Here is a 57,671-nt window from a genome sequence, read left to right on the forward strand (position 1 = left end):
GTCTCTTCGTCCGCCACCTGATCCGTCACGGTTGTCGTCTGGGCATGGTCCTTCCGGAAAGCCGCCGCGCGCTTGTCCGGATCATGCTCTAGCGTGCCACCTTGGGCGGGTTCACGGTGACCACGGGATTGCTGGTCCCGACCAGGCGGCTGTTCATCTTCGTGCGCATCTCCTCGGCGATGACATGCGCATCGACGCCGTCCTTGATCACGGTCGGCCTGATGAACAGGATCAGCTCGGTGCGGGCACGCGTGTTGGTCTGATGCGAGAAGGCATCGCCCATGCCGGGAATTGAATCGAGGATCGGAATGCCCTGGCGCTGCCTGTTCTCGGTCTCGCTGATCAGGCCGGCCAGCAGCACGGTCTGCCCGCTCGTCACCGCGATCGAGCTCTTGACCCGGCGCTGCGAGATCGTCGGCGTCAGCGAGTTGGCACTGCCGGCAGCGACGCTCGAGATCTCCTGCTCGATGTCGAGCACGACGTTGCCGTTGGCATTGGCGCGCGGCAGCACGCGCAAGATGATGCCGGTGTTCTTGTAGTCGATGGTGTTGACCACGGTGTTGTTGGCGGTCAGCACGGTCGCGGTGCCGGTCGAGAACGGCACCTGGTCGCCGACCTGCAAGGTCGCGGCCTGGTTGTCGAGCACCACCAGCGAGGGATTCGACAGCACCTTGACGTCGGTGACGTTATGCAGCGCATCGAGCACGACGCGCGGCGAGTTTTCGGAGCCGATCAGGAAATTGAAGCCGGGCAAAGCGCGCCCGAGCAGGGCGCCGGCGGCGGCGTTGACCGCGTTGCTCGTCGGCTCGGTGTTGCTGCCGATCGTGGCGCTGTTGCTGATGCCCGAAATGGTGTTGGAGATCGAGCCTTTCTGGCTCGCCAGGAAGAACTGCACGCCATAGTTCAGCTGATTGTTCAGCGTCACCTCGGCGATGGTCGCCTCGATCGCGATCTGGCGCTGCGGCCGGTCGATCTGGCGGATGGTCTGCTCGACGATGCGCTGGGCGTCCTGGTTGGCGTAGACGAGCACGGCGTTGTTGGTGACGTCGGCGGTGATCCGCACGTTCTGCAGGATGCTGTTGGCGCCGGGCTTCGCGCCGCCACCGCCCGACAGTCCGCCGCCGAGGCCGTTGTCCTGCGCCGGCGTCGCGGAGGCGGCCGGAGCGGGACGGGCGCTGAACGACGAGCCGGCGGGTCCGCTGACCGGCGTGGTGGCGCCGGCAGCGGCGGTCGGCAATGCGCTCAGCGAGGCGATGGGATTGGTGGAGGACGACGTCGTCGACATCCCGGAGCCGGGCGAGATCTGGCTCGAGGCGCTGTCGAGCGTCGAGCTGTTCGCCGAGCCCTGGTTGAGCAGCATGTCGTTCAGCATCGCCACGATCACCTTGGAGTTGCCGTAGCGCAGCGGATAGGATTTCAGGTTCACCCCGTCGGTGTCGGAGCGGTCGAGCCGCGCGATCCATGTCTGCGCGCGCTTCAGATATTCCGGCTTCTGGCTCACCACGAGGATCGAGTTGAGCCGTGCGATCGCCTGGAGCTTGATCACGTTCTGGCTCAGCCCGCCTTCGCCGGAATCCATGATCTTCTCGATCTCGCTGATGACGGGCTCCGGCGCGGAATTGTGCACCGGGAAGATGCCGACGGATTGTCCGCGCATCCAGTCGGCATCGAAGGAGAGAATGGTGTCGACGGCGGACGCCCGGTCGGAGCCGCTGCCGCTGATGATCAGCGTGTTGCGGGCGTTGTCGGGACGCATGGTCGAGGCCTTGACGCCGAACGCGTCGAGCAGCTTGAAGATGTTTTGGGCCGAGACATAGCGCAGCGGCACCACGGAGATGCCCTGGCCGGCCGCGACGTTCGCGCGGTCGACGCCGCCGGGACCTGCCTCCGGGGCCGGCAGCAGCCGATAGCCGGTGCGGTCGCGCACCAACGCGACGCCGGACATGCGCAGCGCATTCTCTAGCACGTAGAGCGCGTCCGCCTTGGGCACTGGGCGCACCGAGGCCAGCGTCACGGTACCCTGCACGCGCGGGTCGATCGTGTAGCCGACATTCAACACGTCACCGAGGATCACCTTCGCGACGGTCGCCACCGGCGCGTTCTCGAAATTGAGATCATAGCCGCTGCCGCCGCCATCATCACGCTCGGCTACAGCACTGCCCTGCGGCGTTGCATCATCGCCGAGATAGATCGCAGGCTTCGACGATTTCGACTGGGCGATGCCGCTCGCGCCGGTATCTGCGGGTTGGCGCGGCTGCAGGTCGAGTGAGCGAACTTTATCGGCAATGTCCTGCGCGCGCGGATCTTTTGGGTCGGCCTCGATGGATTGGTCGGCGGTGACGATGCAGGCGCCGAGCAGGAAGGCAGACGACAACAGCACGACCGCTCCAGGCAACGCTGTGCGGAGGCGCAAAAGCGACTGGAGTAGTTTGAACGAAATATGACGAGTGCCACTTCGAGTGGCCGAAAAATGTGTTTGATCCGTCATGGATCGTATGCGCCGAAATTTGCGTCGCTGCCATTTCTTGCTAGTAAACCTATCGTGGACTCCATGGTCGTGGGCAGGCCAGATGGATGTGTTGCTAACGAGCGTGGTGCGGTGAAGGGCATGCAAGACGTCGCGGTCGACACCTTCAAACAGCATCTTCTTGCAAAGCGCTCGTTGCCGTCACGTGCGCTTGCGCGCCTCGATGGTCCGACAGATACCGGATCCGGTCGGTCGCTTCGCGAGCTGTGGGAGACAATGGACCTTTCGTCAGCTGAATTTGCCGACGAGGTCTCGGAACATTTTCGGCTGCCGCGGCTGGGTCTTCCGCAGTTACTGTCAATCACGCCTTGCCTCGACGGCTTCTCACATAGATTCCTGCGGGAATCGACCATATTTCCATTCCGCTCTTCGAACGGAACTTATGGAATAGCGATTGCCGATCCTTTGGATGCCGCCGCCATCCGCGCCGCCGAGATTGTCTTCGGCACGCGGGTCGACATTGTCGTCGCGTCGTATGAAGATATTACGACAGCTCTCGACCAAAGGACCGGCGCCGCCGAAACAAGTGCGGACGAAGGCGTCCGGTTGCAGCAGCAGTCCGACGACGACATCGAAAGCCTGCGCGATCTCGCCAGCGGCGCACCTGTGGTGCGCGCGCTCAACGATCTATTGGAGCGCGCGGTGGACTTGCGTGCCAGTGACATTCACGTCGAGCCGTTCCGCGCCGGGCTCACGGTGCGCATGCGCGTGGACGGCCTGCTGCGCGCGCTGCCGTCGCCGCAAGCCATCCCGCCGCAGGCGCTGATCTCGCGCATCAAGATTCTCGCCAGCCTCAACATCGCCGAACGGCGCCTGCCGCAGGACGGCGCCGCGCGCGTGCGCGTCGGGCGCAGCGAGATCGACGTTCGCGTCGCCACCATGCCGACGCAGCATGGCGAGAGCGCCGTCATCCGTCTGTTGCCGCGCGACCGCGGCCTGCTGGAGATGAGCAAGCTCGGGCTCGGCGCGCGGGACGAGGGCGCGATGACGCGGATGCTGGCGATGCCGCACGGCATGATCGTGATCACCGGGCCGACCGGCAGCGGCAAGACCACCACGCTTGCGACCATGCTGTCGATCCTGAACGAGCCGACACGCAAGATCCTCACCATCGAGGATCCCGTCGAGTACGAGATCCCGGGCATCAACCAGTCGCAGGTCAAGCCGTCGATCGGGCTGACCTTCGCCTCCGCCATGCGTGCCTTCGTGCGCCAGGACCCCGACGTGATCATGGTCGGCGAGGTCCGCGACGCCGAGACCGCTCATATCGCCATCCATGCCGCGCTGACCGGCCATCTCGTGTTGACGACGTTGCACACCGAGACGGCAGCGGCCGCCGTGCCGCGCCTGATCGATCTCGGCATCGAGGGATTTCTGCTGAAGTCCACCTTGCGCGCCGTGGTGGCGCAGCGCCTCGTGCGCATGCTCTGCGGCCGCTGCAAGGTGCCGCATACGTTGACCGAGGCCGATCTTGCCAAGGACCCGCGCTTTGCGGTGATCGGCTTCAAGTGCGGCGAGGTCGTGCACGAGGCTGGCGGCTGCGAACGCTGCGGCGGCACCGGCTATCGCGGCCGCAACGGCGTGTTCGAGATCCTCGAAATGTCCGACGAGGTGCGCGGGCTGATCGGGCCGCAGACCGACTCCCACTCCATCGATTCCGCCGCGATGCGCGGCGGCATGACCACGATGCTGGAGGATGCGGTCGCCAAATGCCGGGCCGGGCTCACCACCGTGCCCGAGGTTTTCCGCGTCACGACGGTGCGCTAGAACCCATGCCGAACTATCGCTACCGCGCGCTCAATGCCAACGGCGAACTGATCTCCGGCGCCATCGCCGCGCCTGCGCCGGGCGATGTCGGGCCGCGGATCGAGCGGCTCGGCCTCGTGCTTGTCGACAATGTCACGCCGGAGGAGGGCGGCGCGGCCGGCGGTGTCTTCAGCCTCTTCAACAAGCCGAAGCCGGAAGACGTCACCATCTTCACCCGCGACCTCGCGCTGCTGCTGCGCGCCGGCGCCCGCATCAACGACGGGTTGGAACTGCTCGCAGCCGATCCCGATTTCGGCCGGCTGCGCCCGGTCGTGGCCGACATCCGTTCGCGCGTGGTTTCAGGCGAAAGCTTTGCCGAGGCGCTGGCGCGGCACGAGGGACTGTTCCCGCCGATGTATATCGCGCTGGTCCGGGTTGGCGAAGCCTCGGGATCCCTCGATCAGGTGCTGGAGGTGTTGGCCGGCGAGCGCGCGCGCAGCGAGGCCCTGCGGCGCCGGCTGTCGGATGCGATCCGCTATCCGATATTCGTGCTCGGTGCTGCCGGCTGCGTGCTGCTGTTCTTCCTCAGCTTCGTGCTGCCGCAGTTTGCCAGCGTGCTGCAGGATTTCGGCGCCAAGGTCGATCCGGTGGTCGGCGTCTTCCTCAACATCTCGACCTTCCTGCGCGGCAATTCGGACACGATGCTGGCCGGGCTTGCCGTTACGATCGCGGCGGTATGGTTGTTGCTGCGGCAGCAGCGCATCCGCCGTGGCATCACCAATGCGATCGTGCGCCTGCCGGCGATCCGCAATGTGATGAGTGCGTACCGGACGGCGCTGTTCTGCCGCAATCTCGGCCTGCTGCTCGGCAGCGGCGTCAATCTCACCACCACGCTGCGCATCCTGATCGACATGATGGCGACGACCGGACCGTCCACGGTCTGGAGCGAGGCCGCCGATCGCGTTCGCCATGGGTCGAAGCTTTCCGACGCGCTGGCCGAAACCGAGGCGCTGCCGGCGATGGCGGTGCGCATGCTCCGGCTCGGCGACGAGACCGGGCAGTTGCCGATGCTCTCGGGGCGCGTCGCCGAATTCTACGAAACGAAGTTGCAGCGAACGCTCGACCGTGCGGTCGGCATCGCGGGGCCGGCGGCGATCATCGCGATCTCGCTGGTGGTCGGCGGCCTGATCACCTCGGTGATGACGGCGCTGATGTCGGTGAGCCAGATTGTCGGTTAGGCCAGGCAGCGCGAGTAACATGTAAGGGAGAGACGTGAAGTGACCAAACATCCATCGTCAAAGCGCGGCCGGCGGCGCGCAGGTCGAGGCGAGGCCGGCTTCACGCTCGTCGAGATGCTGGTCGTCATCACCATCATCGGGATGATCATGGCGCTGGTCGGCCCGCGGGTGCTGAACTATCTCAGCGAGTCCAAGGCGAAGGCGGCGAAGATCCAGATCGAGAGCTTTTCCAGTGCGCTCGATCTCTATTACCTCGATCTCGGCCGCTATCCGACGTCGAACGAGGGCCTCACCGCGCTGACCCGTAGCAACAACCAGGCGGGCTGGAACGGGCCCTATTTGCGCGGCGGCATGGTGCCGAACGATCCCTGGGGTCACCTCTACGTCTATCGCTCTCCGGGCGCGAGCTCGCCCTACGAGATCATCTCGCTCGGATCGGACGGTCAGGAAGGCGGCAGTGGAACGGCGGCCGACATTGTCAGCGGCGCGCGCTGAGGGTCTCGTCGACGCGCGCGGCTTCGCGCTGATCGAGATCCTGTGCGTGCTTGCCATCATCGGCTTGCTCGCGGCGATCATCCTGCCGGCTGTCCCGCACACGACGACGCGCGCCAAGCTGGAGAGCTATGCGGTCGAGACCGCAGCCCTGCTGAAAGCCGACCGCAACGCGGCGCTGCGCCGGCAGACCAGGGTGACGACCACGGTGGATGCGGAGGCGCGTGCGATCCGTTCCGGCGTCACCGGGCAAATCATCCGCCTGCCCCGCGACGTGGTCGTGGCGGCGACGCTGGCCTCGCGCTGTGCCGACCGGGCGGCCGGGCAGTCGATCGATTTCTTTCCGTCGGGCATGTCGTGCGGCGGCACGATCGCGCTGGCGCGGCCCGGCATGGGCTATGAGGTGCGCGTCAACTGGCTGACCGGAGGCGTCGAGATTGTCCCGCAGAAACTGCTCTGACGGCGCCGCCGGCTTCACCTTGATCGAGGCGTTGGTGGCGCTCGCGATCATCGTGGCGGTGCTCGGAACCATCGGCTCGGTCATCGCCACGACGGCGAAGGGCACGCGTTCGATCGACCAGCGTCTGGCGCTGGCCGGCACCGCCGAGCGGCTGCTCGCGGATCTGCCGCCGCGGGCCTTGCTCAAGCCGGGCCGGCAGAGCGGCGAGCTGGCCGGCAGCCGCTGGCGCGTCGATATCGCACCGATGAACGTGCCGGGCGACGATCCCGCCGCCAACCGCTTCGTGCCAATGGCCGTCAATCTGCGCCTCCAGCGCGCCGACGGGGTCGCGATCCAGATCACGACGGTGAAGCTGGTGCCGAGGACCACACAATGAAGCGCCTGCACCGCACGCTCGCGGATGAAGCGGGCTTCACCCTGCTCGAAGTGTTGCTTGCGACACTGCTGATGACCGTCATCCTGGCGGCGCTGGCGACGGTGACGGCACAATGGCTGCCGAACTGGAATCGCGGCATCGCCCGTGTGCAGCGCGCCGAGCGTCTGGCAACCGGGCTCGATCGCATTGTCGCCGACCTGTCGGTCGCCGAGCAGATCACCGTGAACGGTGATGCCAAGGTGCCGCTGTTCGACGGCGCCGAATTGTCGGTGACCTTCCTGCGCACGGCGATCGGCCCAAGCACGCGGCCGGGCCTCGAGTTCATCCGCCTGATCGAGAAGGCGGACTCGCAGGGGCTAGCACTGGTGCGCGAGCGCGCGCCGTTCCAGCCGATGCCGACCGACGGGCAGATCCGCTTCGTCGATCAGGTCGTGCTGATCCGTGCGCCGTTCCGCGTGAGCTTCTCCTATGCCGGGCCGGACGGCCAGTGGCAGCCGACCTGGCGCGGCCAGCCGCAGCTGCCCGATCGCATCCGCATCACCGTGCGCAACAGCGCCACCGGACAGGTGCTCGCGGTCTCGGGCGCGGTGATCCCGCACATCACGGCGCCCACCGAATGCGCGCGGGCCAAGAATCCGGCGACCTGCGTCGCGGCGCGCGGCGCGCCGCAACAGGCGCCGAAAGAGGAGCAGCAATTGTGAGCCGCCCGGCGCAGAATTGCGCAGAGCTGCGCGATCCCCGCGGCTTCATCGTCGTCGCGGTGCTCTGGATGCTGGCGGCGCTGGCGACGCTCGCGCTGATCTATCTGACCTATGTCACCAACACGGCCGTCACCGTCGCCGTCAACGCCGACCGGTTACAGACCGATGCGCTGATCAACGCCGGGCTCGAGCTCACGGCCTACCGGCTCTCGGCACAGAACGAAGCCGTGCGTCCGACCAGCGGCACCTTCAATGCCCGCGTTGGCGCCGGCCGAGTCAGCGTGACGTTCCGCTCGGAGGCCGCGCGCGTCGATCTCAACATGGCGCCGAAGCCGATGCTGGCGGGCCTGATGACGGCGCTCGGCGTCTCCGCGAGCGACGCGCCCGTCTATGCCGACCGGATCCTCGCCTGGCGCACCTCGACGGAGGCCGGCCAGGACAGTCCGGAGGATTCCTACTACCGCACGCTGGGTGCGCCCTATCTGCCGCGCCATGCACCGTTTCCGCACAGTGACGAGCTCTGGCTCGTGCGCGGCATTCCGGCGGCCGTCATCGAGCGTGTGCTGCCTTTCGTCACCGTGTTCAGCAACATGCGGACGGTGAATCTGCTCGACGCAGCGCCCCAGGTGCTGGCGGCGCTGCCGGGCATGACGCCCGAGACGCTGCAACAGGTGCTGCGCGACCGCACGGATCCCAAGGTCGATCCGCGCTCCCTGGTCAGCCTCGCCGGGAGTGCCAATGCGACGACCGACGGCTCGCGGGCATACCGGCTGACGGTCGTGGCCGAGGCGCCGTCGCATCGGCGCAACTCGGCCGAGATCGTCATCCTGCTTCTCGAAGGCAGCGATGAGCCCTATCGTGTATTGTCGTGGCACAACGCCTATGACGGCTCTGCCGGAAAGCCCCTGTGAGATGAGTTCGCTCGATTCCCTTCGCGCCATTCTCGATGCCTGGACCGGCACCGTGGCCGCCACGGCGGTTGCCGGCCTCGAGCGGATGGTGTCGCCGCGCGTGGTGCGGCTGGTCGAGACCGAGACCGGCGCGTTCGCGCTGGAGACGGCGAAGCCGGAGAACGGTTCGAAGGAGATCGCGTTCGAGGACGGCAAGTTCGCAAGTCCCAACCTCGCGCAGATCGTCCGCGGCAGCCGCGTCGAGATCGTGCTGCGGCCGGCGCGCTTCCTCTTCCGTCCGCTGGAGCTGCCGGCGCGCGCGGCCGATTTCCTCGAAGGCATCGTGCGGGCGCAGATCGACCGGCTGACGCCGTGGAGCGCAGGCGATGCTGTGTTCGGCTGCAGCGCTCCGGTGGCGCATGGCAGCGAGAGCATCACCACCGAAATCGCGGCGGCACCGCGCAAGCTGGCGATGAGCTATGTCGAGGCAGTCGCACCCTTCCATCCGGCCGCGATCGCGGTCGCGACGCAGGCGGCCGAGGGCGGACGCATCATCAAGGTATTCGAGCAGAGATCGCGCGGGGCCATCGACCCGGCCCGGTTGAGCCGGACGCTGCAACTGGTGCTGGCTTTCGCCGCCGTCGCCGCGGTGATCGGATCGGTCGCCGCAGGTTATCTCGCCGACAGTCTCAGCGCGCAGGAAAGCGAGCTCGAACGGCAGATCACCCAGCGCCGCGCCGCGCTGCGCGGCGCCGACGGCGGCGAGCGTTCGCCGCTCGCACAGCTGGAACGCCGCAAATACGAGACGCCGGCGAGCGTGATCGTGCTGGAATCGCTCAGCCGGATATTGCCTGATCATACCTATGTCACCGAGCTGCATCTGGCCGGCAACAAGCTCCAGATCGGCGGCATCACCCGCGATGCGCCCTCGCTGATCCCGCTGATCGAGCAGTCCCAGCATTTCACCCGAGCCACCTTCTACGCCCCGACGACGCGCAGCTCGTCCGATCCCGGCGAGCGTTTCCACATCGAGGCGCAGATCGAGCCGAGGAACGTGCCATGAGCAGCGCCAAGGTCGCCGGCGGAAATGCGGTCACGCGAGCGCTTGCAAGCTCGCCTCTGATCGCGGTCACGCTGTATGTGGCGGTTACCGGCGGGCTGCTGCTGATGGCAGGCCTGTCGATCGCCGACGTCATCGCTCACCGCCAGGCGCTGGCGCAGACCTCCGACCTGCTCGACCAGCTGCGCGGCCGCAAGGGCGGCGCCAAGAATGCCGCGGCAGCGTTGGCCGAGCACCAAGGCACGCCGTTCCTGGAAGGCCCGACGGTGACGGTCGCGGGCGCCAATCTGTTGCAGCGGGTCGCGGCCGCCGTCGGCAATGTCGGCGGCTCGGTGCAGTCCTCGCAGGTCGACGTCACAGGCGCACAAGTGAAGGACGGCTTCGTCGGTCTCGTCGTGAGTTGCGAGCTGGACCAGCCGGCGCTTCAGAAGCTGCTCTACAATCTCGAAGCCGGCATGCCGTTCCTCTACGTCGATCAGCTCGACGTTCAGGTGCCGCAGACCACCGCGCTGAACGAGGCCGGCACCGGCCGCGTCAGGGTAATCCTGGGTGTCTCCGGCCAATGGCAGGCAGGCAAGTAGGGGCGTTGGCCGGGCCGCCGGTTCCGGTTCGATGCGGGTTGATGGCGGGCCGCATCGGAACTAGTTTGCTGGGACGAGCGTGCCGCGAGCTTCCAAGGGAATTTTCCATGTCCGGGTGGCTGAGACCGACACGATGGGCCGCGCTGTGCGCGGCGGCCGCACTCGCGGCGCAGGGTATTGCCGAGAGCCCGGCCGCGACCTCGTCGCGCATGGATATCCTGTCCGACGATGCCGCCGGCAGCCCCGCTGAAGGCATCGATGTCGGCGCGATGCGGCCGATCGCAGCGCCGGCGCAGCCTGTCAGCAAACCCGTCCCCCGCGGCAATCCGCTGTGGGCGGTGCCGTTCTCGGCGCTGACGGCGACCCAGGAGCGTCCGGTCTTCTCGGCCTCGCGCCGGCCGCCGCCGCGCGCGGTTGCCGCCTCTCCGGTCGAAGAGGTGCAGGCACCGCTGCCGCCCAAGCCGGCCGAGGCGCCACCGCCGCTGCTCCTGGTCGGGGCCGTGGTGGGCGAGGGGGATGCGATCGCGATCCTCGTCAACCGCACCGACCAGTCGGTCGTGCGCCTGCGGCAGGGCGACACGCTGGGTGGCTGGTCGCTGACCTCGGTGCAGCCGCGCGAGGTGACGTTCAGGCAGGGCGATCGCAGCGAGATGTACTTGCTGCAGCGGAAGGTTGAACCCGCAAGTCCACCCGTCGAATAGCGCCCCGCCTGCACGGTGCGTTCCTGGATGACAGCCGATCGCGCCTATTGGCCTTCTGGGGTCTTTGATCGATTGCAGTCCATCTCGCCAGCAGCGAGACGCCATCTGTCGCGACCGGAGCAAAGCGCAGAAGATCGATTGCGCTCAGGCGCTTGCAATCCATCTCATTCCAAAGTCATAAGCGGTGCGGTGCCGGCCCGGCTTGAACTGGCCGGTATTCGCCCGCACAATGCAATCCGCGATACTTCGCGAATTGCCAATCCGAACAAGAACATAGGCAAATAACTTGGGGAAGACGCGCGTGGGACATGGAATGAAGGCCGCAATCACGCTGGCGGTCGCGATTTGCGGCACGCCGGCCTTTGCGGGCTGGGAACCGACCAAACCGATCGAGATCGTGGTGGCAGCGGGCGCGGGCGGCGCCTCCGATCAGATGGCGCGCATGATGCAGGCCGCGATCCAGAAGAACAATCTGATGAAGCAGCCGATCGTGGTCTCGCTCAAGGGCGGCGCCTCGGGCGCGGAAGCGCTGATGTACATGAAGTCGAGCGAGGGCGATCCGAACAAGGTGCTGATCGCCTATTCGCTGATCTACATGCTGCCGCTGTCGGCGAAGATCCCGTTCAACTGGCGTGAGCTGACCCCGGTCTCGGTGATCGCGCTCGACCAGTTCGTGTTGTGGGACAACAGCGCAGGCCCCAAGTCCGTGAAGGAGTTCATCGAGGCTGCGAAGGCCGCGAGCTCGCCCTTCAAGATGGGCGGCACCGGCTCCAAGCGCGAGGACCACGTGCTGACCGTGTTCCTGGAGCAGAAGACCGGCGCGAAATTCTCCTATCTGCCCTACAAGTCCGGCGGCGAGGCCGCGACCCAGCTCGTCGGCAACCACACCGAGTCCAACGTCAACAACCCCAGCGAAAATCTCGAGGTCTGGCGCGCAGGCCAGGTCCGTCCGCTCTGCGTGTTCGACAAGGAGCGCATCTCCTACACCAGCAAGGTCACGGACACGCAGTCCTGGGCCGACATCCCGACCTGCAAGGAGGAGGGCGTGGACGTGCAGTATCTGATGCTGCGCGCGATGTTCCTGCCCGGCAAGGTCACGCCGGAGCAGCAGGCATTCTATGTCGAGCTGTTCCACAAGGTGACGCAGACCGCCGAATACAAGGATTATATGGAGAAGCAGGCGTTGAAGCCGATCTTCCTCACCGGCAAGGACATGGTGCAATTCCTCGAAGAGGACGATGCCCAGAATAAGTCGTTGATGACGGAAGCCGGTTTCGTCGCGAAGTAAGATGCTGTACTCCCTCGCCCCGTTCTTACGGGGGCGCGACGAGCTTCGCTCGCGCTGGGAGGGTCGGGGTGAGGGGCTCTCTCCACGAGCTCAACTCTCACCGTCCCCGTGGAGACTCCTCCTCACCCCAACCCTCTCCCCGCAAGTGGGGAGAGGGGGAATTGGCCGCACTCCGTCCCTGACAAAGCATGTCTCAAACCGAACTTGAAATCGTCGTCGACGATCCGACCGCGCCTGAAGACGACTCCCCCTCCGTCGTTTCCTCCGGCGCGATCGAGATATGCGTCTGCCTGCTGCTGCTCGCGCTCGCAGCAACGCTCGGCTACGACAATTGGCGCACCGGCGCGTCCTGGGACGCGACCGGGCCCGAGCCAGGCTATTTTCCGTTCTATCTCTCCGTCATCCTCGGCGGCGGCAGCCTCTATGGCCTGGTCGTGGCGCTGATCGCCCATCGCAAGGCGTCCGAGATCTTCGTCACGCGCGCGCAGGCCCGCCGCGTCATGGCGGTGTTCGTGCCGACGCTGCTGTTCTGCGTGGTGACGCAGTTCCTCGGTCTCTATGTCGCGAGCTTCCTCTTGATTGCGGGCTTCATGCGCCTCGTCGGCAAGATCGCGCTGTGGAAGTCGCTGCTCACCGCTTTCCTGTTCACGGCGATCATGTTCGTCACCTTCGACATCGCCTTCGACGTCATCATGCCGAAGGGGCCGCTCGAAGCGGCCTTCGGCCATTAGGACGGACCCGCGATGGAAGCTCTCGGTCTCCTGCTTCACGGCTTCGCCGTCCTGCTGACGTGGAAGACGCTCGTGCTGATGATGGTCGGGCTCGTGCTCGGCATCTTCGTCGGCGTGCTGCCCGGCCTCGGCGGCCCCAACGGCGTTGCGATCCTGCTGCCGCTGACTTTCACGATGGACCCGACCTCGGCCATCGTGATGTTGTCCTGTATCTACTGGGGCGCGCTGTTCGGCGGCGCAATCACCTCGATCCTGTTCAACATCCCCGGCGAGGCCTGGTCGGTCGCGACCACCTTCGACGGCTATCCGATGGCGCAGCAGGGCAGGGCGGCGGAGGCGCTGACCGCGGCGTTCACGTCGTCCTTCGTCGGCTCGCTGGTCGCGGTGCTCTTGATCACCTTCCTCGCGCCGATGATCTCGTCCTTTGCGCTGAGGTTCGGCCCGCCCGAGTTCTTCGCGGTATATCTGTTGACCTTCTGCTCCTTCGTCGGCCTCGGCCGTGAAGCCAAGCACAAGACTGTCATCTCGATGGCGCTGGGCCTGCTGCTCGCCGGCATCGGCATGGACACGGTGTCGGGCAATCTGCGGATGACCTTCGGCTCGTCCGAGCTGCTCCGCGGCATCAATTTCCTCGTCGCCGTCATCGGCCTGTTCGGCATCAGCGAGATCCTGCTGACGATGGAGGAGCGGCTCGCGCTGCGCGGCCACGCCGCGAGCATCTCGCTCCGCGTGGTGCTCGGCGTCTGGAAGGATCTGCCCAAATACTGGGTGACGCTGCTGCGCTCCTCCTTCATCGGCTGCTGGCTCGGCATCACACCGGGCGGTGCGATCGCGGCGTCCTTCATGGGCTACAATCTGGCAAAACGCTTCGCCAAGGAGCCCGAGAGCTTTGGCAAGGGCCGCATCGAGGGCGTGTTCGCGCCGGAGACGGCGGCGCATGCCTCCGGCACCTCGGCGCTGCTGCCGATGCTGGCGCTCGGCATTCCCGGCTCCGGCACCGCCGCGATCCTGCTCGGCGGCCTCATGGTGTGGGGACTCAATCCGGGCCCGCTGCTGTTCGTCGAGCACAAGGATTTCGTCTGGGGCCTGATCGCATCGATGTATCTCGGCAATGTCGTCGGCCTCGTGCTCGTGCTGACGACGGTGCCGATCTTCGCCTCGATCCTGCGCGTGCCGTTCGCGGCGGTGGCGCCGATGATCGTGGTGTCCTGCGCGATCGGCGCCTATGCGATCCAGAACGCGATGTTCGACATCTGGCTGATGCTCGGCTTCGGCGTCGTCGGCTATGTCTTCAAGAAGATCGGCGTCCCCTTGGCGCCGTTCACGCTGGCGCTGGTGCTCGGCAACCGCGCCGAGGATGCCTTCCGTCTGTCGATGATCGGCTCCGGCGGAAATCTGAAGGTGTTCTGGTCGAACGGACTGGTCGGTTCGATCACGACGCTGGCGATCGTGCTGCTGTTTTGGCCGGTGATCGATCGCTTGCTCGCCCGCGTCCGATCGCCGGAACCGACGTGCGCAAGACGGTGAACATCCGCAACCTCAGCCTCTTCTGACTTTGGAAAACAGGCCGGCCCGATCGGCGGACAAGTGTAAATCGAGTTGGAGCGATCGACGTTCGATCGCGGGACGCGGCGTGATGTGCTGTTCTGGAAGCGCGCTCATCGATCGAGCGGGTGGACAGGCAATGTCGTCTCGAAAAGCCCGGCGGTGACGTCGGGCTTCGTTATTTGATCGTGAAACAGTCAGAGCCCGTGACGCTTCTGTCGCTTGTCGGCGACGTTAATCAGGATCACAATGCAAGCGTAGATAGAATTTTTCCGACCTGATTTTTCGGAGGATATCATGAGCATTGAACGTTATCGTGCGCGCAAGGGCGCCGAGATTTCACATGCGGTCGCGGCCGAAGCCCGCGGAGGCTACACGATCGAGGTCCATTTTCTGGGTGGACTCACAACCAAGCAGAAGGCGGCTTTCAAGCTCGCAGCGAACCGGTGGACGCACGCCATCGTGGGCGATCTGCCCGACGTCACGGTGGGTGGCGAAAGGATCAACAATCTTCGCATCACGGCGCAGGGCACCGACATCGACGGTCCCGGCAACGTTCTCGGCCAGGCGGGGCCGAACCGTTTGCGTCCGAAGAATGCCGGCGCCGCTGCGTTCCTGCCGGCAACCGGCGACATGCAGTTCGACACGGCCGATCTCGCAGCGATGGAAGCCGATGGCACGCTGAACGACGTCATCACGCACGAGATGGGGCACGTGATCGGCATCGGAACGATCTGGACGAACAAGAAATTGTTGAAGGGGGCCCTCACCAGCAATCCGACATTCGTCGGTACCAACGCCATGCGCGAATATGGCAAGCTCCGCGGCTCAGCGACGCTGCCCGTTCCCGTCGAAAATACCGGTGGTGAAGGGACGCGGGATTCGCATTGGCGCGACACGGTGTTCGGCGCGGAACTGATGACCGGCTTCGTCAATGAAGGCGGCAATCCGATGAGCCGGGTGACGATCGCCAGCTTGCAGGATCTCGGCTACGAGGTGAATATGGACGTTGCCCAGCCGTACCATCTGCCGGATCATCTGCACATGGCGGAGGCGGGGCTCCTCGCCGCGCGTGCCGCCATGACAAGAGGTATCGTGCTGCGGCGGATTCCGATCACGTTGCCCGAGGAAAGCTTGGGCGCTTAGGCCTAAAGCATGATCCGGACCCGAAGGGCCGCGTTAGCGCAAAGTGCGAAGCGGTTTTCCGAAAAGATCATGCTCAAACAACACCTAAAGCGTGATGATGATTCATCAATCTCATCGCGCTTTAGGGCCTGCCAAGCCAAAGGCCTGCCAAGCGAGGCGCTATCGGGCCGCAAAACTTAGGGAAACCGGATCATGGAGGGCATGAAGCGGCCGGAAGCGATCGTGCTTCCCGATTCGTCATTGATCCCGTCGGACTGCCTGATCTCGCCACCGCCCAATCAGTTCACCCACGAGGTGGCGAGATCGCAGCCGTTCTATGCCTCGCGCGGTCTGCCGAGCGGACCACCGACCGGACAGTTCGAGGCTGGAGCCAAAGTCGTTCTGCTCTATCATGACGGCGGAGAGCTTTGCCGGGTTGTCGATGCCGCCGGCCATTATGTCGACACGCGGTTCGACGGCTTGCGCAAGATGTAGACGATCGCGCAAGCCGTCGGTGCCGGCGCTCGTGATGACAGGACCGGGCGAGGAACGGCCGCGCCGTCACACCACCTTGGCGTCCCGCAGTTTTGCGATCTCGTCCGCCCCGAATCCGAATTCCTTCAGCACCTCTTCGGTCTGCTCGCCGAATTCCGGCGGCCGCGCCACCATCCTGCTCGGCGTGCGCGACAGCGTCACGGGCTGGCCGACCAGGCGGATGTGACGGTCCTCGTCGTTCGGCACGTCCTGCGCGATGCCGAGATGCTTGACCTGCGCGTCCTCGAACATCTGGTCGATCGCGTAGATCGGCCCGCAGGGCACCCCGGCCTCGTTGAGCTCCCGAACCCAGGTCTCGGTCGATTTCGTCACCGTGCGCTTCTCGATCTCGGCGTTGAGCGCATCGCGGTTCTTGGAGCGGGCAGGGGCCGTTGCATAGTCGGGATGGCCAAAGAGCTCTGGTGCGCCGATCGCCTGCGCGCAACGTTCCCAGATCCGGCCGCCCGTGGTGGCGATGTTGATGTAGCCGTCGGAGGTCTTGAACACGCCGGTCGGGATGCTGGTCGGATGATTGTTGCCGGCCTGCTTGGCGACCTCCTTCTCCATCAGCCAGCGCGCGGCCTGGAAGTCGAGCATGAAGATCTGGGCCTGGAGCAGCGAGGTCTGCACCCACTGGCCCTTGCCGGAGACCTCGCGCTCGAGCAGCGCGGTGAGGATGCCCATGGCGCAGAACAGGCCCGCGGTGAGGTCGGCGACGGGAATGCCGACCCGCATCGGGCCTTCGCCCGGCGCGCCGGTGATCGACATCAGCCCGCCCATTCCTTGCGCGATCTGGTCGAAGCCCGGCCGCTTGTGGTAGGGGCCGTCCTGGCCGAAACCGGAGATGCTGCCATAGACGATGCGCGGGTTGATCGCGGCGAGGCTCTCATAGTCGATGCCGAGCTTCTTCTTCACGTCGGGCCGGAAGTTCTCGACCACGACGTCGGCCTTGGCGGCGAGACACTTGAACACGGCGAGCCCGCGCTCGTCCTTCAGGTTCAGCGTCATGGCCCGCTTGTTGCGGTGCAAATTCTGGAAGTCCGAGCCGCGCCGCGGTCCGCCCGGCTGTTCGCCGCCGGCATCCTCGGTCAGCGCGTCGATCTTGACGACATTGGCGCCCCAATCCGCAAGCTGCCGCACGCAGGTTGGCCCGGACCGGACGCGGGTCAGATCGAGCACGGTGAAGCGCGACAGGGCTTCCGAGGCATGCGGAAAGGGCATCGTGAAAGGCTCCAGGAACAGATTGTGAGCTCACCATAGTGCCGAAAGACCGAGCGGCAAGCCCGACCCAACGCGGACGTCGCCTGTCGAAATGCAAGGCCCGAGGGCAATGCCGCGGAGGGGCGGCAGCGACGTGCTGGTGCGGTCGCGGCAGTGGGCTGCTGATCTGGGGCCCTGCGGGAGTGTGTTTGCAAGGCATTGCACAAGCGGTCTAATCACCTTAAGAGGCGGCTTCAACGCGCTGATCGCCGGGAAGGATGCGGCTTGACCGACACGCAGACCGACGCGCCCGGCAAGCCCGATGGTCGCAGTGGGACCGGCGGTTCCGGACGCGTCCGGCGGCTCATGCATGGCTGGTCGGCGAACCTGGTCCAGATGGGGCTGGGGCTGACGCAGCAGCTGCTGCTGATCCCGGCCTTCCTCCACGTCTGGAGCGGCGACCTGCTCGCGGCGTGGCTCGCGATCTTTGCCGCAGGCGGCCTCGTCATCGTGGCGGATGCGGGACTGCAGCTCCGCGCGATCAACCGGTTTCTGGCCTTCAGGTCCTGCGTCGACTGCGACGGGCGCACCGCGCGCCTCTATCGCGACATGCTGCGGATTTATTTCGCCCTCGTCGCCGCTCTTGGTCTGCTGCTGTGCGGAGCCATCTATCTCGCGCCGCCCTCGTTGGTGCTTGGCTTTCATGCAACGCCGACCTTCGATGCCGCGATGCTGGTGATGACGCTCGGCACGCTTCTGAGCCTGCCCGCCAATCTTGCCGCTGGCCTCTATCGTGTGCGCGGTCAATATGGCCGCATCATCTGGCTGCAGAACGCCGCGCTGCTGCTCGGCCAGATCGCACAGCTTGTTGCGCTGTTCGCGTTCGGAAGCCTGTTCGCGGTGGCGATCGCCTGCGTGTCGATGCAGCTGCTGTTCACGATCTTCGTCGTGGCCTTCGATGCGCCGCGCCTGTTTCCGTTCCTGCGCCGCGCCCGAGGACTGCCATTCGTCGCTCCGTCATGGCGCTGGAGCATGGGACAGCTCGGCCGCGCGCTGCCCTTCGCGGTCGCCAACATCTCCGAGCTCGCGCTCGTCAACGCTCCGCTCCTGCTGGTCTCGGCGCTCGTCGCCGACCGCGTCGCGGTCGCACAATGGGGGCTGACGCGCGTGATCGCGAGCTTGGTGCGCGGACTTAGTCTCCAGCTTGCCCTGCCGTTCGGCGCCGAGCTCGGCCATGATCACGCGATCGGCGACAAGGAGCGGCTGCGCCGCCACTACGCCTACGGATCGGCGTTCGTGACCGGGCTCGCCTGCCTGGTTGTTGCGGGCATGCTGCCGCTCTGGCCCGACTTCTTCGTGCTGTGGACCCATGGCAGCATTCCCTATGACGGTCCGCTTGCGGTGATGCTGCTGCTCGGCTCGGCCGCGGCCGCGCCCTCGCAGCTGGCACTGGTCTTCGCCAGTCATAGCAATCGCGGCGAGCTCCTGATCCGGATCAAGGGGCTCCAGCTCGTCGTTTTCTTGGCTCTGTCCTTCGTCCTGATCCCGCGGTTCGGACCGCTGGGCGCGGCCTTCGCCGTGGTCGCGAGCGACATCCTGATTCAGTTCGGCCTGCTTGGACTGGTGATCATGCAACAGACCCTGCGCCGCCCGCTGAGGCACATTGCGTTCCTGCTGCTCATGGCAGTCACCGTCGTGGCGTCCGGCTGGCTGATTGGGACAGCGATCGGGGAGGTCATGCCCGGGAGCGGGCTTGCAAACTTCATCGCAAAATGCGCGGCCTGGCTGATCGTGGTTGGCGCGCTCGCAAGCCCGCTGCTGAGCAAGCCCTTGCGCGAGCGGCTGCGGGCGCTGGTCCCGGCCTAAAGCGCGATGGCATGAAGATGAACCATCATCTCATCATCGCGCTTTAGGTTATTGTTTGAGCAGGATCTTTTCGGAACACCGATACGCATTTTTCCGGATTATGCTCTAGCGAGGCGTCAGCGCCAGGCGGTGTTTCAACCGCTCGAGGTGCCGGGCGAATTGCCGGCGTCCGACCTCGGTCTCCTCAGTGAACTGGGCGAGGCGGAGCTCGCCGGCGGCGCGCAGCCGCTCGCGTGTACCCTCGTTGCCAAGCTTGGCGATCGCATCCGCGAGCGAGCGCGGATCATCGTAGTCGAACAGGATCGCGGCATCGCCGGCCTGCGCCTTGAAGGCTTGAGGATAGATCACGGGCGTGCCGACCGCCCAGGCCTCCAGCGGCGGCAGATTGGTCGGGCCGAAATAGCTCGGCATCACCAGCGCGGCGGCGCTTCGGTACAGCGCGGCCAGCTCGGCGGACTCGACGAAGCCGATGATGGAAATCTGGTCGGACAATCCATAGCTCTGGATCGCCCTGTCGAGCTTGTCGCGGCCGCTCCGGTTCGAGCCGCACAGCACGAGCCGTTCGATGATGCCCTGCTCGCGCAGCAAAGCGAGCGCGGCGAGCAGCGTGATGTGGTTCTTGTGCGGCCAGAACTGCGCCGGATAGAACAGATAGCCCGGCTCGAGCTTGTATTTCGCCAGCACGGCCGCGTCGGCCGCTGCATCGGGGGCGGACCGGCTGACATAGGTCGAGGGCGAGAACGGGATGCAGATCGCGCGCTCCCGTTCCATGGCGTAGCGCCGGCAGAGATCGTCGATCAGCTCGGGTGCATTGACGATCACTGCAACGGCCTTGGTGCTGGCGAGGCGGAACAGGATCTCGCGGCGCTCGAATTCGCCGAAGGTGCGGACCTCCGGAAACTCCGGCGCATCGCGGTGGCAGCCGTCGAAGATCGTGATTATGAAGGGCAGCTCGTAGAGCAGCAAATGCCGCTTCGAGGTCGAGGTGAAGTGCACGACGTCGATGCCGTCGCGGATCAGCGCGCGCTCGAACGGCGATTTGAGCTCCAGCGCGATCTGGACGAGATCGAAGGGACCGCAATATTTCAGGAACAGGAAAAGGTGGTCGGAGAAGCCGAACTTGCGCAGCCGCGCCTCGATGCCGAATTCCTTCAGGATCGCCAGCGTCTTCGGGTAGGGCGAGTAGACCACGATCTCGTTGCCGGACTCCGCGGCCCACTCGCGCAGCCAGAGCAGGTCGTTGAGCGGCTGCTGGAAGCCGCCGCCGAGTTCGAGCGCCTGTTCGAGCATGACGGCGAGCCGTAGTGGTCTCACGGCGTGGGGCTCTTTCTGGCCACCGCATAGGCCGCCCAAATCTTCGAATTCGGCGCGTCCTGCGTCAGCCATGCGGCGTGCGCGGCAGGCTGGAAGCCGCTCGCGGCAAGCGCCGCGTCGATCTCGAACGGAAACCAGTAGCGCATATGGTGCGCTTCATCGACCCGGCGGATCGTGGCGCTCTTGGTGTCCTCGCAGAACAGCGTGTAGTTCACGGTGACGGTCGCGGCCCGTTCGTCATGGTCGGATTGCGCGATGCGGGTGAGGCGGAGTGGCGTCTGCTCGATCACCTTGACCCGGGTCTCGACGCCCTGCGCCAGCACGGCGCCGCCATACCAATAGTCGAAGAAGAATACGCCGCCCGGCTTCAGCGCGGCATAAGCGGTGCGGAACATCGCCGCCAGTGCATCGCGGCTGGTCTGATAGCTCGCAACGTGGAACAGCGACACCACGGCATCGAAGTCGCGTTCGGGGCCGGCCTTGCAGGCATCGCCTTGCCGGAACGGGATCGACAGCCCGGCCTGCTCGGCGCGCGCCTTCGCGCTCGCGATCATCTCGTGGCTGAGATCGATGCCGGCAACGTTCCACCCCTGGCGCGCGAAGGCGAGTGCGTGCAGACCGGTGCCGCAGCCGAGATCGAGCAGCTTGCCGGAGGAAACGCCGTAATCGCGCAGGCGCGCTTCGACAAACGCCGTCTCCGCCGCGTAGTCTTTGTCGCGGTAGAGGAGATCGTACCAGGGCGCGTAGTCGGCGAACACCGTCACGCCAGGATCTCCGTCAGCGCCTGCGCCGAGCGAGCGATCTCGTCGGCGGTCAAGGCAAGCCCGCTTGGCAGGTAAAAACCGCGCCGGGCGATGTATTCCGCGTTCGGATGACGCTCCTCGAGCATCAGGCCCATCCGGCGTAATACCGGCTGCTCGTGCATGCACCAGAAGAACGGCCGCGTGCCGATGCCCTTCTCGCCGAGCCGGCGCATCGCCTCCTTGGCGTCGAACGGCACGTCGTCGTTCAGGACGATGCCGTAGACCCAGTAGATGTTGTCGGCATAGGAGGTGCGGGCAACGGGACGTCGGATGCGGTTGAGGCCGCCGAGATGCTCGTCATAGAGCCGGCCGATCCGGCGCTTGAGCTCGACGGTGCGCGGCAGGCGCTCGACCTGGGCGACGCCGAGCGCGGCCTGGAGATTGGTCATGCGCGCGTTCCAGCCGAGCTCCTCGTGGACGAAGCGCTGCTGCGGCTGGAAGCAGAGATTGCGCAGGCTTTGGAGCCGGTCGGCGAGCGCGGCGTCGTCGGTGAGGATCATGCCGCCTTCACCGGTCGTAACGTGCTTGTTGGGATAGAAGCTGAAGGTCGAGACGTCGCCGAAGCCGCCGCAGGGCGCGCCGCGATAGGTCTGGCCGTGCATCTCGGCGGCGTCCTCGATCACCTTCAGATCGTGCTTGCGCGCGAGCGCCAGGATCGGATCGAGATCGACCGGCAGGCCGTAGATGTGCACCAGCATGATCGCGCGCGTGCGCGGCGTGATCGCGGCCTCGACGCCCTCGGCCGTCATGTTCCAGGTCGCAGGATCGCAGTCGACCCCGACTGGAACGAGGCCGGCGCGCACGATCGCGGCGGCGCAGCTGATGATGGTGAAGGTCGGGATGATGACCTCGGAGCCTTCTTCGAGCCCGAGCGCATGAACGGCGATGTCGAGCGCGACCGAGCCGTTGGTCACGGCGACGCCGTGACGCCGTCCGGTGGCCTCGGCCATCGCCTGCTCGAAACGCTTGATGAACGGTCCCTCCGAGGAGATCCATCCGGTGCGGATGCATTCGGCGAGATAGTCGGCCTCGTTGCCGTCGAGCAGCGGCGTGTTGACGGGAATGAACGGCGCGCTCACAGGTTCGGGCCCTTGATCCGGATTTCGGACGGCGCGGCTTCCGGGAAGCGGGTCTTGTCGTTCTCGCCGGAATAGGGACCTTGCTTGACCTCGAACATCTCGAGCGGTTCGAGCACGTGGAAGCCGTGTGCGCCGCTGCACAGCAGGATGAGGTCGCCCGCACCGAGCACGCGGCTTTCGAGATATTTTTCCTCGACCGTGTAGAAATCGACCTGGAGCTTGCCCTTCTGGATCAGCAGGACTTCCTGGGTGTAGTGCACCTCGCGCGTCACCTTGTTGTGGCGATGCGGCTCGATGCTCTTGCCCTTCGGATGGCTCATGAAGGCGAGCTGCTGCGAGAGTTCCGGCGTCGAAAAGAAATGGATACCCGGCTCGCGAAACGAGGCGCGCACGATGATCGCATAGAGCTGATCGCCGAATCGAACATGTTCGACGTGTTCCATCTCAAGGCCTCGACAAAAATCGCTGTAATTAGAGGGACATAGCGTCAGTTTCCGGCACTTTGGCCATTTTGGCCGGGACCGTCAAGGGCGACCGAGGATGGCAGTCGGTGCGACTGTCGTCAGGATAAGCCGACAGGCCAAGGGACCGAGTCCGCCAGCCCGTTGCACGGGGAGAGTCAAAGCTTCTTCAAGCGCCTCACGATGATCGTGCGGCCTTGGTGAGCGCCTGTGCAATCATACGCATCGTTTCGGCGTCGAGATAAGGATGCATGGGGAGGCTGACGACCTGCTGTGCAATGCGCTCTGAAACCTCCAATCCGCCTACGACGCGGCACAGCGATCGATAGGCCGGCTGCATATGTACGGGGATCGGATAGTGAATTGCCGTCGGCACTCCAGCATCCTTCAGCGAAGCGACGACAGCATCGCGTTTGTCTGTCTTCACTGTAAACTGGGCCCAGACGCAGGTCCGATCGTTACGAACGGCCGGAGCTTGAATACCGGGGATCTCTGCGACCATGTCGCGGTAAGTTCGTCCGATACGGATCCGCTCCGCGATCTCCCAATCGAAGATATCGAGCTTCGCGAGAATCACCGCACACTGCAGCGTGTCCATGCGACCGCCCACACCGACGCGGGTGTGATAGTATCGCCTTTCCTGGCCATGGATTCGTATCTCCCTCATGGCCTTCGCAAGCGTGTCGTCGGAGACAAAAATAGCGCCTCCATCTCCGAAGCAACCAAGTGGCTTGCTCGGGAAGAAGCTGGTGCAACCTATCGAGGATACGTTGCAGCTTTTGCGTGACCGATATTCGGCACCGAAACTTTGAGCAGCGTCCTCGATCACGGGAATTCCGTGTTTCTCACCGATCGCATTGATTTCGTCCATGTCGGCGGTCGCCCCGTAGAGCGACACTGGCATGATCGCCTTTGTGCGCGAGGTGATCGCGCTTTCGATCTTCTCCGCGTTGACGTTGCAGGTGTCCGGCTCGACATCGACGAGCACTGGGGTTGCTCCAAGTAAAACGATGACCTCTGCCGTCGCGACAAATGTAAAGGGCGTGGTGATGACTTCGTCGCCGGGGCCTACACCCAGTGCCATCAGGGCAATTAGAAGCGCTTCGGTGCCAGAAGCCACGCTGATGCAATGCTTCGCGCCAGTATAGGCCGCCAGCCGCTGCTCCATCTCGGCGACTTCAGGGCCCATGATGAACTGGCCGTGATCGAGCACTCTCTGCATGCGCTCGTCAATTGCCCCCCGAATTGATCGCAGCTGCGCCTTCAAATCGATAAATTCTATGGGCATAACCAGCTTCCTTCCGAAGTGAGATTACAAGCAGCGCCTTAACGACAAAGGCTTCAGCCAGACGTTGTCGCGAGCATCTCGCCAATTCCGCTTTACCGGACCTGAGGCGGTCTTAACAAGGTCCAGCGTCGGCGGCACAGCGTCTTCTCGGCGAAAATTCATCTTGGCCTGGTCCTGCTACCGGAGTCGATTTGTCGAGGGCGGATCCAGTCACGATATGTCTCTCGACCAGGATTAGCCGATGAATCCAAGGATTTGTTCGACGCGCCGACGAAACGTGTGGGCCGCAAACGTCCGATCCTGGCCCGCCTGAGCAATGGACCTGCACATTGCCTCGTCGGCGAGGTAGTGATCGATCATGGCAAGGCAGTCCTTGGTATCGCGCCATGCCGCGACCTCGCGCTGAGGTGAAAACAGGGTGTGCAGATTGTCCTTGAGGTCGGTGAGAAGGAATGCACCGACACCTGTCGCTTCAAACAGACGCGCATTGCCGGCCTCCTGGCCTGCGAGATCGATGTGCGAATTGAGCGTAATGCGAGAGGCGCGGAGCGCCTGATACATCTCGCTCCCCCAAACCTCACCCTGATAACAGCGATGTAGCGGTGAGGAAGCCGGGAGAGTGTGCAGGCCGCTTCCGAACAGTTTGAGATCGTAGTAGCGAGCCACTGCCTCAAGCTGGGCGACGCGGCTCTTGTGATCCGCAGTCACTGCGCCGACAAAGGTGACTTCAAACTTTTGCGGCGATGGCGGTGGTAGCGCCTCCAGAATCGAAGGCTCGAAGGCGAGGTGCACGACTTCAGCGCGCGCGCCGCGCCTGCGGAAGAATTCCACGATGGAAGCCATCTGAGAGATCATGAGGTCGTAGACCGACCAGTCCTCGCCACGCGGCGGAGATATGCCGGTTTGGCCAATCAGGATTGGGCGGCCGATCTGCTTGATCCGGCGCGCGAGGCGCGTGTCGACGTGATACAGATCCTGATTGAGGACGAGATCGGGCTTGAAGTCCTCGATCTGCGCCAGCAGGATCTGTTCCGCCTCCGTGTCGAGGCGTGGGCTCAACCCAACTTTGCGCGCGAGCGGCCTTAACATCGGCTTTGCAGGGGCCACCGCGCGCTGCAGCCAGCCAGGAATTGCGTTGCGCCCGGAAGCCGCGCCGGGTGGCGGTGGCGTGGTCACGGCAAGGCCGTGCTCGCGCGCCCAAGCTGCCCGCATCCATGGATTGTTGACGTGGATGTCCCTTGCGGCATGCCCAAGGCCGCCAAAATTGCGGGAGTAGAAATCCGCAACGCCGAACAGGCTGGCGTTTCGTGCGGCCATCTGCGCCGCGTAAGGCTCGTTCTCAAGGCCCGGTCGTCGTCTGTAGAGCCACGCGAGAAAGCGCGGATAGTCGGCATTCAAAACGAGCACACGCATCATTCAAAGCCTTTAGGGGGAACTTTCGAGGATTAGATAGCAGACCGGCGAACGAAACAAAAAAGTGTCGAGTCTGCCTGTGTCGCGCGAGGCGAGCAGGCGGCAGACGAAAAGCTCTTCAGGGAAACCTTGGTATTGATCAGCGCGACAACCGCTTCAGCTCAGCGCGCGCCTTCTCGGCCAGCGGGTCATCGCCATGGCGCGCGATGAACAGCTGGAACGCCTCCGCCGTCCCCTTCTGACGAGCCAGCTCGAATTCCTCGGCGACCGCGGCCCCAGGGTCGCGGGCCGGGGGAACCGACGGCGCGCGCTGCGCTGGGCCGCCGTCGTTCGCACTGGCTTTTCCGACCATGACGGGCAGTCCTCCGAGGGGCAGGTGGTCCGGCCCCGAAAGCGCCATCATGGCGCCGACCAGGCCTACGGGGATCAGGTGGAGTTTCATAAGTTCCCTAGCAAATCACGCGGCCAGTCGGAACCGGCATCGTCATACCGGTGCGTATGAGTACCGGATTGATGCTTACCACGGTGCTGCGGCAGAGGAGCGGCTCGCATTGCCCAATTTTAACCAAACGTATATTTCTCTAGCTAGAATCAGCTGTCTGCACCCCGAAGCGAGCGGGGCCTGCGTTCGGAGATTCTCTTGGCGACTGCTGTCAACGTTAGTGCAACGAACAACGCAGACATAGATGGCCTGCTGGCGGGCACCAAATGGTCCGGCACGATCAGCTATAGCTTCCCGACCTCGTCCAGCACTTATGCCAATCCCTACTCCGGCGTCAGCGAACCGACGACGTCGGGCTTTGCCACGGCGCCGACCCAGATGCAGGCCGCGATCAACTACGCCATCGCGCTGATCAAGAGCTACACCGGCGCCAGTATCACCTATAACGGCACCGGTAGTGCCGACATCATGGTCGCGCAGTCGCCGGCGGCCAATCCAACGTCCTACGCCTATTACCCCGGTAATTACGCGGCCGGCGGCGACATCTGGTTCGGCACGCAGTACGACTATACGCAGGCGAAGCTCGGCAATTACTATTTCACGACCGCGCTGCACGAGCTCGGCCATGCGCTGGGCCTCAAGCACAGCCAGGAGACCGGCGGCGTCGCCAATGTGGCAGTGCCAAGCGCGCATGACGATAGCGAATACACCGTCATGAGCTATCGCAGTTATGTCGGCGGTCCGCTCACCGGCTACACCAACGAGGCCTACGGATATCCGCAGACCTATATGGCCAACGATATCCTCGCACTGCAGACGCTGTATGGCGCGAACTACAACACCCAGAGCGGCAACACGGTCTACACCTGGAGCCCGACAACGGGGCAAGAGTTCATCAACGGCGCCGGACAACTCGCACCGGGCGGCGGCGTCGGCGGTTCGGCCAACCGCATCTACGAGACGGTCTGGGACGGGAACGGCGTCGATACCTATGACCTCTCGAACTACACCACGAACCTGACCATCAATCTCAATCCGGGCGCCTCGTCGGTGTTCTCCACCGCGCAGCTGGCCTATCTCGGCAACGGCCACTACGCATCCGGCAACGTGTACAACGCCTATCTCTACAACGGCGATGCGCGCTCCTACATCGACAACGCCACCGGCGGCTCCGGCAATGACACCATCATCGGCAACGCCATCGCCAACGTTCTGAAGGGGGGCGCCGGCAACGACACCATCACTGGCGGCGGTGGCAACGACACCATCGACGGCGGTACCGGCACCGATACGGCGGCCTATTCGGGCAATCTGGCGAATTACGCGGTGACGTACAACGCGACCACGCAGACCTTCACGATTGCTGATCAACGGGCCGGTTCGCCGGACGGTACCGATACCATCACGAACTTCGAGTCTTTCCAGTTTGCCGACGGCACGCTCTCGAGCGCCGCCCTCATCAACCAGCTTACGCCGGTCGTGATCGAGGCGATCGGCACCACCAGCCTGGTGCAAGTTGGCGCAAACTACTTCATGAATCCTGTCGGGGGCGGGACCGGCCCCGAGCTGCAATCCAACGGCGCACCGGTGTATGCCGGGGAGTTCGGGAGTTGGGCGCCGATCGGGGCGGTTCAAGTTGGCGGAGGTTATGACGTCGCCTGGAAGCAAGCGGGCGCGGCGCTGTTCACCATCTGGGGCACCGATGCGAACGGAGCTTGGACCTCCAATCTAAGCAACGGTACCGTTGGTGGGAGTAGCACAACGCTCGAGTCGTTTGAATCCACCTTCCAACAGGACCTCAACGGCGACGGCGTAATCGGGATTCCCACCACGGTCATCCACACTGACGGAACGACGAGCCTGGTGCAAGTTGGCGCAAATTATTTCCTAAACCCGGCCGGGGGCGGGACCGGCCCCGAGCTGCAATCCAACGGCGCACCGGTATATGCCGGCGAGTTCGGGAGTTGGGCGCCGATCGGGGCGGTTCAAGTTGGCGGAGGTTATGACGTCGCCTGGAAGCAAGCGGGCGCGGCACTGTTCACCATCTGGGGCACCGATGCGAACGGAGCTTGGACCTCCAATCTCAGCAACGGTACCGTTGGTGGGAGTAGCACAACGCTCGAGTCGTTTGAATCCACCTTCCAACAGGACCTCAATGGCGACGGCGTAATCGGATTTCCCACCACGGTCATCCACACTGACGGAACGACGAGCCTGGTGCAAGTTGGCGCAAATTACTTCCTAAACCCGGTCGGGGGCGGGACCGGCCCCGAGCTGCAATCCAACGGCGCACCGGTATATGCCGGGGAGTTCGGGAGTTGGGCGCCGATCGGGGCGGTTCAAGTTGGCGGAGGTTATGACGTCGCCTGGAAGCAAGCGGACGCGGCGCTGTTCACCATCTGGGGCACCGATGCGAACGGAGCTTGGACCTCCAATCTCAGCAACGGTACCGTTGGTGGGAGTAGCACAACGCTCGAGTCGTTTGAATCCACCTTCCAACAGGACCTCAACGGCGACGGCGTAATCGGGATTCCCACCACGGTCATCCACACTGACGGAACGACGAGCCTGGTGCAAGTTGGCGCAAACTACTTCATGAATCCTGTCGGGGGCGGGACCGGCCCCGAGCTGCAATCCAACGGCGCACCGGTATATGCCGGCGAGTTCGGGAGTTGGGCGCCGATCGGGGCGGTTCAAGTTGGCGGAGGTTATGACGTCGCCTGGAAGGAAGCGGGCGCGGCACTGTTCACCATCTGGGGCACTGATGCGAACGGAGCTTGGACCTCCAATCTCACCAACGGTACCGTTGGTGGGAGTAGCGCTACACTCGAGTCGTTTGAATCCACTTTCCACCAGGACTTCAACGGCGATGGAGTGATCGGCCCACCCGCATCCAAGGCCCTGGAGGGGGGGGCGTCGGCGAACGCGGCAGGCGGAAATGGCACTTTTAGTGGCGTGATGCTCACGTTGCACTCGCCGTCGAACTTCAGCGGCGACGGTACGCTCGCCGGATCCGACAAGATTGATCTGCTCGGCATGAATTTCCAATCGCTTTATTCGCGTTTTGAGAGTTCTTCCGGCGTGCTTTTGGCGAGCGACGGATCGAAAACAGTGACCCTTCAGTTCGACGGGCAATATACCCAAGATAGCTTCCACTTCGTCGACGACAGTCATGGAGGAGCCTTGATCGTCGCCGCAACGCACCCCGATCAACCAGCAAGCCCGATGCCCAGCTTCGCCGTGCACGAGTCATTTGTGTTTACGCCGAATTTCGGACAGGTGACTCTAGCCAACTTCGCGCCCGGCGCGGACACTATTCAATTCAGCAAATCGCAGTTTGCCGATATGGCGTCACTCCTAGCGGCAACACACGACGATGCATCTGGCAATGCCCACATTGTCGATGCGGCGGGCGACGCGATCACGCTCCAGCACGTCACGAAGGTGCAACTGGCAGCGTTCCAGAACGACTTTCACTTTGTCTAGTCGGCAAGATATGCTACGCGGCGAACGGAAACCTTCGGCTTACGTGTGGGCCCGACCAGTAGGTCCCGGCAAGATGTTACTGGTTGCGTTACACGATCCGAACGAGGTCGACCGCTCGCGGAAGCGCTAGGCGGCACGCAACCGAGGTTGACGTTCATCTCGTGAACAAGCTATTGGTGCCAGCGTTCGAACTGACGGTTTAGTTCAGGACGGGACGACGGCTTTGCGTGCGCTTATCTCAAGCAAGACAGGTTAGCCCGTGTGCGGCATATTCGGTCTTATCACCAGGAACGGGCCCGTTGACGCTGATCAAATTGATCTGCTGACCGATCTCGTCGCCCACCGTGGTCCGGACGGGCGCGGGGTGAGGATCAACAAGAACGTCGGATTGGGACACCGGAGACTGGCCATCATCGATCTGAGCGATGACGGCGCGCAGCCAATGCGCGACAGGGATCTGCCCGTGTGGATTACGTATAACGGTGAGATTTACAATTATCTTGAGCTGCGCGCGGAGCTTCAAGCGCTCGGACATGTCTTTCACACCGCCTCGGACACCGAGGTCTTGCTAGCGGCCTATATTCGCTGGGGCGAGAAGTGCCTCGATCGCTTCAACGGCATGTGGTCATTTGCGATTCACGACGAACGCGACAACACACTATTCTGCGCCCGCGACCGCTTCGGCGTGAAGCCGTTCTACTATGTCAATACGGCGACGCACTTCGCGTTCGGCTCGGAGATTCGTCAGCTACTTCCTTTGATCGAACGCCCCGTTGCCGATGATGATCTTGTTAGTGATTTTCTCGTCTGTGGACTGACTGACCATACCAATCGGACTTTCTTCAAGGGTGTAGAAAAGCTGCCGCCGGGACACTGGATGCGCGTCGACGTGTCTACAACTCGGTTCGAACTCAAGCGCTACTATTCTCTAGCTCCTCGTTCGCTCGAAACCGATGAGGTCGATCAGGCGCGATTGCTCAGAGCGCTCCTTGATGACGCCACCCGTTTGCGGTTGCGATCAGACGTTCGCGTCGGAACGTGCCTGTCGGGCGGGTTGGACAGTTCAAGCGTCGCGACGCTGGCGGCGAAGCGCTACTCGTCGAGCGAGCGCTTCTTTGCGATTACAGCCATCAGCGAGCAGGTGACCAACAACGAGGAGGCCTATGCTGCCGAGATTGCAGCAAAATCAGATTTAAATTGGCTGCGTACTAGGCCGAGCTATGAACAATTTGCGTCGACAGCGGAGATATTGCTGGAGGTGCAGGAGGAGCCGTTCGCCGGCCCTTCGATTATGATGCAATATGAGGTGATGAAAACTGCGCGGTCAAATGGCGTGATCGTGCTCCTCGACGGTCAAGGCGGCGATGAAACGCTGCTGGGCTACCATCGCTATTACGCCGCCTGGCTGCTCGACCATTTTCGCCGTGGCGGAGTAGGCGGATTTTTTTCTGCCTTCGCTGACGCCACGGAAGCGGGGATTTCCCCGCGACGATTGCTGATGTATTTGTTTGGAGCTAGTTCGGCGCGACTGCGTGCGGCTTTCTATCGCTGGCGATATTCCTTCCTAAAGAAGCCGGACCTGCCGGACTCCCTCCGTCGCTTTGCGCGGCAGACCAGGGACGCGCAGGAAATGCAGGTGCTGGAGATCAACGAAACGAATCTACCGATGCTGCTGCGTTTCGAGGATAAGAATTCCATGCGATTTGGGGTCGAAACGCGCTTGCCGTTCCTTGACTATCGCTTTGTGGAATTTGCCTTAAACCTGCCCACGCGCATTAAATTGAACAAGGGGTGGGCCAAGTGGCCGCTCCGGGCTGCCATGCAGGACCTACTGCCGGCGAGCATCGCTTGGCGGAAGGACAAGATTGGATTTGCTGCCCCCGATCAACTATGGCTTGGCCGGCACTCGTCCGCGATGTATCGCAAGGTGGTCGCTAGTACGCTGCTTGCTCGATACGTTGACATGGATACGGTCAAGAGGAAATTCCACCAGCTCGATCTTGGAATGCGTTGGCGCCTGTACTGTGTAGCGCTTTGGGGCGAGCGCTTCCGGGTTGAAGCCCCATGAAGATTTGTATGCTATCGAGTGTCCATTCGGCCAACGATATCCGAATTGTTGAGAAAGAAGCGCGAAGCCTGTCTGAAGCCGGTCACGAGGTCACCGTCGTGGCGCGGCCCCCGTGCGCCAGAGAACCAGGCTCTATCGAATTTAGACCGGTCGAACTGCCGGCTGTCGCACGATGGAAACGGCCCTGGGTAATGGGGCGAGCCGCGACGATGCTGGCGCGCGCGACCGGGGCGGAGGTTGTGCAATTTCACGACCCGGAGTTGATCCCTTTCGCGCTGTGGCTGAGGTCGCGGGGTTGCAAGGTGGTCTACGACGTTCACGAGGATGTACCGGCGGATATTTACTCGAAGAAGTGGATCCCTCGATGGATGCAGCCAGCCGTCGCGCTCGGCATGGAATTGGTGGAGCGATACACAGCGCCCCGTTTCGATGCGATCGTCGCCGCGACGCCAACCATTGCGAAGCGGTTTCGCGACTTCGGTGCCGCGGTGACGCTCGTCCGAAACAGCGTACGGCTGGACGAATTCATTGAGCCGACCGCCACCACCCCGCGCACGAGACAGGCGGTCTATGTCGGGCACGCGAGTTTCAACCGTGGACTTGTCGAGATGGTCGAAGGCTGCGAGGCTGCAGGGCTGCCACTCGTTATCGCCGGGAGCATCGGCGCGCCCGAAACGGACTGGTTAAACGAATCGTCGGCGAATGTCATCTACCGCGGAATGCTAGGCCGATCCGAAATCGCTGCTTTGCTCAATCAAAGCCTCATTGGGCTTTGCCTTTTCCAGAACGAACCAAATCATCTTTACGCAATGCCGACCAAGATCTTCGAGTATATGGCTGCTGGAGTTCCAGTCATCACTAGCGACCTGCCGAGATCGAAGGAAATCGTCGAAACGGCGGGTTGCGGATTTTCAGTCTCGTTGGAAGACAAGAAAGGGTTGGTGGAACGGTTATCTTTTTTGGCCGACGCGCCCAATCGGGCGCTCGAATTGGGGCTGGCGGGCCGAGCGGCGGTCGCCAAGGAGTATAATTGGCAGCACGACGCTGGGGAGCTCAAAAAGCTCTATCAGGAGATTTCTTTGCGCCGGCCGGCAGCATGAACATCTGGCTGCTGCATCCTTTTGCGGGCGGGCCGGGGCTGGGCCGTCACTGGCGGCCGTTCTGGCTTGCGGACGCCTGGGGCAGGATGGGCCATCGCGTGGTGGTGGTGAGCGCCGGCTTCCATCATCTGCACAGGCAACCCCGGGCTCCGGGTCCGCAACGGATCGAAGGGGTCGATTTCTGGTTTCTCGAGACGCCGCACTACGGCAAGGGTAGTCTCGGTCGTCTTTTGAACAACTTGAGCTTCGGGCCGCAGCTTAAGGCGAGTTCGGCTGCGATCGCCGCGCAATTCGGTTTGCCGGATATCGTCATTGCATCGAGCCCGCACCTGTTCTTCGTCTCGGCGGCTCATAGGCTGGCGCGGAGTTTCGGTGCCAAGTTCTGGCTCGAAATCCGCGATCTCTGGCCGGAGAGCATCATGGCTCTCGGGATGACCCCTCGCTGGCACCCGCTGATGAAAGTGCTCGGCTGGAAGGAGCGCTCCGCCTATCGTTCGGCCGACCGCGTCATTTGCCTGTTGGCTGGTGCGGAAGCACACATGCGCACTCGCGGATTGCCGGCCGGCAGATTTACGTGGATTCCCAACGGCGTTTCGGACGGTGAGATCCAACGCGCGCTGGCGCTTGATTGCCTGGACCATCCCCTGATCGACTGTATCAACCGCATCCAGCGAGAGGGCAGGCGCGTCGTGCTCTATGCGGGCGGCATGGGTCCTCCCAACGCGATGGAGGTGATCATCGATGCCGCCGCTGAGCTCGGAAAAGCGAATGCCAAAATCCATTTCATTCTGATTGGCTCAGGCACCTCGCGAGCCGAACTGAAGCAGAGGGCGGCGGGTCTTGGAAATGTGGAATTCCACGATGAAGTTGAGCGCTCGGTCGTCCACGGCATGCTTAGTGCATCCGATTGCGCCGTCGTGTCCTTCCATGGGAACGCGCTTTATCACTACGGTATCAGCCCAAACAAACTGTTCGATTATTGCCTCTTCGCGCCGCGCATCGTCATTGCCTGCGACGTGAAGGCGCTGGCCGGACTTGAAGACCTGGTGACGTCACAATGCGCGCCCGACGATCCAGCCGCGCTCGCGGCATCTCTGGTCTCGGCACTAAACGATCCAAAGCGTCCACTGAGCGACCGGGTCTCGATCGCACGGCGGTACAGCTACTCGACCCTGGCCGCGCGATACCTTGGGAAAATAGGCGATCTGGGTTGAAATGTGATCCCGGCGGCGCTCAAATTTTAAAAAAGTACTTTTGAGTCAATCACTTGCATTGTTCATTGCGTGAACGATTTTGCTTGACGTTCATCGTTTGAACGCGCTAGTTGCTGCCCAGGCAGGGACGAGAGATGGTGAGCATTCTACCGACCGACGAAAAGGACAGCGACCGGCTCGTGCTCGGTTTGCTTAACTCCGTCGAGGCAGACGGCGCCAGATCACAGCGGCGGATCGCCGCGGAACTCGGGGTCGCGCTCGGCCTCGTCAATGCTTACCTCAAGCGCGCCGTCAAGAAGGGGCTTGTCAAGGTCGGCCAGGCGCCGGCGCGGCGCTATGCTTATTACCTCACGCCTCAGGGGTTTTCCGAAAAATCGCGGCTGACCGTCCAGTTCCTTTCGGATTCCTTTTTGCTTTTCCGCAAGGCGAAGGAGGAATACGCGAGGATCCTGGACCGCGCCCAGGCGCTCGGCCTCAGGCGGATCGTGCTCGCTGGACACTCAGACCTGTGCGAAGTCGCGATCCTGAGCGCGGTCGACACGCCGGTTTCAATCGTCGCGATCGTCGATGTCGATGCCGTGGCAGGCCGCTTCATCGGCGTCCAGGTGGTGCCCTCTTATGCGTCGGTCGGCGAGCCGTTTGACGCCGTCGTCGTGACCCACCTGACTGCCGCGCGAAACGTGTTCGACGATGCGGTTAGTCGTTTTGGAGCAGAGAGAGTGCTAGCGCCCGATCTGCTCGGCTTGCGCCCGAGACAACAGCAGGGAGCGGTATCATGACGATTGAGCGCGACTCCCGCTGGTACGTTGTCCAAACGCAGGTCAATGCAGAGGCGAAAGCTGCAGCGAACCTCGGCCGCCAGGAATTTTCGGTCTATCTTCCGCGTTACCTGAAGCGTCGCAGTCATGCCCGGAAGGTCGAGACCGTGGCGCGCCCGCTGTTCCCGCGCTACCTCTTTGTCGCAATCGATCTTGCGGCGCAGCGCTGGCGCTCCATTCAGTCGACGCTTGGCGTCTCGCATCTTGTTTGCGTGGGAGACCGGCCAGCGCAAGTTGATGACCGCATCATCGATGCGCTGAGGGCGCGTGAAGACAAGGTCGGATTCATCCGGCTAGAACAGCGACCGGCTTTCTCTGCGGGCGACAAGGTGCGAATCGTCGAGGGCGCATTTGTCGACAGTCTCGCTCTTGTGGAAGATGTGAGCGATAACCACCGCGTGGCCTTACTTCTGAGCCTCCTAGGCCGCAAGGTTCGCGTGTTCGTCGGAGCGGATCTGATCGCCGCGGCATGACTCTGTCGGCCCCTCGGCAGGCGTCGTTCGAAGTTTGTTGGCTCGGGTGTGAAGTCGTTTCACCCCGAGTGCGGTAGCTTGAGACAATTGCAGTCAGTCGGGAGGAGTGAGAGTCCAGATGCACTCATTTGCGTTGATAGGAGCTGCCGGTTACGTGGCGCCGCGTCACATGCGGGCGATACATGCCGTAGGTGGTGATCTGAAGGTCGCTTACGATCCAAATGACTCGGTTGGTATCCTGGACAGCTATTTCCCCAATGCCCACTTTTTTACCGAGTTCGAACGGTTTGATCGCCATGTCGACAAGCTTCGACGTCGCGGCGAGAAAATCGATTACGCTTCAATCTGCTCGCCCAATCATCTGCACGATGCGCATTGCCGTTTCGCTCTGCGGTCAGGAGCCGATGCCATCTGCGAGAAGCCGTTGGTTCTCAATCCCTGGAATATCGACGGACTGGCTGAGATAGAGCAAGACACCGGCCGGCGCATTTCGACGATCCTGCAACTGCGACTTCATCCCGCCATCGTCGCCTTGCGAGAGAAATTTGGGACCAGCAACAAGCGCCACAAGGTCGAGCTCACCTATATCACCTCGCGCGGTCGCTGGTATTATACGTCCTGGAAAGGCGAAGATGCCAAATCGGGAGGAGTAGCTACAAACATAGGTGTGCACTTCTTCGACATGCTGAGTCACGTGTTCGGTTCGGTCACGCGCAACGAGGCGCACCTGCGCGAGCGCGAGCGCGCGGCCGGATTTCTCGAATGCGCGCGCGCTGATATCAGCTGGTTTCTGTCGGTCGACAGCAGCGATCTGCCGGCCGAGGTTCAAGGCAAGAAGACGACCTTCCGGTCGATCACCGTAGATGGCGAGGAGGTCGAGTTCTCAGAAGGTTTCACGGACCTCCACACGCGCAGCTACGAGGAGACCTTGGCCGGGCGGGGTTTTGGTCTTGAAGACGTGAGGACCTCGATCGAAATTGTGTCAACCTTCCGCCAAGCGCCATTAAAGACCGGGCATGAGTGGCAGCATCCCTCTGTACGAAGGGGATCATTTAGATGACCGAAATGAAAGAGGATCCGCGATTTCCGGGCGCGCTGATCCACGTCTCGAGCTATGTGGACGACGGCGCCGTCGTCGGGCGGGGGACGAAGATCTGGCACTTCTGCCACGTGCTTGCCGGAACCGTCATCGGCGAAAATTGTTCGATCGGACAAAACGTCATGATCGGACCCCGCGTGAAAATCGGCAGCGGATGCAAGATCCAGAACAACGTGTCCCTCTATGACGGTGTAGAGCTCGAAGGCGATGTGTTCTGCGGTCCGAGCTGCGTATTCACCAACGTCAACAATCCCCGGGCCAGTGTTTCGCGCAAGGATGAATTCCGCAGCACGCCCGTCGGGCGTGGGGCCAGCATCGGCGCCAACGCCACCATTGTGTGCGGCCATTCGCTTGGTCAATACTGCTTCATCGGTGCCGGCGCCGTCGTAACGAAGGATGTGCCGGGGTTCGCCTTGATGGTCGGAAACCCGGCGCGGCGCATGGGCTGGGTAAGCCGAAGCGGCGAAAGATTGGGCGCGGATTTGGTATGTCCGCGAAGTGGCGAGCGCTATCGGGAGCTGTCGCCGGCGCAGATCGCGCTTATCGTCTGAGGAGGCACGGTCGGTGGATATTCGCGGCAAGCGCTTTGTGGTGGTCGGCGGCGCTGGCCTCATCGGTTCCCACGTGGTGGATCAGTTGCTTCAGCAAGACGTGCGCGAAATTGTAATTTACGACAATTTCGTCCGCGGAACGCGCGAGAATTTGGCGGGCGCACTGCGCGATCCTCGTGTCAGAGTTTTTGAGGCTGGCGGGGATATCACGCAGGTCGATATCCTTGATGCGGCGCTCAAGGGGGCGGACGGTGTTTTTCAGTTCGCCGCGCTGTGGCTGTTACAATGTCACGAATATCCGCGCACCGCGTTCGACGTGAATGTCCGCGGTATGTTCAATGTGCTCGACAGTTGCGTCCGCAATGGCGTTACTCGGCTGGTCTGGTCATCTTCTGCTTCGGTTTACGGCGATGCCGTGGAGGAGCCAATGACGGAGGACCATCCCTTCAACAACAAGAACTTCTATGGGGCCACCAAGATCTGCGGCGAAGCGATGGCGCGAGCCTATCACTTCCGGTATGGGCTCGATTACGTCGGCCTTCGCTACATGAATGTGTATGGCCCGCGTCAGGATTATCGTGGCGCATATATCGCCGTCATCATGAAAATGCTGGACGCCATTGATCGAGGCGAGGGACCCACCATTTACGGCGACGGATCCGAAGCATTTGACTTTGTGGCGGTCGAAGATTGCGCTCGCGCTAACCTTTGTGCCATGCGTGCGAAAGCCACGGATCGCCTTTACAACGTCGGTACAGGGACGCGCACCTCGCTCAGGGAGGTCGCCGAGAAGCTTCTCAATTTGACCGGCTCGAACCAGCCGATCAAGTATGCTCCCCGTAGCCAGGCGACCCTCGTGCGCAACCGTATCGGCTCGCCGAAGCGCGCGGCTGACGAGATCGGGTTTTCGGCACAGATCGAGCTAGACGACGGTTTGAAGCGGCTCATCGATTGGAGGCGTAGTCACATGGACTGTGTCGATGGTTTGCGGGACCGCGTGGCAACTTAGCGACGATATTTAGTGAATTCGTCAGCATGCAGATGGCCGACCTCTTTGGCCATGAAGCTTTATCAGACGGGTCGACCTCTGATGAATAGTTTAGTGGCGTCGGCGCAGTGGCTTCGCTCCAAATCCAAGCGGCTAGTTGCCTCGATGCTGCGATTGCATCTCTCCCGGGCCGAACGTGAGCTCGGATTGGTGCCTGGTGCTCTCAGCCGCGTCGATTCGTTGCTGATCGCCCGGCGCCGCAACGAACTGCTAATCCATGTCGTCGATGAGGAAAGTGCAAGATTGCATCTGACCTCGGGGGTCACCGTGCAGGAGGCGGTGACGAATATACGGCAAGGGGTGATCGAGCGGGTTATTGCGGTCGTGAGGCAAGACTCAGGATTGCAACATTTTCAGTTGCCTGAACTGCTTCAAGCATGCCGGCGCCATCCCGATATCGCCGCCGCTTGGCTCGAGAGTGTTGTATGCAACAGAAAATACAATGGAGGCGACGAAGCGACCAACGTGTTTTCCGCGATCCGTTCGATACGCGCCAACGAGCCGCTTATAGATTTTTTCGGAGCCGGTGAGCTTCCCTTCGAAATGAAGGAATTCATGCCCAGTTATCTCTGGGCCGAGCCAAAGAAGCGATCAGCTGTTCTGCTGAACAACTGTTACTACTACTACGAAGTACTTGCCGCCGCTTTACGTCGCCGGGGTTGGGAGGTGCGTACCGCTTCCTTCGAGCCTTTAGACAGCCCGTCCAGGAAATTCTATTGGAATCGGGAGGAGGTCATCTACGATCCCGACCCGATAGAAAACCGTCGCAAAGCTGCCGAATTCTTTAGATCGGTGGTCGAGCGGTTTGGGGTGGTCCAACTCTACGGCCAGTTCCAGATGAGTTGCTTCAAGGAGAATTGGTCTTTCGGGGGAAAGAGTAGCATTCCCTGGGACTTTCTTGAGATGCGCCGCAGAGGGATCGTCGTTGGATACACACCAAGCGGGTGCCTGGACGGTGCGCGTCAATCGTCTATTCGTCGCGTTTCTGGCGGCATGTGCAGTCGATGTGTGTTGGAGGATCAGCCTACATTTTGCTCGGATGAACTCAATGGCGGCTGGGCCGAACAATTGGATCTGATGTGTGATTGGGTCGGCCTGGAGAATGACTATGCCGTCGATGAGCGGACCGGGCCCCGCTATGTACGTCGTCCGATAGTGACAGGGCTCGATCCTTCTATCTGGACGCCTGAACTAACCGTTCCAAGAGAATACGTGATTGACCGGCGGCCGGATGAAATTCTCGTTTATCATGCGTTTGCGAACAAGCGCACACGCCAAGCGGATGGGCGGGATTCGAAGGGGTCTGCTGTCGTTGTCGCAGCTGTCGAGCGCCTTCAGCGTGAGGGAATTCCTATAAAGCTATTCTATGCGACGGACATTCCGATAACCGAAGTGCGATTCTATCAGGCCCAGGCTGATATTGTCGTTGATCAGCTCTACTATGGACGCCTTGGCTCAAATGCACGCGAGGCACTGATGTTGGGGCGGCCTCTTGTGACTCGGATTGATTCAGCGCAGGACGGGCGCGCCGAGCCGCTGGATTCGATGGCTACCGTTCCGGCCATTCCAGCCGATGAATCGACGATCTATGACGTACTTCGCCGATTGGTCTTGGAACGCGACTCGCTTCGCGAGATCGGAAGGCGATCACGGGAATATGCGCTCAAATGGCACTCCGATGACGTCTGCGCAGCTCGTTTCGAGAGAGTCACTGACAGGGCTCGGGCCGGCCTCGCTGTCGATATCGACGAACATCCTTACGTGTGAACGGCGGCCAAAGGGGGAGCCGGTGAAGAACCAGCAAAACAAGGAAGATTTGGAAGCCTTTCTTCCAATCGCGAGACCGGCAACCGGTCCAGAAGAGATCGAAGCCGTCAAGAAGGTTCTGGAAAGTGGGTGGCTCACCCAAGGGCCATTCGTGGCTGAGTTCGAAAGAGCGTTTGCTTCCCGACATTCCGTCAAACATGCATTCGCTGTGACTTCCTGTACGTCCGCGTTGCACCTGGCGCTTGTCGTGCTCGGCATCGGTCCGGGAGACGAGGTGCTGGTTCCCGCGTTCACCTGGGTAGCCACTTCCAATGTGGTCGTGCACTGCGGAGCAAGGCCGGTCTTTGTGGACATCGATCCCGGCACCTTTAACGTAGACCCAGATGCGGTCCGTGCGGCCCTAACCGAGCGTACCAAGGCGTTGATCGCCGTGCACCTGTTCGGGCGGATAGCTCCCATGGATGAATTGCGTGCAATCCTTCCTGAGGGCATGCCAATCGTTGAGGATGCCGCTTGCGCGATCGGGGCTTCTTTTCGCGGCCAGCCTGCCGGCTCGTTGGGACAAATAGGGTGCTTTTCGTTGCACCCGAGGAAAGTCGTGACGTGTGGAGAAGGGGGCGTGGTCACGACGAACGACGATAAACTCGCGGGGCTCATCGATACTTATCGGAACCACGGCGCCAGCGTTTCAGAGGAGATACGACATCGTGGCGCTCGTCCATGGGAGCTTCCCGCTTTCAAGGTGTTTGGCTTCAATTACCGGATGACGGATATTCAAGCTGCAATTGCGGAGGTCCAACTGCGTAAGCTGGATCGCTTCATTGAAGAGAGACGTCAATTGGCAGATCATTACGATGCCCGTCTTCAGTCGATTGAATGGATAAGCGCACCGGAGCGGCCGGATCATGCGGGACACTCGCTTCAGGCCTATGTCGCTACGATCGATCCGCAGCGTGCGCCCGTGTCCAGAAATCGCGCTTTGGAAATACTCCAGGCGAAAAAGATCGGGGCGCGTCCCGGAACCCATGCGGTAGTGGCGCTAGAAGCGTATAGAAGAGAGTTCGGGGTCGATCCGCAGCGCTTTCCAGGCGCCATGGCTGCGGAGGCACAGTCCATTGCCCTGCCGCTTCATAACGAAATGGATTTCGCGGATGTCGATCGGGTGGTGGAAGCGCTGGAGAAGGCTGAATGAACGCTGACGTTATTCAAAAGCTTTTCGGGCGACCCCTGCCTGTTGAAGGTGGAACGTTAGATTTGGGCCATCGGCGGCTGGTCATGCGTGACGGCATTCTTCGCGGCGGCGAAATCGAGGATTCAGGCCAGGCCCAGACGGCTGAAGCATTCGGGTTCAAGTGGGATCGGACGGAGAGCTATCAATCTGAGCATCTTCGGCAGAAAACCAAGACGTGGTTGATCGAGCGCTACGGAGATCTCCTCGAACTGCTTGGCAAGAGAGATCGCGTGCCACTCTTGTTAGATGCGGGCTGCGGATCCGGCTTTACGGCCAGCTTGTTGTTCGGAGAGAAGCTGCGTGGCACGGCCTATGTGGGCGCCGATATCTCGACGGCAGTTGAATTGGCCCGCGAAACTATCCAAGGACTGGCCGGCGAAAGCTTGTTCCTCCAGTGCGATCTGATGGAACTGCCGTTTCCAAAGTACAGCTTCGATCTCGTATATTCGGAGGGGGTGCTGCATCACACACCGTCGACGCAGGCTGCGATCCAGAAAACGGCCGCGCTAGTTGGGCCTGGTGGACTCTACGCCATCTACGTTTACGCGCGAAAGGCCCCGGTTCGAGAGTTCACCGACGACTATATTCGCTCCGCATTGACCAAAATGCCTCCCGAGAAAGCCTGGGAGGCAATTCGCCCACTCACGCTCTTGGGAAAGGCCCTTGGTGACCTCAACGTCAGAGTCGATGTTCCTCAGAATGTGGATCTGCTCGGAATTCCAAAAGGTGAGATCGATATTCAGCGGCTGTTCTATTGGTATGTCTGCAAGATGTTTTACGACGAGAAGCTCACCCCTGAGGAGATGAATCATATCAACTTCGACTGGTTTGCGCCTCGCTACTCGCATCGACAGACCCCGGAGCAGGTGCGCGCATGGTGCGAAGGCGCGGGCCTCCGCATCGAGCGCATTAAAGTTGAAGAGGCAGGAATTACCGTGGTCGCACGCAGGCCTGTGCACTAACCCCGGCGGTATTTCCGATGTGTGGTATCGCCGGGCTTTTTAACCTAGACGGCCGTCGCGCGGACGGTGCCGTTATCACTGCGATGCGGGACGCGATTGCGCATAGAGGTCCGGACGGGGCAGGACTCTTCCTCGACCAGTCGTTCGGCGTTGGGCACCGGCGCCTTGCGATCATTGACCTCCGGGACCTGGCAGGTCAGCCTATGAGTTCTCCTGATGGTCGATGGACAATCGCCTATAATGGGGAGATTTACAATTTTCGCGAGCTTCGCGCTGATTTTGAAAAGCGAGGCTGGCAGTTTCGCACACGGTCCGATACTGAGGTCCTGCTCGCAGGGATCGCGACAATCGGAGTGCGAGAAACTGCCCTACGTTTAAATGGCATGGCCGCTTTTGCGGCCTGGGATCGGCAAACGAGGCGGTTGTTTCTCGTTCGGGATCGATTTGGGACGAAGCCACTTTATGTTTGGCGCAGGCCCGGCGTGCTGGCGTTTGCGTCGGAAATCAAAGCCTTTTACCGTCATCCTGATTTCAGCGTAAAGGTCAACTCTTCTGCTTTGCGCGAGTATTTCACCTTTCAGAACTTGTTTCGGGATCACACGCTGTTCGCTGGGGTCGAGCATGTACCAGCTGCTTCGATCTTGACCGTCGACCAACATGGTGAGCGGATCGAGAGATATTGGGACTATGATTTTTCAAACACCATCGACTTGGACGAGACCGAAAGTGTAGCGGCGCTCAGAAGCTTGATGGGCGAGGCGGTCGAGAGACAACTTGTCTCCGACGTTCCAGTCGGGGCCTATTTATCCGGCGGCATAGACTCCGGTTCGATCGTCGCACTTGCTGCCAATCGAATTCCGCGCTTGCAGACATTTACGGCCGGATTTGAATTGTCGAAGACCGAAGGCATTGAAGCAAGCTTTGACGAGCGTCGTGCGGCAGAACTCATGGCGTACTCCTTCAAGACCGAGCACTATGAACAGGTCATAAATTCCGGCGATCTCAATTGGTCGTTATCGCGCGTGGTCTGGCATCTCGAAGACCTGCGCCTGGGGATGAGCTACCCGAATTTTTACATCGCTCGGCTGGCTTCCAAGTTTGTGAAAGTCTGCCTTTCGGGCGCAGGCGGGGACGAACTCTTCGGCGGCTATCCCTGGCGCTATTATCGGGTGTTCCGGTCGTTAGACAAACAGCACTTCCTGGAGAACTACTATCAGTTCTGGCAGCGGCTGACGACGGGCGAGGAACGACGTGAAATGTTCGGGGCCGCCGCCAACGACGAAGACGAGATGTTCGACGTATTCTCTGGCGTATTCGCGAACACGGGGAACATCGGGTTCGATACCCCCGAGGAGCAAATCTCGGCTTCGCTGTATTTCGAGTGCCGGACTTTTCTTACAGGGTTGTTAACCGTGGGAGATCGGCTCTCGATGGCTAATGGGCTCGAAGAACGTTTTCCCTTTCTCGACAACAAGCTCGTCGATTTCGCGATGCGGCTGCCGGTTCGACATAAGCTCTCGGATCTCGAGCACATGCTCCAGATCGACGAGGATGCGTTAAAGAAGAAACTCCTCGCGCAGGAGGCATTTTCGGGCGGCAAGAGCTGTCTGCGTCAAGCCATGTCCCAGATCGTGCCAGAAGAAGTCATGCAACGGAGGAAACAAGGATTCTCGGCGCCTGAGGCCTCTTGGTATCGCGGCGAGAATGCTCAGTTTGTCCGCGACATGCTCGAACCGGGCAAACTGGCATGCACGGAGTTTATCAATCCGAAGTTTATCGTCAGGACGGTGAACGAGCATCTTTCCGGCAAGTTCAATCATCGTCTATTGATATGGTCGCTGTTGTGTTTTGAGCAGTGGTGCCGAACGTTCCTCGGGCTGCAGGGAACTGCGGCTTGAGCGCCCTGCAGAACCACGACGTGGACGTGCGGTCGTTGCAATCGTCCGATGACGCGGCGGCATATGCTCGGTTCCTGGAGCTTTCTCCCGCTGCTACCGTTTATCATTCGGTTCCTTATCGGGATCTCATGCTCCAGTCCACCGGGGGCCGACCGCGATATGGGTTGGCATGGCGTGGAAGGGAAGTCATCGGAGCATTGCCGCTCATGTTCATAGATGGCCCGCTGGGATCGGTGGCAAATTCACTGCCCTTTTTCGGCAGTCACGGCGACCTGCTGACGGGCGATGTCGGTGCTGCCGCAGCACTGCAGCGATGGTTTCACGATCAGATCAGACAAGACAACGTGGCTGCTGCCACCATCATCTCCAACCCGTTTGACGATGCACCACAAGCGCGCTGGGAAGATTCGACGCTTGTCGACGAGCGCATTGGCCAGTGGACGCCTCTTGCCGACGAAAGCGGTGAACCTGTCGATCTTCACGGCGCGATTGATGGCTCTGCGCGGCGAAATCTTGCCAAGGCACAAGCCGAACGGGTTACAGTTGAGGTCGACAACACTGCTTTGGAATTCCTGGCGGCGTGCCACAGGCTCAACATGGCCGAGATCGGTGGGCGGGCGAAGCCGGAAGCGTTTTTCACGGCGTTGCCTTCCGTGATGAATGCGGGGCGCGACTACCGCATCTATCTTGCGAGGCGCGACGGCAGTCCGATCGCCGCTCTTCTTGTGTTCCTGTTCAAAAACTTCGCGGAATACATCATGCCCGTCACCGCACCCGGCAACCGCGAATACCAGCCGACCGCGGCGCTCATCTTGCGCGCGATGCAGGACGCGCAATCAGAAGGGCGACGGATTTGGAACTGGGGCGGAACCTGGACGAGCCAAACGGGGGTCTACAGGTTCAAGAGAAAGTGGGGGGCGACGGAGAAGCGGTACGCCTACTACTCATACGTGCGCAATAGACGTGTTCTCAGCCAAACTGCCGAGGCCCTGACTGCCGGTTACCCATATTTTTTTGTGGTGCCATTCTCAGGCTTAACGGAGGTTCGAGAGGGCGTATGACGGGCAAACCTTGGGCCTACCTGTCGAGTGGGCCGCGGACGGCAGTGCTGAAGCGGCTGATTTCTGAAGGCTTTGATATCTCCGGAGTCTATGTAACAGATCCGCAGCGGTGGCCGAAGGTCGCATCGACCGTGAGCTATGCCAACGCTGTCGGTCTGCCGGTTCACATCCTGCGGCGTGAGGATCTCTTGAAGCCTCCCGAGGAATTGCGAGACGCCCAATGCCTTTCCGTTGGTTTTGGTTTCATCCTGCCCAAGGCCTTTCTCGCGCATGTCGGCGTCTGTCTAAATGTCCATGGAACTCTGCTGCCTAGATATCCCGGGGCGAGGTCGCTGAACTGGCTGCTCGCGAATGGCGACCGGGAAAACGGCGTGACTGTGCACGTTGTCGATGAGGGGGTCGACACGGGACCCATTGTCCTGCAGCGTGCATTCGAGCTATCGACTTTCGAGAGCGCAGCGAGCCTTTCGCGCAAAACGCTTGAGTTCGAGCCGGACGTTGTTATCGACGCACTGCGGCTCTTTGAACGAGATGGGCTGTCTTGCGCTGCTCCACAGCCTCCGCAGCAAGGCGCCCGTTTTCCGGACCGCGCGCCAACGCATTCTGAGATCGACCCGGAAAAGCCGCTTGCAAGCCTGTTTGACGAAATTCGCGCAGCGGATCCGGATCGCTTCCCCGCTTTTTTTTTCGTGGACGGCCAGAAGGTCTGCGTCAGGCTGTGGCGGCCGGACAAGCCCGTGGACGAGTGGGATCTGATTTGAACGTCGGCTTCCGGCTTCGCGGAACGAGCGCCAGTTAACACGAGAGGACTAGCGATGCGCAGTAATCGTATGCTCAATGTGATCAGGTCGCGATTGTTTGGACCGGCGCCTCAGAGCGCCGCGACACCGGCGGCGCTGGCAGAAGAAAATGCTGCCGAGCAAGAGCGAGCGCGCCACGAAGCCTCGTTGCGAGCGACCTATTCGAATGGTGCCCTGCCGGGCAAGTTCTCGATCAATCTTGGGGCCGCTCCTTGCAACCATTCCTGCCGCTTTTGTCCACAATCGGTCCACAAGCCGAGGCGAGCGTCCTGGCTCGACTTGGATTTGTTGCGCAAGGTCGCAAGCGAAATGCCGGAAGAGGGGATGGAAATCAATATTTCCTCGTACTCCGAAACCCTTGCCGCTCCGAACTTGCTTTCAGCCGTCCGCTTGCTCAAGGAAGTCCGTCCGAAGCTCAGGATCGCTATGGCGACAAACGGTTCCCTGATGCGTGAAGATGTAGTCGTGGGCCTGATAGATGCAGGTTTGGACCACTATTCATACAGCTTTGATGCCCCGGACCGCCAATCCTACGAACGACTGATGCAGGTGGACCACTTCGACAGAGTTTGGAAAAATCTCGATCGCATCGTGGATTTGCGGAACGCACGCAACTCGAAAATGCTCATTACCACGCATATCATGGGTTTCGAGGAATTCCGGGAGTCATATGAGCAGTTCAAGGCCTACTGGGAGAAGCGGGTCAATTTGGTCTATTGGCGCGAGGTTGGCAATTGGGGCGGCGAGACCTGGGGCCTTGAGGAAAAGCTTGCCGAAGGAGGGTTTACGGTGCCGCAAGCTACGCAAAAATCTTCGCGCGTGCCTTGCACATCGATTTTCATGCACTTCAAGCTTCAGCACGACGGCCGGTATGCTCCCTGCGTGGCCGCCGTCCCAGACTACTTGCCGAGCGAAGAACGGCACAAGGTCGGCTACATCGGCGACGCCCGCGAGATCACGTTCATGGCAGCTTGGGAGCGTTTGAGTGACATGCGCCAGGCGCATCTACGCGGAGAGTGGGACCGTTATGAGTGCTGCAGGACTTGCAATATCTGGGGCCTCTTTACGAACGGATGGGAGGATCGTGGAATCAATCTTCCTGACCAACCACGGTTTCACGTGCCTGGGATCGAGATTGCGCAGTAGTCGCGATCCGGCTCGCCGTTCATTGGTAAGATTGCTGCGATGGTAACTGGCGGAATTGTTGCGGTAAGTTGCCGCGGCGTGAGCAAGCGCTTCGCCATTGTCGAAGCAGGGAAGCTTTGGCGCGTAGCGCTGGGATTGACCGGCAACATGGAGAGCTTCGAGGCGCTGCACGATGTGAGCTTCGATGTGCCAAAGGGACAGTTCGTCGGAGTGTTGGGCCGAAACGGCGCTGGAAAATCGACGTTGCTTCGCGTTATCGGCGGGGTGTATCCCGCCGATAGTGGATCGGTGAGGATTAACGGCGCGCTGTCGGGACTCTATGAACTCGGGATCGTTGGCAATTCCCAGGCAACGGGGCGCGAATATGCGGATCGGTTGCTCACCGTCCACGGCTTTGCCAAGCGCGAGCGACAGCGCATGATCCTCGATATCCACGAGTTTTCCGAACTCGGCGCGCGCTTCGAAGATCCCGTTCAGACCTATTCGGCCGGAATGGCTGCGCGGCTCTACTTCTCGACTGCGACGGCGGGCCAGTATTCAGTTTATCTACTCGACGAAATCCTCTCGGTCGGCGATCAGCATTTTCAGGCAAAGTGTTGGCGTCGACTTCAAGACCGACTAGCTCATGGAGCCTCCGGAATTCTCGTCACGCATGATTGGAGTGCCGTGTTGAAGCTTTGCCAGACGGCACATGTGCTCGACCGGGGCCGCATCGTCTTCAGTGGTGCTTCGGAACGGGCGGCGAGAATCTATCTGTATGGCGACAGTGCCGTCGGCGAAATGCGCCGTGATCTGGCTGCATTCATCAAGACGCCGCCTGGACTAATCTCTGCGCGTCAAGGTGACGATCTCGTCGTCCCGGCCGAGATCGAGATATTTCAGTCCTGCGACGTCTGTTTTGGCTTTGTTATCGAGCGGATGCAGCCTGGCTTCGGTTGGGAGACCGTCATCGTGACGAAACGGCCAGTTTCGGTTGGTTCAAGGCCGGGTCGTCGGCGGGTTGAAGCGCGGGTACCGAGCCTACCGATCGAGCCGCTAACTTATCAAATCAGTCTTCAGCTGAGTTCACCCGATCCGGGGGCCTCGGGGCAATTCTTACTCCTCGATAGCGTTGGGTGGCTCTCCGGCAATGGGATCGCGCTCGAAGTGCTTGGGGAGAGCGGTACTCAACTTTTCCATGCGACCTGGAGCGTTGCTGCGGCATGAGCGCCTCAGTCAACGCAGAGCACGTGTCCAAATCCTTCGTTCTGGCTCAGCACGGTGGCTACACGAGCCTGTTCGAAGCGCTGCGGGCCGGTCGGCCCTCGGTAACGCAGCGCGAGATTCATGCGCTTCGGAACGTCTCGTTTTCCATCGGGCCCGGTGAGCGGGTCGGGATCATAGGACGAAACGGCGCCGGCAAAACCACTCTACTGTCACTGCTGGCTGGTATCACCCAGCCGACAGCCGGCAAAGTTGAGGTCGTTGGGGACGTGCACGCCATGCTCACGATAGGCATGGTCCTGCGAGAAGAGGCCACGGGCCGGGAAAACATCCTTCTGGACGGTGCGGTGCATGGTCACTCACGGAGTTTCATCGAGGAGTTGGCACCCAAAATCGTGGAATTTGCAGAACTTGGCGATTTCATTGACAGACCGGTTCGAACCTATTCTTCCGGGATGAAGGCTCGGCTGGCGTTCGCAATGGGGGCGTTCACGAAGTCGGACATTCTGGTCATCGATGAGACGCTTTCAGTGGGAGACGCAACTTTCTCACGCAAAGCGACGCGCAGGATGAAGCAACTGGCGAACGAGGGACAGATCGTGATCGCCGTAAGCCATAGCATGGGTGCGATTGTCGACATCTGCGATCGATGCCTTTGGCTAGATGGCGGAAGTCTGATAATGGATGGCCCTGCGGGTGAAGTCACGGATGCCTATGTAAAAGCGGTAGAAAAAGCCGACGAGGCGGAACTGGCGCGGAAGTTTCAGAACGCAGATTTTGGCGATCCTCGTCCAGACTGTGGGACGATCGTCGGAATCGACATCAAGCAGGACGGAGGTCAGATCGGTTCTTCCGCCCGTGCCCTGGTCCCGGTTGAAATCACCCTGCGCGGCCAGCTGAAGAGCCCCGAGGGACGCGCAGACATTGAGCTCCGCTGCACCCGGGTTGATGGTCGACAGATCTGGAGGGATCGCTTGTCAGCGCACGATGGCCGGCTTCGGGATCGCGAGGCATTCGAGGTGAACGTCCGGATGGACCCGCTGGTCCTTGGGGCCAATCTGTTCAGACTTGACGCCATGCTCGTCGATGATCGGGGGGTGTCTTGCGGTATGTCGCGTGTGTTCGAAGTCGTGGATCACGACCCGCCCATCGGCGGGCGACCGATGCTCAACGTCTCGCCTGAAATCGACGTTCAGGTTCTTCAGGAGGCCGATCAATGATCCTCGCGGGCTTTGACCAGCGCGACTTTGCCATGCTGAAGAGTCTGTTTCGGATGAATCTTGGAGATCGCTTTCTGGGATCCAAACTTGGCCTTGTCTGGGCTGTGCTCTCGCCACTCATGCTGATGGGAACTTTCTGTTTCGTGTTCACCGTTGTCTTTCCGGGACGTCTGCCCGGAAAGGAGGGACCCATCCCCTTCCTGATTTGGTTGATCAGCGGTTATGGTCCCTGGCTTGCCGTGAACGAGGGTCTCATGAGCGCCACGAATTCCGTCGTTTCTAACAGCGGTGTAGTGAAGAACGTCGCATTCAAGTCCGAGATCTTGCCGATTGTCGGAGCCATGATGGGCATCGTGCCACTACTCGTGGCAATCGTAGTGGTTCTCGGATTGCAGGTCGTCGGTGGTGAGCTTCCTAAATGGACTTTGATCCTGCTGCCTTTCGCAATGATCGTTCAACTCGTGTTCTTGTCTGGAATCGGTCTGTTTCTGGCGGCTCTCAACGTTTTTGTGCGTGATACGGCGTTGATTCTGCCAAACCTGCTACAAATTATCCTGTTTGCGTCGCCGATCTTCTATCTGTTGACCTCCTACCCGGCGTTCGTCCGGCCGCTTCTTGTCTGCAATCCCTTCTATGCTCTGGCCGAGCTCTATCGAGGCATTATCGTCGACGGCAAGCTGCCGGAATTTTGGATGATCGCCTATCTCGCAGTGGTCTCAATAGCTCTGTTCGTAGGCGGCCTATGGTGGTTCCGCAGGCTCAAGCTGTTCTTTGATTCAAGGCTTTGAAGCAGGGTGCCTTTCCTATGCAAAGCCGAAAGGGCCGATGTCGAGGCAGAGGTTCAAACCCAGCAATCGGCTTCAATTTTCTTTCCGCGGATGATCAGAATTGGCGAATTTAGTAGCGATCCATCAGCCCAATTTTTTCCCCTGGCTTGGCTACTTTGACAAGATTCGCCGGGCAGAGATCTTTGTTTTCTTGGATGACGTCGACTATCCGCGATCGGGATCCAGCGGAATGGGCTCCTGGATCAACCGCGTTCGGCTGCCGATCCAGGGCCATGCGCAGTGGGTTACCTGTCCGATCAAGCGGCTGGCTCGAGGGCAATCCATCCTGGCAGCCCAAATCGACGATGGCCAGCCATGGCGCAAGAAGATGATTCGTACGTTGCAGGTGAACTATCGAAAGGCACCGCAATATGAACACGCAATGGACTTTCTCTCGTCTTTGATCGAGTCGGCCGAAGGCAATCTTGCTGCCTTCAACATGTCGGTCATCCGTGCAATTGCGGAGCGCATCGGTGTGAGCGCTCGGTTTGTGCGTCAATCCGAGCTTACGAGCGAAGGGCAGGCAACCGAACGGCTAATCTCGCTGGTGAAGGCTGTGGACGGATGCGCCTATCTGGTGGGAGGGGGGGCAAAAGGTTATCAGGACGATGACCTGATCCGGGGAGCAGGCATAGATGTCGTGTATCAGCACTACGTTCCGAAATGCTACGGATCGCCAGACCGATTTCTGCCCGGCCTTTCGGTCATCGACTATCTGATGCACGATGGTCGCCCGCTAAGTGAGGCCTTCCCCGATAGGTCATGATGACGAAAACCGTTATTCTGCTTACCGGCTTTACTGGCGATGAACTCGGGCGATTGAAAGCTGCTTTTTCGAGCGTAGCTGATGTGCGCGCGGTATCGACTTCGCAGGAACTGGGCCGGCTTCAGCTTGGCCCGCACACGCTGCTTCTAAGCTTCGGAACGAGCGTGATCGTTACTTCCGAAATACTCGGTCGGCTTGGAAGACCTGCCTACAACCTGCACGCGGCTTCGCCGGAATTTCCAGGTCGCGACCCGCACCACCACGCCATCTACCGCGATGCCGAGGTATATGGTGCAACATTGCACGTCATGGATGCAAAGGTCGACGCCGGGTCTATCGTTGCGGTGGAGACGTTCCCAGTCGCACCCGATGCCACGCCTGCTTCATTGTTGAAGGCGGCGAATGAAGCCGGCATACGGCTAATCGAAAAGCAGGCCCCTCGCTTGCTCCATGCGGAGCCAATGCCCTCGCTCCCCGGCATCGCTTGGGGACGCGTGAAAACAACCAGAGCCGATCTCATCCGGCTTTCCAACATATCACCGCTAATCGATGAACCGGAACTTCAGAGGCGCTACCGCTCGCTGGAGGGAGGGGCGTACGACAATCTCGTCGTTCGCATCCACGATCGAATGTTTCGTATCGACAAGCGTGCCACGCCTACAGTTGGCTCCGCCGCCGTTGATGACGACTTTACCGAAGAGGCATATCGCCGGCTGCTTTCATTGCTGAAGGCAGGTGGTTATCGCTTTGCCTTCTATGGCGACGCTTCGGGCGATCGCCACGTCATTTGGCGGCACGACGTTGATTTTTCCATGCACCGTGCGGTCGCGCTAGCCGAGATCGAGGCGAAGGAGCGCGTCGTGAGCACGTACTTCGTCAATCCTCATTCCAGCTTCTACAATCTGCTCGAGCCGTCAGTGACCCGGTTACTCCACCGCATTGCGGAACTTGGACACGAGATCGGATTGCACTTCGATTCAGCAGCGTATGGTGTCAAAGAATGGGACATCGGTCTCTTGGAGAGAAGTGTCGAACGAGAGCGCAAGCTGTTCGAGATCGCATTCGATGTGCCGCTCCGATCGCTCAGCTGGCACAACCCGGATACGTCGAATCTGCTCGACTTTGATGCCGATCGTATCAGCGGATTGTGGAACGCCTATTCACGTCAGCTGCGCAATGAATACCGATACTGTTCAGATTCCAATGGCTATTGGCGGTTCCAGCCCATGTCAGCCGTAATTTCTGAAGGACACCCGCGTCTGCACCTCCTCACGCATCCTGACTGGTGGACGAAAGAGAGGCTGCCTCCCTCGGAGCGAGTAGATCGAGCGATCCTCGGGCGCGCGCGTCAAGTCCGCCGCGATTACGATGTCGGCTTGATGAGGGCAGGGCGCCTCAACAAGGTTTGAGGGCAAGCCGTTGCTTCTCAAATATCTGACTGGGTGGGTGTACGCGCCGGCGCTGGAATACACCGAGCGGCGCGCTTGGATCACAGCCAAAATGACCCGATGAAACAATACCTTAGTGACATGCTAAAACAGCCTTTCCTGCCTTCTTGCGCATGAGACATCCAAGCGAGAAATTCTTCGTGCCGCTGGCCTTGGAAGATTACCAAGGAGGTGACTATGAACGGCTGCAGAGGCGTATCGCCCGCTCGAACCGCTTTCCATTGAAGCCTCTCGCCATTATGGCCGGCGTGCTCAACGGCATTGTTATTACAATCATCGCTGTCGTGGTGCGGTTGCTCGTGAAAGTTCGTCCGTCACCCTGGCATCGCGAACTGGGCGATCTCTATCTTCATGTTCCGGAGATGGCCGTCCACAAAGGCATCGAACTGGATGCGCTGGTCAACCTTCGGAGCTGTTTGCTCGGTCGTTGCATCGACATTGGCTGCGGCAACGGATTTGTCGGCGGACTGCTGAAGCGCACAGTTGGCATAGCCGAAATTTACGGGATCGATCCGGTCGACAGTTATGCCAACGATGCGCTAGCGAACGGATATGCCGGCTTTTCGGGAGCGACCGCTGCTGAAATACCGCTGCCGACAGCCTCGTTCGATTGCGCCGTCAGCATTTGCGTGTTGGAGCATATTCGAGAACTCGACGATGTGTTTCGCGAAATGCTTCGTTTGCTCAAACCGGGAGGCGCGCTTGTCTTCACGACGCCGTCGCCCGAGTTTCGCTTGAGCACACTGGATGCAGCGATTTGGGGCTATCTCGGCAGGTCCTCGCGCGTCGAAGATGGCGCGCGATTGCGAGACAAGGTCAGCATGCACTTCCACTACGCATCAGCGAATGATTGGCGGACGAAGTTGGAGCAGATTGGGTTCGAGAGCGTAAATGTTTCGCCAATTTTCTCGAGACGGCAACTGCTGGCCTATGAACTGATGAACTGGCCGGTGCGAGTTCCCGAGTTGTACTTCTCAGACAAGTTGTGGGTTCTATGCCGGAAGATCAAGCCCATAAAACGGGTGCTTTCTTGGTCGACTGCCATGATTGCGGCATGGGTGGCAGGTTGGAGCGTTCGCGAAGACAGTCAGACGCACTGGGCAATCTCTGCGCGACGGCCGGCGGTCGCGAGCGCGCCTTGAAGGCGTAGTTCGTTCAACCTGTTTGACGTAGTTGACAATGCGCTCTGCCGACGAGGAGTGCCTTCGGGCTAACGCATATCAAACGAGAGTGGAGATCCGAGCCTGGTTTCCGCGTCTAGTGGATCGATCAAATCGCCGAAGAAGTCATGGCTCTTCGACGGGGTACGTCAGTCGGTTCGATCGCGAAGCTGCGTTCCACAAGCCGTCGAGCAGGTGTCGGAAATCAGAACTCGCCGATATGGCGGGAGGTTCACATTGGAAGAGGGCGGTAGCTGATGTGTGGCGTATTCGGTGTCCTTGACCGACGAGGTCTAAGACTGCCACGGCAGAAGTTGCTGCATGGCCTTTCCGTGGTTTCTCACCGCGGACCTGATGGCGAGGGGGTTGTCTGGTTCGATACACGAGCGGGTAGTGGTCGGGTAGTTCGTGACCATAGCCAATCTGCCATTGAAGAAACGGCTAGTCTCCTTCTGGCGCACCGGAGGCTCGCCATTATCGATCTATCCGATCTTGGGCACCAGCCGATGGCGTCCGATGACGCGAAGCTTTGGATCACCTACAATGGGGAAATCTACAACTATCTGGAGTTGCGGACCGAGCTAGAAAGCAAGGGTATCGTCTTTCGTTCAAATTCCGACACGGAGGTCATTCTCCGCTCATATCAGGAGTGGGGGGCGGATGCGTTCACCCGATTTGTCGGAATGTGGGCGTTGGCGATCTTGGACCTTCGGCAACGGTGTTTGGTGCTTTCACGCGACCGTTTCGGCATCAAGCCCCTACACTACTTCTTCTCGGGCGATCGGTTTGCGTTCGGCTCGGAGATCAAGCAACTGCTTGAGATTCCCTGGGTTCCGCGAACGCTCAACGCGCGAGCCGTCTATGACTATCTCCGGCATGAGGTGGCTGACATCGGAACAGAAACTTTCTTTTCCGAAATATGCAAGGTCCGTCCGGGCAATACGCTGGTCGTCCCGTTGGATAAGGGCGGTTACGAGGAGCAACCCTATTACAGGATGCCTGCCGGAAATGAGCTTACCGACATTTCGCCTGAAGACGCGGCTGTTCGATTCCGAGACTTGCTTCGCGAAAGTGTGCGGATCCATTTGCGCGCCGACGTCCCCGTCGGAACGTGCCTTTCTGGCGGGCTGGATAGCGGAGCAATCGCTGTCCTGATGCGTGATGTCTCTCAACACGAACAGCTTTCCATCGAAAGGCACGCGTTCAGTTGCCACTTCGATATTCCTGAAGCCAACGAGCTTGAGTTTACGAAGCAAAATATGACGGCCGCCGGGATGCAGCCGCATTTCACCGTGCCTCAGGACGCGGATATCGAGGCTGATCTGAAGGCCCTCGTTTGGCATCAAGATGAGCCCTTCAGTTCTACCTCAATTTTCGCGCAATGGTCCGTTTTCCGACTGGTACAGAATGCGGGGGTCAAAGTGGTATTGGACGGCCAGGGCTCGGACGAGATGCTTGGCGGTTATTCCAGCACTGCCCCGCACGTCTTCCTCGAGTTGGCGGCACAGGGACGGCGTCTGAGCGCCCTTGCCGAGAGCTGGAGATGGTCTCGTTTGCAGGGAACGCCTTGGCGCACCGCAATGCCTCTGCCGAGGCTGAGCCGCGCTCTCGCTTTGCTGACCGGAGTAAGCGGCGGTACTGCGGTTCCCGCATCCAAGTCATGGATGCGGGATGATTTTGAACGTGAGTTGGCGAGCAAATCTGTGGTCGGAGCGGGCTCTTACGAAACAACTTGGGACGAGAAAGCTCCGTTGGCTTCGGTCCTGCGTCGGTTTTTCTTCGAAAGTAACCTGCCCGCACTGTTGCGATATGAAGATCGAAACTCGATGGCCTTTTCCGTCGAATCGAGGGTTCCGTTTTTGGATCATCGATTGGTGGAGTTTGCATTTGCGCTTCCAGCCCACATAAAGTTTCGCGGCGGCTACACGAAGCGCATCTTGCGAGACGCGATGCAGGGCCTGCTGCCTGACCCTGTCAGGATGAGGGCACGGAAGATGGGCTTTGCAACCCCGGAGATGCGCTGGCAAATGGGTGTGCTAAAGCCACTTATTCTCGACGCCATCAACTCGGACAAGATGGCAGAATTTCTCGATAGAGAAGCCGCGCTTGCGGCACGCGATCGGATCGAAGAAGGGCAACGTTTCGATTTTCTCCCTTGGCGGTGGCTCAATCTATATTTGTGGCGCAGCCAATTTAACGTTTGACTTGTTCACCAGTATCGGCTCCGCAGTACGCCTTAGCTGTGGCCATGCTCCATCTGGAAAAGTGACTATGACGACTGCCGCTGACCGCAGACCCGTCGTTGTATCTTTAACGCCGTTGCCGCTTTCGGCCGACAGCCGAACGCTAAAGCAGGTTGTTTCAGTCCATCGACTGGGCTTCAGGTCAATTGTACTTGAAGGACAAAAGAGCCAGCTCGCGCGTGCGGATGTACCAATCGAACTAATATCGAGCTTAGAAACTCCAAAAGCCTCCCCTGTCGAAGTGCGGCAAATCGAAGTGCGGCAAAGTGCACATGAAACGGCATCGTCTGCGCCGTGCCCCGATTGCGCGCCCAATCCTCACCGGGGGGCTGCCCTATTGAAACTGCGGGACTCACGCCTTGGCAGCTTCCTTCGGCCGTTGCCAGGCATGCGAGCGATCGCGCGTGTTCTTGTGCCCGGCCTGGATCGTTTGAATTCTGCGATCGTCTCCGCACGCAAATCGGGGGCGATTGTCGCCTTTACTAAGATAGCTTTCCGGGGGGTGATTGATGCGATTATTGGCACTCTAAAAAGAGTTGCTGGGCTCGCGGCAAACCAGCTCCCGGCATGGGCATTCTACCATCCCACGTTGTTCGTGCGGCATCTTGGTACCTATCTCAACAGGTACGTCTTTTCGGTGCTGGCCGTAACCCCGCGAGCTGATATTTATTATCTTCACGCATTTTACCAGTTTCCGGCCGTCTGGATTCTCTGTCTGAGGTATCGGGCAAAGATGATCTACGATGCGCATGATTTTTATTCCCAGCTCGAGGATGATGGCAGTCTTTCATCGTTCTGGAAGAACTGGGTTCTGCCGTTCGAAAGATTCGTGGAGCGACTTTGCGTCAGGTTCGCTGATGATGTAGTGACGGTGAACGATGGTATTGCCGATCTGATGCGCAAACGATTCGGTCGTGATCCGATAATCCTTCGTAACGCCCACGACCCTCGCCTTGATCGGGCGCCTGCCGGGACAATCAGAGAAGCGATTGGCCTGCCAGCCGATGCGTTTCTCGTCGTTTCTATCGGAAACTGGAAACCGGGGATGGCCATGGCGCAAATGTTCGACGCCTTGTCGAAGTTGCCGCGGAAGGTTCATCTTGCCTTCCTTGGAGCGGGCTATCCACCTCTTGACGAGGCAATCAACTCGCGCGGCATAGATGGAAGAGTTCACGTAGTTCCGCCGGTGCTTCCGCAGGAGGTAGTGCCTTTTATCAAGTCCGCGGACGCGTCCGTCGTGCTCTACTACGGTAAGTCGATCAATTATCAGAACGCGCTGCCCAATCGCTTCTTCCAATCGATCGCAGCGAAGTTGCCGCTGGTCTATCCCGATCTCACCGAAATGCGCCGCCTGGCAGATCGTTACCAAGTGGGACTTCTGGCCGATCCTCAGCATCCAGATCAGATCGAAGCGGCGCTCCGCGTCCTAATCGACAACCCCGAGCAGCGCATCGCTTTAAGGAAAAATCTCGACCTCGCCAGTGGTGAACTCTGTTGGGAGCGCGAAGAGCGCGTCCTCAGAGCGCTCCTCCATCAGCACCTCGGCATAGCTGACGAGTCGTGTTCTGAAACGACGAAAGCGGCCGTTCATTAGCGAAGACTCTAGAAATCAAAAATGAAAAAGAAAAGGACTCTCTTTCTCGATCTAAATGGGATCGGGACGACAGTAATGGCTTCGGCAACGCTGCTGCGTGGCGTGTTGGGCCTCAAGGATGGTGCGCAGCCGCCGGGTTTGTTGCGCGGCAGCGCTACTGCGCGTACGCTCTATGCTCATTTGCAAGATTTCAACCAGCGGTTATCGTATGTTCGCGATTGGAGGGACGCATTCTGTCGGTCGCCCGTGCTCGACGCAACAGTCTGCGACATGAACAACCTCATCCATCTCGGAGCTTGCATGCTCCGGGTAAGAGCCTACGACTTGATCGTAGTTTCCCATGTTGCGGCCGGCGATGACATGTCTTTGATCAGCCGTATCGCTCCCTTCCTGGCCAAGCGCTCCTGTCCGATCGTCGTTTTTCTCGGAAACGAGTACGATCTCCTTGATCAAAAGCTTGAGTTCTGCCGAGCCATCGACGCCGACTTTCTCTGCAGCCAACTTCCGATGGCTGCCGCCGAATACCTCTACGGCGAGCTTGGCGGAACACGAATCCTTGCTGCGCCTCATGCTCTCAACCCTTCCGTCTATTTTCCTCAAGGCGCGCAGCGCGATATCGACGTAGGA

51 protein-coding genes (2 of these 51 running past the window's edge) are annotated in these 57,671 nt (G+C 61.0%); 41 read left to right on the forward strand and 10 right to left on the reverse strand.

Features of this window, described 5'->3' with window-relative positions; translation table 11 throughout:
• Nucleotides 1-29, reverse strand: the start of a protein-coding gene (locus AAFG16_RS18320; RefSeq protein WP_342740084.1) for an A24 family peptidase. The gene continues 568 nt to the left of window position 1, outside the view; 29 of the gene's 597 nt are visible here — the first part of the coding sequence; it begins with the start codon at nucleotides 27-29; its stop codon lies beyond the left edge, outside the window.
• A gap of 59 nt (nucleotides 30-88) precedes the next feature.
• Complete coding sequence (gspD, locus tag AAFG16_RS18325) at nucleotides 89-2,380, reverse strand: type II secretion system secretin GspD (protein WP_342740085.1); 2,292 nt, start codon at nucleotides 2,378-2,380, stop codon at nucleotides 89-91.
• 219 nt (nucleotides 2,381-2,599) lie between these two features.
• Here gspD and AAFG16_RS18330 point away from each other — a divergent pair, with 219 nt between their 5' ends.
• From AAFG16_RS18330 to AAFG16_RS18400, 15 genes are all read left to right on the forward strand, one after another.
• Nucleotides 2,600-4,294: an ATPase, T2SS/T4P/T4SS family gene (locus AAFG16_RS18330; RefSeq protein WP_342740086.1), complete on the forward strand. Its 1,695-nt coding sequence runs from the start codon at nucleotides 2,600-2,602 to the stop codon at nucleotides 4,292-4,294.
• 5 nt (nucleotides 4,295-4,299) lie between these two features.
• Nucleotides 4,300-5,511 (forward strand): type II secretion system F family protein, encoded by a 1,212-nt coding sequence (locus AAFG16_RS18335; protein WP_342740087.1) that lies wholly within the window; start codon nucleotides 4,300-4,302, stop codon nucleotides 5,509-5,511.
• A gap of 39 nt (nucleotides 5,512-5,550) precedes the next feature.
• Nucleotides 5,551-6,006 carry a type II secretion system major pseudopilin GspG gene (gene gspG / locus AAFG16_RS18340; protein WP_342740088.1) on the forward strand — a complete coding sequence of 152 codons (456 nt, stop codon included), beginning with the start codon at nucleotides 5,551-5,553 and terminating at the stop codon, nucleotides 6,004-6,006.
• Complete coding sequence (locus tag AAFG16_RS18345) at nucleotides 5,969-6,463, forward strand: prepilin-type N-terminal cleavage/methylation domain-containing protein (protein ID WP_283085723.1); 495 nt, start codon at nucleotides 5,969-5,971, stop codon at nucleotides 6,461-6,463. Before gspG ends, AAFG16_RS18345 begins: the two co-directional genes overlap by 38 nt.
• The gene (locus AAFG16_RS18350) at nucleotides 6,441-6,839 is read left to right on the forward strand and encodes a prepilin-type cleavage/methylation domain-containing protein (RefSeq protein ID WP_342740089.1); all 399 of its coding nucleotides are present in this window, start codon (nucleotides 6,441-6,443) and stop codon (nucleotides 6,837-6,839) included. Before AAFG16_RS18345 ends, AAFG16_RS18350 begins: the two co-directional genes overlap by 23 nt.
• Nucleotides 6,836-7,540, forward strand: a complete 705-nt coding sequence (locus AAFG16_RS18355) for a hypothetical protein (RefSeq protein WP_342740090.1) — start codon at nucleotides 6,836-6,838, stop codon at nucleotides 7,538-7,540. Before AAFG16_RS18350 ends, AAFG16_RS18355 begins: the two co-directional genes overlap by 4 nt.
• The gene (locus AAFG16_RS18360; protein WP_342740091.1) at nucleotides 7,537-8,451 is read left to right on the forward strand and encodes a type II secretory protein PulK; all 915 of its coding nucleotides are present in this window, start codon (nucleotides 7,537-7,539) and stop codon (nucleotides 8,449-8,451) included. Before AAFG16_RS18355 ends, AAFG16_RS18360 begins: the two co-directional genes overlap by 4 nt.
• A 1-nt stretch (nucleotide 8,452) precedes the next feature.
• Entirely contained in the window at nucleotides 8,453-9,493 is a 1,041-nt protein-coding gene (locus tag AAFG16_RS18365) for a PilN domain-containing protein (protein WP_342740092.1), read from the forward strand.
• A complete protein-coding gene (gene gspM / locus AAFG16_RS18370) occupies nucleotides 9,490-10,071 on the forward strand; it encodes a type II secretion system protein GspM (RefSeq protein ID WP_342740093.1) in 582 nt (193 codons plus the stop codon). Before AAFG16_RS18365 ends, gspM begins: the two co-directional genes overlap by 4 nt.
• Nucleotides 10,072-10,178: 107 nt before the next feature.
• Complete coding sequence (locus AAFG16_RS18375) at nucleotides 10,179-10,772, forward strand: hypothetical protein (RefSeq protein ID WP_342740094.1); 594 nt, start codon at nucleotides 10,179-10,181, stop codon at nucleotides 10,770-10,772.
• A gap of 313 nt (nucleotides 10,773-11,085) precedes the next feature.
• The gene (locus AAFG16_RS18380) at nucleotides 11,086-12,060 is read left to right on the forward strand and encodes a tripartite tricarboxylate transporter substrate-binding protein (protein WP_342740095.1); all 975 of its coding nucleotides are present in this window, start codon (nucleotides 11,086-11,088) and stop codon (nucleotides 12,058-12,060) included.
• Nucleotides 12,061-12,248: 188 nt separating this feature from the next.
• A complete protein-coding gene (locus AAFG16_RS18385) occupies nucleotides 12,249-12,791 on the forward strand; it encodes a tripartite tricarboxylate transporter TctB family protein (RefSeq protein WP_283085731.1) in 543 nt (180 codons plus the stop codon).
• 12 nt (nucleotides 12,792-12,803) lie between these two features.
• A complete protein-coding gene (locus tag AAFG16_RS18390; protein WP_283085732.1) occupies nucleotides 12,804-14,318 on the forward strand; it encodes a tripartite tricarboxylate transporter permease in 1,515 nt (504 codons plus the stop codon).
• A gap of 315 nt (nucleotides 14,319-14,633) precedes the next feature.
• The gene (locus AAFG16_RS18395) at nucleotides 14,634-15,482 is read left to right on the forward strand and encodes a leishmanolysin-related zinc metalloendopeptidase (RefSeq protein ID WP_283085734.1); all 849 of its coding nucleotides are present in this window, start codon (nucleotides 14,634-14,636) and stop codon (nucleotides 15,480-15,482) included.
• Nucleotides 15,483-15,674: 192 nt separating this feature from the next.
• Complete coding sequence (locus tag AAFG16_RS18400) at nucleotides 15,675-15,956, forward strand: hypothetical protein (protein ID WP_092219978.1); 282 nt, start codon at nucleotides 15,675-15,677, stop codon at nucleotides 15,954-15,956.
• Between the two features lie 66 nt (nucleotides 15,957-16,022).
• On the opposite strand, the gene AAFG16_RS18405 is transcribed toward AAFG16_RS18400, so the two are convergent.
• The gene (locus AAFG16_RS18405; protein ID WP_342740097.1) at nucleotides 16,023-17,216 is read right to left on the reverse strand and encodes a CoA transferase; all 1,194 of its coding nucleotides are present in this window, start codon (nucleotides 17,214-17,216) and stop codon (nucleotides 16,023-16,025) included.
• Nucleotides 17,217-17,480: 264 nt separating this feature from the next.
• Here AAFG16_RS18405 and AAFG16_RS18410 point away from each other — a divergent pair, with 264 nt between their 5' ends.
• Nucleotides 17,481-19,061, forward strand: coding sequence for a hypothetical protein (locus AAFG16_RS18410; protein ID WP_342740098.1), 1,581 nt, complete (start codon nucleotides 17,481-17,483; stop codon nucleotides 19,059-19,061).
• Between the two features lie 105 nt (nucleotides 19,062-19,166).
• Here the strand turns inward: AAFG16_RS18410 and AAFG16_RS18415 are convergent, their stop codons facing one another.
• The 7 genes from AAFG16_RS18415 to AAFG16_RS18445 form a co-directional block, all read right to left on the reverse strand.
• Entirely contained in the window at nucleotides 19,167-20,375 is a 1,209-nt protein-coding gene (locus tag AAFG16_RS18415; RefSeq protein WP_342740099.1) for a glycosyltransferase, read from the reverse strand.
• Nucleotides 20,372-21,139 (reverse strand): class I SAM-dependent methyltransferase, encoded by a 768-nt coding sequence (locus tag AAFG16_RS18420; RefSeq protein WP_342740100.1) that lies wholly within the window; start codon nucleotides 21,137-21,139, stop codon nucleotides 20,372-20,374. Before AAFG16_RS18420 ends, AAFG16_RS18415 begins: the two co-directional genes overlap by 4 nt.
• Complete coding sequence (locus AAFG16_RS18425) at nucleotides 21,136-22,257, reverse strand: DegT/DnrJ/EryC1/StrS family aminotransferase (RefSeq protein WP_342740101.1); 1,122 nt, start codon at nucleotides 22,255-22,257, stop codon at nucleotides 21,136-21,138. Before AAFG16_RS18425 ends, AAFG16_RS18420 begins: the two co-directional genes overlap by 4 nt.
• Entirely contained in the window at nucleotides 22,254-22,700 is a 447-nt protein-coding gene (locus AAFG16_RS18430; RefSeq protein ID WP_265440953.1) for a hypothetical protein, read from the reverse strand. The genes AAFG16_RS18425 and AAFG16_RS18430 overlap by 4 nt, the downstream gene beginning before the upstream one ends.
• A gap of 196 nt (nucleotides 22,701-22,896) precedes the next feature.
• Nucleotides 22,897-24,006, reverse strand: coding sequence for a DegT/DnrJ/EryC1/StrS family aminotransferase (locus tag AAFG16_RS18435; protein ID WP_342740102.1), 1,110 nt, complete (start codon nucleotides 24,004-24,006; stop codon nucleotides 22,897-22,899).
• Nucleotides 24,007-24,240: 234 nt separating this feature from the next.
• Nucleotides 24,241-25,422 (reverse strand): glycosyltransferase, encoded by a 1,182-nt coding sequence (locus AAFG16_RS18440; protein ID WP_342740103.1) that lies wholly within the window; start codon nucleotides 25,420-25,422, stop codon nucleotides 24,241-24,243.
• A gap of 136 nt (nucleotides 25,423-25,558) precedes the next feature.
• Complete coding sequence (locus AAFG16_RS18445; protein ID WP_342740104.1) at nucleotides 25,559-25,861, reverse strand: hypothetical protein; 303 nt, start codon at nucleotides 25,859-25,861, stop codon at nucleotides 25,559-25,561.
• A 198-nt stretch (nucleotides 25,862-26,059) separates the two neighbouring features.
• On the opposite strand from AAFG16_RS18445, the gene AAFG16_RS18450 reads away from it, so the two are divergent.
• From AAFG16_RS18450 to AAFG16_RS18570, 25 genes are all read left to right on the forward strand, one after another.
• A complete protein-coding gene (locus AAFG16_RS18450) occupies nucleotides 26,060-29,347 on the forward strand; it encodes a matrixin family metalloprotease (RefSeq protein WP_342740105.1) in 3,288 nt (1,095 codons plus the stop codon).
• A 259-nt stretch (nucleotides 29,348-29,606) separates the two neighbouring features.
• A complete protein-coding gene (gene asnB, locus AAFG16_RS18455; RefSeq protein WP_342740106.1) occupies nucleotides 29,607-31,415 on the forward strand; it encodes an asparagine synthase (glutamine-hydrolyzing) in 1,809 nt (602 codons plus the stop codon).
• 8 nt (nucleotides 31,416-31,423) lie between these two features.
• The gene (locus AAFG16_RS18460; protein ID WP_342740937.1) at nucleotides 31,424-32,515 is read left to right on the forward strand and encodes a glycosyltransferase; all 1,092 of its coding nucleotides are present in this window, start codon (nucleotides 31,424-31,426) and stop codon (nucleotides 32,513-32,515) included.
• A complete protein-coding gene (locus tag AAFG16_RS18465) occupies nucleotides 32,512-33,729 on the forward strand; it encodes a glycosyltransferase family 4 protein (RefSeq protein WP_342740107.1) in 1,218 nt (405 codons plus the stop codon). The genes AAFG16_RS18460 and AAFG16_RS18465 overlap by 4 nt, the downstream gene beginning before the upstream one ends.
• Before the next feature lie 134 nt (nucleotides 33,730-33,863).
• Nucleotides 33,864-34,508 (forward strand): winged helix-turn-helix transcriptional regulator, encoded by a 645-nt coding sequence (locus AAFG16_RS18470; protein WP_342740108.1) that lies wholly within the window; start codon nucleotides 33,864-33,866, stop codon nucleotides 34,506-34,508.
• Nucleotides 34,505-35,020, forward strand: a complete 516-nt coding sequence (locus AAFG16_RS18475) for a transcriptional activator RfaH (RefSeq protein WP_342740109.1) — start codon at nucleotides 34,505-34,507, stop codon at nucleotides 35,018-35,020. Before AAFG16_RS18470 ends, AAFG16_RS18475 begins: the two co-directional genes overlap by 4 nt.
• Before the next feature lie 118 nt (nucleotides 35,021-35,138).
• Nucleotides 35,139-36,080 (forward strand): Gfo/Idh/MocA family oxidoreductase, encoded by a 942-nt coding sequence (locus tag AAFG16_RS18480; RefSeq protein ID WP_342740110.1) that lies wholly within the window; start codon nucleotides 35,139-35,141, stop codon nucleotides 36,078-36,080.
• Nucleotides 36,077-36,670, forward strand: coding sequence for a DapH/DapD/GlmU-related protein (locus tag AAFG16_RS18485; protein ID WP_342740111.1), 594 nt, complete (start codon nucleotides 36,077-36,079; stop codon nucleotides 36,668-36,670). Before AAFG16_RS18480 ends, AAFG16_RS18485 begins: the two co-directional genes overlap by 4 nt.
• Before the next feature lie 13 nt (nucleotides 36,671-36,683).
• Complete coding sequence (locus tag AAFG16_RS18490) at nucleotides 36,684-37,679, forward strand: NAD-dependent epimerase/dehydratase family protein (RefSeq protein ID WP_342740113.1); 996 nt, start codon at nucleotides 36,684-36,686, stop codon at nucleotides 37,677-37,679.
• Nucleotides 37,680-37,730: 51 nt separating this feature from the next.
• Nucleotides 37,731-39,485: a hypothetical protein gene (locus tag AAFG16_RS18495; RefSeq protein WP_342740115.1), complete on the forward strand. Its 1,755-nt coding sequence runs from the start codon at nucleotides 37,731-37,733 to the stop codon at nucleotides 39,483-39,485.
• 22 nt (nucleotides 39,486-39,507) lie between these two features.
• The gene (locus AAFG16_RS18500) at nucleotides 39,508-40,677 is read left to right on the forward strand and encodes a DegT/DnrJ/EryC1/StrS family aminotransferase (protein WP_342740116.1); all 1,170 of its coding nucleotides are present in this window, start codon (nucleotides 39,508-39,510) and stop codon (nucleotides 40,675-40,677) included.
• Nucleotides 40,674-41,678, forward strand: a complete 1,005-nt coding sequence (locus AAFG16_RS18505; protein WP_342740117.1) for a class I SAM-dependent methyltransferase — start codon at nucleotides 40,674-40,676, stop codon at nucleotides 41,676-41,678. Before AAFG16_RS18500 ends, AAFG16_RS18505 begins: the two co-directional genes overlap by 4 nt.
• Before the next feature lie 17 nt (nucleotides 41,679-41,695).
• Complete coding sequence (gene asnB / locus AAFG16_RS18510) at nucleotides 41,696-43,576, forward strand: asparagine synthase (glutamine-hydrolyzing) (protein WP_342740118.1); 1,881 nt, start codon at nucleotides 41,696-41,698, stop codon at nucleotides 43,574-43,576.
• Nucleotides 43,573-44,637 carry a GNAT family N-acetyltransferase gene (locus AAFG16_RS18515; RefSeq protein ID WP_342740119.1) on the forward strand — a complete coding sequence of 355 codons (1,065 nt, stop codon included), beginning with the start codon at nucleotides 43,573-43,575 and terminating at the stop codon, nucleotides 44,635-44,637. The genes asnB (AAFG16_RS18510) and AAFG16_RS18515 overlap by 4 nt, the downstream gene beginning before the upstream one ends.
• Nucleotides 44,634-45,398, forward strand: a complete 765-nt coding sequence (locus tag AAFG16_RS18520) for a formyltransferase family protein (protein ID WP_342740120.1) — start codon at nucleotides 44,634-44,636, stop codon at nucleotides 45,396-45,398. Before AAFG16_RS18515 ends, AAFG16_RS18520 begins: the two co-directional genes overlap by 4 nt.
• A gap of 54 nt (nucleotides 45,399-45,452) precedes the next feature.
• Nucleotides 45,453-46,583 carry a radical SAM/SPASM domain-containing protein gene (locus tag AAFG16_RS18525; RefSeq protein WP_342740121.1) on the forward strand — a complete coding sequence of 377 codons (1,131 nt, stop codon included), beginning with the start codon at nucleotides 45,453-45,455 and terminating at the stop codon, nucleotides 46,581-46,583.
• Nucleotides 46,584-46,661: 78 nt separating this feature from the next.
• Nucleotides 46,662-47,789, forward strand: a complete 1,128-nt coding sequence (locus AAFG16_RS18530; protein ID WP_342740122.1) for an ABC transporter ATP-binding protein — start codon at nucleotides 46,662-46,664, stop codon at nucleotides 47,787-47,789.
• Nucleotides 47,786-49,006: an ABC transporter ATP-binding protein gene (locus AAFG16_RS18535; protein ID WP_342740123.1), complete on the forward strand. Its 1,221-nt coding sequence runs from the start codon at nucleotides 47,786-47,788 to the stop codon at nucleotides 49,004-49,006. The genes AAFG16_RS18530 and AAFG16_RS18535 overlap by 4 nt, the downstream gene beginning before the upstream one ends.
• Nucleotides 49,003-49,794: an ABC transporter permease gene (locus tag AAFG16_RS18540; RefSeq protein WP_342740124.1), complete on the forward strand. Its 792-nt coding sequence runs from the start codon at nucleotides 49,003-49,005 to the stop codon at nucleotides 49,792-49,794. Before AAFG16_RS18535 ends, AAFG16_RS18540 begins: the two co-directional genes overlap by 4 nt.
• Before the next feature lie 100 nt (nucleotides 49,795-49,894).
• On the forward strand, nucleotides 49,895-50,599 hold the full coding sequence (locus tag AAFG16_RS18545) for a WbqC family protein (protein ID WP_342740125.1): 705 nt from the start codon (nucleotides 49,895-49,897) through the stop codon (nucleotides 50,597-50,599).
• On the forward strand, nucleotides 50,596-52,008 hold the full coding sequence (locus tag AAFG16_RS18550) for a formyltransferase family protein (protein ID WP_342740126.1): 1,413 nt from the start codon (nucleotides 50,596-50,598) through the stop codon (nucleotides 52,006-52,008). The genes AAFG16_RS18545 and AAFG16_RS18550 overlap by 4 nt, the downstream gene beginning before the upstream one ends.
• A 179-nt stretch (nucleotides 52,009-52,187) precedes the next feature.
• Nucleotides 52,188-53,189 carry a class I SAM-dependent methyltransferase gene (locus AAFG16_RS18555; protein WP_342740127.1) on the forward strand — a complete coding sequence of 334 codons (1,002 nt, stop codon included), beginning with the start codon at nucleotides 52,188-52,190 and terminating at the stop codon, nucleotides 53,187-53,189.
• A 275-nt stretch (nucleotides 53,190-53,464) separates the two neighbouring features.
• The gene (gene asnB, locus AAFG16_RS18560; protein ID WP_342740128.1) at nucleotides 53,465-55,411 is read left to right on the forward strand and encodes an asparagine synthase (glutamine-hydrolyzing); all 1,947 of its coding nucleotides are present in this window, start codon (nucleotides 53,465-53,467) and stop codon (nucleotides 55,409-55,411) included.
• 67 nt (nucleotides 55,412-55,478) lie between these two features.
• On the forward strand, nucleotides 55,479-57,044 hold the full coding sequence (locus AAFG16_RS18565) for a glycosyltransferase (protein WP_342740129.1): 1,566 nt from the start codon (nucleotides 55,479-55,481) through the stop codon (nucleotides 57,042-57,044).
• Nucleotides 57,045-57,065: 21 nt separating this feature from the next.
• A protein-coding gene (locus tag AAFG16_RS18570; RefSeq protein WP_342740130.1) for a glycosyltransferase crosses the window boundary here: on the forward strand, nucleotides 57,066-57,671 show its 5' portion. Its footprint extends 585 nt past the window's final position; 606 of the gene's 1,191 nt are visible here — the first part of the coding sequence; the start codon lies at nucleotides 57,066-57,068; its stop codon lies off the right edge, out of view.

This window comes from Bradyrhizobium sp. B117, from assembly GCF_038969555.1.
Classification (GTDB): domain Bacteria; phylum Pseudomonadota; class Alphaproteobacteria; order Rhizobiales; family Xanthobacteraceae; genus Bradyrhizobium.

Coding starts and splice junctions, on each gene's coding strand:
- AAFG16_RS18390 (WP_283085732.1), top strand. CDS start 12,804: ATGGAAGCTCTCGGTCTCCTGCTTCACGGCTTCGCCGTCCTGCTGACG.
- AAFG16_RS18460 (WP_342740937.1), top strand. CDS start 31,424: ATGCTATCGAGTGTCCATTCGGCCAACGATATCCGAATTGTTGAGAAA.
- AAFG16_RS18380 (WP_342740095.1), top strand. CDS start 11,086: ATGAAGGCCGCAATCACGCTGGCGGTCGCGATTTGCGGCACGCCGGCC.
- AAFG16_RS18395 (WP_283085734.1), top strand. CDS start 14,634: ATGAGCATTGAACGTTATCGTGCGCGCAAGGGCGCCGAGATTTCACAT.
- AAFG16_RS18470 (WP_342740108.1), top strand. CDS start 33,864: ATGGTGAGCATTCTACCGACCGACGAAAAGGACAGCGACCGGCTCGTG.
- AAFG16_RS18435 (WP_342740102.1), bottom strand. CDS start 24,006: ATGCCCATAGAATTTATCGATTTGAAGGCGCAGCTGCGATCAATTCGG.
- asnB (WP_342740118.1), top strand. CDS start 41,696: ATGTGTGGTATCGCCGGGCTTTTTAACCTAGACGGCCGTCGCGCGGAC.
- AAFG16_RS18405 (WP_342740097.1), bottom strand. CDS start 17,216: ATGCCCTTTCCGCATGCCTCGGAAGCCCTGTCGCGCTTCACCGTGCTC.
- AAFG16_RS18525 (WP_342740121.1), top strand. CDS start 45,453: ATGCGCAGTAATCGTATGCTCAATGTGATCAGGTCGCGATTGTTTGGA.
- AAFG16_RS18430 (WP_265440953.1), bottom strand. CDS start 22,700: ATGGAACACGTCGAACATGTTCGATTCGGCGATCAGCTCTATGCGATC.
- AAFG16_RS18335 (WP_342740087.1), top strand. CDS start 4,300: ATGCCGAACTATCGCTACCGCGCGCTCAATGCCAACGGCGAACTGATC.
- AAFG16_RS18520 (WP_342740120.1), top strand. CDS start 44,634: ATGACGGGCAAACCTTGGGCCTACCTGTCGAGTGGGCCGCGGACGGCA.
- AAFG16_RS18400 (WP_092219978.1), top strand. CDS start 15,675: ATGGAGGGCATGAAGCGGCCGGAAGCGATCGTGCTTCCCGATTCGTCA.
- AAFG16_RS18480 (WP_342740110.1), top strand. CDS start 35,139: ATGCACTCATTTGCGTTGATAGGAGCTGCCGGTTACGTGGCGCCGCGT.
- AAFG16_RS18540 (WP_342740124.1), top strand. CDS start 49,003: ATGATCCTCGCGGGCTTTGACCAGCGCGACTTTGCCATGCTGAAGAGT.
- AAFG16_RS18485 (WP_342740111.1), top strand. CDS start 36,077: ATGACCGAAATGAAAGAGGATCCGCGATTTCCGGGCGCGCTGATCCAC.
- asnB (WP_342740128.1), top strand. CDS start 53,465: ATGTGTGGCGTATTCGGTGTCCTTGACCGACGAGGTCTAAGACTGCCA.
- AAFG16_RS18375 (WP_342740094.1), top strand. CDS start 10,179: ATGTCCGGGTGGCTGAGACCGACACGATGGGCCGCGCTGTGCGCGGCG.
- AAFG16_RS18465 (WP_342740107.1), top strand. CDS start 32,512: ATGAACATCTGGCTGCTGCATCCTTTTGCGGGCGGGCCGGGGCTGGGC.
- gspM (WP_342740093.1), top strand. CDS start 9,490: ATGAGCAGCGCCAAGGTCGCCGGCGGAAATGCGGTCACGCGAGCGCTT.
- AAFG16_RS18550 (WP_342740126.1), top strand. CDS start 50,596: ATGATGACGAAAACCGTTATTCTGCTTACCGGCTTTACTGGCGATGAA.
- AAFG16_RS18565 (WP_342740129.1), top strand. CDS start 55,479: ATGACGACTGCCGCTGACCGCAGACCCGTCGTTGTATCTTTAACGCCG.
- AAFG16_RS18355 (WP_342740090.1), top strand. CDS start 6,836: ATGAAGCGCCTGCACCGCACGCTCGCGGATGAAGCGGGCTTCACCCTG.
- AAFG16_RS18385 (WP_283085731.1), top strand. CDS start 12,249: ATGTCTCAAACCGAACTTGAAATCGTCGTCGACGATCCGACCGCGCCT.
- AAFG16_RS18495 (WP_342740115.1), top strand. CDS start 37,731: ATGAAGCTTTATCAGACGGGTCGACCTCTGATGAATAGTTTAGTGGCG.
- AAFG16_RS18535 (WP_342740123.1), top strand. CDS start 47,786: ATGAGCGCCTCAGTCAACGCAGAGCACGTGTCCAAATCCTTCGTTCTG.
- AAFG16_RS18475 (WP_342740109.1), top strand. CDS start 34,505: ATGACGATTGAGCGCGACTCCCGCTGGTACGTTGTCCAAACGCAGGTC.
- AAFG16_RS18440 (WP_342740103.1), bottom strand. CDS start 25,422: ATGATGCGTGTGCTCGTTTTGAATGCCGACTATCCGCGCTTTCTCGCG.
- AAFG16_RS18365 (WP_342740092.1), top strand. CDS start 8,453: ATGAGTTCGCTCGATTCCCTTCGCGCCATTCTCGATGCCTGGACCGGC.
- AAFG16_RS18445 (WP_342740104.1), bottom strand. CDS start 25,861: ATGAAACTCCACCTGATCCCCGTAGGCCTGGTCGGCGCCATGATGGCG.
- AAFG16_RS18505 (WP_342740117.1), top strand. CDS start 40,674: ATGAACGCTGACGTTATTCAAAAGCTTTTCGGGCGACCCCTGCCTGTT.